Below are 55,311 nucleotides of genomic sequence, written 5' to 3' on the forward strand. Positions count from 1 at the left end.
TATAGACGAGGCCGCCGGCCAGCATCTGGCCGACCACGACGTCTTCGTGCTCGGCATACATGGTCTTGGTGCCGAAGCTCGTGACATGGCGCGCAAGTTCGGCCTCGCTGGGGAGCGGCGTGCCAGCGGCCAGAGCGTCGCAGATGAGCCGGAGGCCTGCGTCTACCATGGCGTCGGAGATACGAGCGGCCTCGCGGTGAAGGACGATCTCTTCGGGGAATTTTATGAGCCGTGCGTCCTCGACGATTTCGGACATGACCCAGGTGGCATTGGGGGCGAATTGCTCGAACTTTTTGACACGGCCCGCGGGCGTGGTCGGCGAGTAGGCGATGCGGCCGGTCGGGTTCAGCTTTGAGAGCAGGATCGAGAAGGCGTCCTCGATGCCGGGATATTCGGGGTAGACGACAAAATCGGCAGCGGTGTTCTGCTTTTCGGCGTGGTCGGCTTCGAGCGCCGGCACGAGCAGAATGCAGTCCTTGGCCGTCAGCCAGATCGCGGCGGGGCGCTCATTGGGAAAGTGGAAGAAGCCGCTGAGATAGGCGACGTGGTGATGATCGTCGACGAGGAGGCCGTCAAAACCCTGGGCGGCCATGCGGGCGCGCAGCCCATCCTGGATGCGCGCATAGGTATCGCGCGAAAGGCGTTGCTTCACGGCTCAGTTCTCCCGGGTTTTTGGATTGCGGGCGTCGTTGTAGGCGATCGACACGAGCGTCGAAGAGACGACCAGAAGAAGAATGGCCAGCGAGGGGAAGAGCGTGCACCACCAGGCGACGGTGAGTGCGCCCGATCGCTGGGCATTGAAGAGTATCTTTCCCCAGGACCAGCTTTCCGGATCGCCAAGGCCGAGGAAGGAGAGGCCGGCTTCGGACATCACGGCGCGCGAGGCTGTGAGGACGACCGAGACGACGATGATCGGCGCCACGGCGGGCAGAAGATGGCGGGTCATAATCCAGAAATGCGAGCCGCCAATGGTGCGGGCCGCATCGACATAGGGGAGGCGCGTGACCGACAGCGCCTGCGAGCGGACGATGCGGGTCACTTCGGGCCACGAGAAGAGCGCGATGACGACGACCAGCGTTGTGACTGAAGGGCCCACGAGCGCCGCAACGAGGATCATCAGCGGCAGGACTGGTAAGGCGAGGGAGACGTCGACCAGCATGGAGATCGGCGCGTCGAGCCTTTTGGCATAGGCGGCGAGAATGCCCAGGGCCACGCCGATGAGGATGGCGAGGAAGGACGAGGCAAAGCCTATGATCATGCTGATGCGGGTGCCCCAGATGACCTGGGCTAACACGTCACGTCCGAGATCGTCGGTGCCGAAGGGGTGGGCGGCGGAAGGCGGCATCAGGATTTCGATGCCGTAGCCGCTGGGGAATTCGGCAAGCAGCGGCGCAATGAGCGCGACGAGCACCATGAGCAGGATGACGGCGGCCGAGCCCATGCCAAGCGGATTGCGCCGGAAGGCGCGCCAGGTGCGCTGGGCGGGCTTCAGATCGGCTGGGGGCAGGGTGGGCGCGGTGGTCGAAGTGTTGGTCATAGTCATCAGGCACGCACCCGCGGGTCGAGGAAGCCGTAGGCGATGTCGGTCACAAGGTTCGCGATCACCACCGTGGCAGCGAGCAGCACGAAAGCGCCCTGCAGCACGGGGAAATCGAGCTGGCCGACGGCCTCGTAAATGGCGCGGCCAACGCCGGGATAGGCGTAGATGGTTTCGGTGAGCACGGCGCCGCCTACCAGGAACCCGATCTGGAGACCGATCAGGGTGGTGGTGGGGAGGAGCGCGTTGCGCAGGGCGTGCTTCCAGATCACCTTGTTTTCGCGCGTGCCCTTGGCGCGGGCGAGGTCGCAATATTCTTCACCCAGAGCTTCGATCAGCGTGGCGCGCAGGGTCAGCACATAGGAGGCGAGCTGCGCGAGAACGAGCGTGAAGCAGGGCAGGATCAGGTGGTGGAGGACCGAGAGGTAATAGGAAAAGCCCGTGAGGCCTGATTTGACGGCCCCGCCGATGGGGAACCAGCCGAGCATGAGGCCGAGGGTATAGAGGAGCAAGATGCCGAGCGAGGGCACGAAGAGCGATTGCCCGACGACGCCGGTAATCTGGACGACCTGATCGACCCAGCCGCGGGCACGGGTGGCCGCCAAGACGCCAAGCGGCACGCCGAGGATCACCGTGAGCAGAAGGGCCGACCCTGTAAGAAGGAGCGTCCACGGGAGACGCTCCATCAAGACTTGGCTCACCGGCTGGCTGCGCAGGAACGAGACGCCCAGATTGCCCTGAACGAGCTCGCGCAGATACGCGAAGTACTGGACCAGCAGAGGCCGATCCAGACCGAATTGCTGCAACTGGGTCTGGCGGATTTCCTCGGTCATGCCCGGTGCGGCAACAGCCAGCACCGGGTCACCCGGCAGAAGCCGGACGAGGAAGAAGGTAACCGTCACGGCGAACCAGAAGGTCACCAATCCACGTATCAATCGTTGCAGAAAATAGCCGGTGAGATGCACGTTATCAGGTCTCTACTGGTCAGTTCTTGGGCTTGACCGAGGCCAGCGACAGCGGATTGACCAGCGAGAGCAGATCAGAGGGCTGAACCACGAAACCGTCCCACTTGTCGCTGTTATAGGCGAACTGGAAGGTCTGGTAGTAGAGCACGTTGTCGTAGACCTTCTCCGAGATCAGCTTGGCAGCGGCCTGGACCGGCACCTTCACAGCTTCGGGGGTCGTTGCAGCCTGGGCTTCGTCGATCAGCTTTTCCAGATCCGGATCGGAGATCGAGGCATAGTTGATGAAGCCGCCGGTGCGATAGGCGAGGCCGAGATAGGCGGCCGGCTCTTCCATCACCGCCCAATTGCCGGCGTAGATGTCAAAGTCCTTCTCGCGGCCACGGGCCAGGTAGGTGTTACGCTCGAGACCGGTCAGGTTGATCTTGATGCCGGCCTTGGTGGCGCCGTCCTTCATGATCTGGGCCCAGTTGGCGATATCGGCGGCGCTCTGTTCGTAGAGCAGGGAGAATTCGAGGCCGTCGAAGAAGCCGTCGCCATTGGCGTCGGTATAGCCGGCATCGGTCAGGATCTTCTTGGAGAGTTCCGGATCGAAGGCATATTCCTTGGCTTCCGGGTCAGCCCAGTAGCTCAGAACCGGCGAGATGGCCGAGGAATTGGTCGAGGTGGCAAGGCCCTGCATGGCGATGGCGCGGATGGCCTCGTAGTCCACGGCATGGGACAGCGCCTGACGGACTTCGAGCTTGGAGAGCTGTTCGTCGGTCATGTTGTAGAGGACGTGCGACCAGCCCAGCGACGGCGCCTGGGCGAGAGTGATGCCCGGCTGACCCTGAAGCGTGCGGGCGATGGGGGCCGGCAGCGAATTGGCGATGAGGTCGAGGTCGCCGGCGCGCAGCGCCAGGGCCTGGGCGTTCACATCGGGGAAGACGCGGAATTCGACTTCGTCGACGGTCGCCTTGCCGGCTTCAACGAGCGGGTAGTTGTCGACGGCGGTCAGCAGGTAGTTCTGGCCGGCATTGACTTCGGTGAGGGCGAAGGGACCGACGCTGACCCAATCCTTGTCATTGGCGAAGGCTGCAACCTGGCCGACTTCGGGGAAGGCGTGCTTCGGAACGATCGGCATCCAGAAGCCGATATTGGTCAGGAAGGTCGAGTCCGGACGGCTCAGCGTGAATTCGACGCGGGTCGGCGAGACGGCCGTGGCGCTGACGAAGGAAGGAATGAGACCTGCCGTCACGCCGATCTTTTCGGTGGTGACCGCGGTGACGGTGAAGACGATGTCGTCAGCCGTGAAGGGCGTGCCGTCGTTCCAGGTCATGTCGCCGCGGATATCCATCCAGGCGGTCAGGCCGTCCTCGGAATAGCCCCAATCGGTGGCGACATAGGGGTCCTTGGAGCCCTTGTCCGTCATCTGCATCAGGCGCGGATACATCAGGTTCGTGACCCAGGTATCCGAGCGGCTATTGCCGACGAGCGGGTTGAAATTGACGACGTCGGCGGTGGTGCCGATGACGATGCGGCTGGCTGCGTCCTGCGCATTGGCGGGGCTCAGGCTGGCCATCCCCATGGCCATAACGACCCCGCCCATCAGGACGGAACGACGGGTCAAAGCATTCCTAACATTGCGGATCATCATGGTCTCGCTGTTGAATTGGCACCCAAGTGTTGCGATGCGGCCGAAGCCGTGTCAAGGATTGTCGTACAATTCTTGAGCGAGGTAGTGTCACTGATGACGAAACAGGCAGACGAGCGCCCAGTGCTGTCGGTGTCAGGGCTCGATGTCAGCTTCCGCACCATGCGCGGCGACGTGAAAGCCGTTAGCGATGTTTCATTCGATCTCAAGCGCGGCGAAGTGCTGGCGCTGGTGGGGGAATCCGGCTCGGGAAAATCGGTTTCGACGCGCGCGGTGATGGGGATCGTTCGCGGCAATGCGACGATCAATGCGCGACGCATGGAGCTGGCAGGACACGACCTGCTCACTGCCGACGAGGAGCAGAAACGCAAGCTGCGCGGGCGTGTGATCAGCCTCGTTTTCCAGGATGCGCTATCGGCGCTCAACCCGGTTTTGTCGATCGGCGACCAGCTTGGCGAGCTCTACCGCACCCATCTCGGCGTGTCGAAAAAGGAGGCGCGGGAGCGCTCGATCGAGCTTTTGCGCTCGGTGCACCTGGCCTCGGCCGACAAGCGAATCGACGACTATCCGCACCAGTTTTCCGGCGGCATGCGGCAGCGCATTCTCATCGCTTCGGCCATTGCGCTGAAGCCCGAAGTGCTGATTGCCGACGAGCCGACGACGGCGCTCGACGTGACTGTTCAGGCCCAGATTCTGGACCTTTTGGACGAGCTGCGGGACGAGCTGGGCATGGCCATTCTGCTCATCACCCACGATCTCGGCGTCGTGGCGCGCATGGCTGAGCGGGTCGCCGTGATGTATGCCGGGCGCCTTGTTGAAACCGGCAGCGTCGACGATATTTTCCGTGCGCCGGCCCACCCCTATACGGCCGCACTGATGGCTTCGGCGCCGCGCATCGAGACGGTGGAAAAGCTCGAACCGATCAAGGGTTCGCCGCCCAACCTGATTGCGCCGCCGCCGGGCTGCGCCTTCAATCCGCGCTGCACGCATCTAGGCGAATTGTGCACGAAGGTTCGTCCGGAGCTTGTCGGCGATCTTCCGGGACGTAGCCGCGCCTGTCACTATCCGCTCGTGGAGACCGCCCATGTCGGCTGAACCGATCCTCGAGGCCCGTGGCCTTTCCAAGACTTTCAGGGCCGGCGGCGCTGTGTTTGGCAAGCAGTTTCATGCGGTGAAGGACGTGAGCCTTGCCGTCATGCCGGGCGAAACGCTGGCCGTTGTGGGAGAATCCGGCTGCGGCAAGTCCACGCTGGCGCGTATGCTCGTGGGGCTGGAGACACCAGACGAGGGCGAAATCCTCTTCCGCGGCGCGCCGATCAAGCGGGATCGGGCCCTGCGCCGACAGGTGCAGATGGTGTTTCAGGACCCCTATCTGTCGCTCAATCCGCGGCGCACCGTGCTCGATATCGTGGCTGAACCGCTCGATGTTCATGGGCTCGCCAAGGGCGCGGCGCGCACGGCACGGGTTGAAGAACTTTTGACGGCAGTGGGTCTTGATCCCGCCGCGTCGAGCCGTTTTCCACATGAATTTTCGGGTGGCCAGCGTCAGCGCATCGGTATTGCCCGCGCGCTGGCGGCGGAGCCCTCGGTTTTGGTCTGCGACGAGCCGGTTTCGGCGCTCGACGTGTCGGTTCAGGCGCAGGTTGTGAACCTGCTGATCGACCTCCAGAAGCGACTCGGTATTGCGATTATCTTCATCGCCCACGACCTCGCCGTGGTGCGGGCCATCTCGCATCGGGTGATGGTGATGTATCTCGGTCGCGCGGTCGAAGAGGGTGGTGCCGATCAGGTTCTGGTGACGCCAAACCATCCCTACACAGTGGCCCTGCGTGGCTCGGCGCTGGAGCCCGATCCGGCGCGGGCGCGTCTGGCGCGTGGCAAGGCAACGCGTGGCGAGCCGCCCAATCCCGTCAATCCGCCGCCGGGCTGTCGCTTCAATCCGCGCTGTCCGCGCGTGACCGACGAATGCCGCAAGGACGAACCGCAGATGAAGCGGCATAGCGATGCGGCCGGCGTCAGCGGCGTTGCCTGCTACCATCCGGTGCGCGAGGCGGCTGAGCTCAGCGCGTAAGCAAAAAAAAGGCGGCCGGAGCGATCCGGCCGCCTTTTTCATGCGTGAAATCAGCTAGACGCGGCCGAGCCGGTCGAGAAGCGCGGCGCCGGTGCGGATGCCTTTCAGGAACAGGTCGATTTCCATGTTCTCGTTGGGTGCGTGGTTGGCTTCGTCGGCATTGGCATAGGGCATGACGAAGGCGGGGACGCCGAGCACCTTGGTGAAGACATAGTCGGGCAGGCTGCCGCCGGCCGAGGGATAGACCAGCGGCTGCTCGTTGCGGGCTTCAACAATGGCTTCCTGGATGAGCTTGCCCCAGGGGTCGTCCAGCGGCGTGCGCGAGGGCAGCATGGAGCCATAGGTGATGACCTCAACCTCGGGCGCATGCTTGGCGACGTGGGCTTTGACGCAGGCATAGACATGGTCTGAAGTCATCGCTTCGACGAGGCGGATGTCGCATTTGGCGACGGCCTCGCAGGGCAGGACCGATTTGGTGCCCGGTCCGCCATAGCCGCCGTGAAGGCCGTTGATGGTGAGGGTCGGATGGAACATCAGCCGGTCCCAGAACGGGCGATCGGCTGGCTCGTCGAGGCGGGTCAGGCCCATATCGGCCATGTATGCCGGCAGGTCGAGCGGCAGGGCCTTGGTCGCGGCAATGTCGGCTTCGGTCGGCGGAATGATCTGGTTGTGCAGGCCGTCGATGGTGATGCGGCCATCGGAGGTCTTCATGGTCGAGAGCAGATGCACCAATGTCCAGATGGCGTTGGGCATGACGCCACCGTAATTGCCCGAATGGGCATCGCGGGCGGCGGTGCGGACGCGCAGCTCGAACGAGGTCATGCCGCGCACGCCATAGGTCAGCGTCGAATTGCCGGATTCGTGCAGGGGGCCATCGGCGGTGACCACGAAATCGGCCTTGAGGCGATCCTTATAGTCCCTGACGAAATCGGCGATCTGCGGCGAGCCAATCTCTTCCTCGCCTTCAAGGAGGAAGATCACGTTGCAGGGCAGGGTGCCATGCACCTTGAGATGCGCCTCGATGGCCATGATCTGCGCAAAGTGCTGGCCCTTGTTGTCGCCAACGCCGCGGGCATAGATGCGCCCATTGCGAATGGTCGGCTCGAAGGGCGGGCTTTCCCACAGTTCCAGCGGATCGGGCGGCTGCACGTCGTAGTGGCCGTAGAGCAGCACGGTGGGCTTTGCCGGGTCGACATTGTAGCGGGCGAGGACGAAGGGATGGCCCTTGGTCGGGATCGCCTCGACTTCCATGCCCAGCTCGCCGAGCATTTTCACGAGCAGCTCGGAGACTTCGCGGATGCCGATATTGTGGGCGCTGATCGAGGGATTGCGCACATAGTCGATCAGGCGAGCGATATATTCGTCGTGCCGGGCTTCGATATGGGAGAAGACCGGGCTCAGCGTGGGCGAGGTCATGCTGCTTCCTTGGTGAGGATGATGCCGCCCGAGGCATGCACCTTGCCCTGCCAGCCGGAGGCGACGAAGGTGGTGGTGTCGAGCTGGGTCAGGATGACGGGACCGGCGAAGGTCGCACCGGCGCCGAGTTTTGCGCGATCGAGAACGGGCACGTCGACTTGTTTGCCGCCGATGCTGACAGCAGTGTGCTCTTCCGGCGCAGGCGTCGTGCCCGGTGCCAGTTCGACGGCGGGCGGCACGGCGGCAAGACCGGTTGCGTGAACACGCAGGGTGACGAGCTCGATCGGAGCGCCGAGATTGAAGCCGTAGAGCGCCTTGTGGGCAGCCTGGAAATTGGCTTCCACCTGCGCACGGTCCGCGGCGTAGGCCACGGCGATTTCGCCGCCTTGTCCGGCATAGCGCAGGAGGGCAACGCGTTCGATGACGCGCACTTCGGAGGCGACATCTTCCTCGTTGAGCCAGGCGGTTGCCTGCGCTTCTAGTTCGGCGATGATCGGCTCGGTCGCAGCCGGGTCCATGGCGCCAGGGATGGCCATGGCACGCGAAAATTCCGACTTGAGATCGGCGGCAAGGAGGCCATCGGCGCAGAGCACGCCGGGGGCAGGGGTGATCAGCACGCTCTTGATCCCCAGAAGATCGGCAAGGGCGCAACCATGGAGCGGGCCGGCACCGCCGAAGGGCACGAGGGTGAAATCACGCGGATCATGGCCACGCTCGACCGAGACCACGCGCATGGCGCCGACCATGTGGTTGTCGGCAATGGCGAGGATGCCGCGGGCAGCGGTTTCGAGGTCGAGCCCGAGCGGCTCGGCGATGGTCATCACCGCGCGCTTGGCGGCCTCGACATCGAGCACCATGCTGCCGCCGAGGAGGCGTGCAGGCAATTGGCCGAGCGCGACATGGGCGTCGGTGACGGTGGGCTCGGTGCCACCCTTGCCGTAGCAGGCGGGGCCGGGCCAGGCGCCGGCGCTTTCGGGGCCGACAGTCAGGGCGCCGTCCTTGATGCGGGCGAGGGAGCCGCCGCCGGCACCGATGGTGATCATGTCGACCATGGGCAAGGCCAGCGGCCATTCGCCGACGGCGCCGTGCTGGGTGAGGCCGATCTGGCCGCCCTTGATGAGGCAGATATCGGCCGAGGTGCCGCCGATATCATTGGTGATGATGTCCTCAATGCCGCAGGCAGCAGCCGCGGCGCGGGCGCCGACGACGCCGGCTGCGGGGCCGGACAGGGCAGTGAGGGCGGGGGCGACGCGGATTTTCGGTGCGCCCGCAACGCCGCCATTGGACTGCATCAACATCAGCGGCGGGGTAGCGCCTTCGTCATCGAGGCGCTTTTCGAGGTTTTTCACATAGGTGGTCACGCCCGGCATGACCGTAGCGTTGAGCACGGTGGTCAGGCTGCGCTCATATTCGCGCACCACCGGCAGCACGTCGCTGGAAACGGTGACGGCGAGGCCGGGCAGTTCCTCGCGCAGGATTTCGGCAACGCGCCGCTCATGCGCCGGATTGGCATAGGCATGGATGAGGCAGACGGCGACGGCCTGCACATTCATGCCGCGGATCTTTTCGGCAGCGGCGCGAACGGTTGCTTCATCGAGTGCTTCGAGCACCGCGCCACCGGCGGCGACGCGTTCGTCGACTTCGACGATGCGGCTCGACGGCACCGGGGGGACCGGCTTGACCCAAGTATAGAGATTGGCCTTGCGTGGAATATCCTGACGACCGATGGCCAGCACGTGGCGGAAGCCGCGCGTGGTGACGAGCGCAGTGCGCGCGCCCTTGCCTTCAAGGATCATATTGGTGGCAACGGTCGTGCCGTGCAGCACCTGATCGAGATCGGCAGCCGAGGCGCCGGCCTGCTGCAAAGCAAGGCGGATGCCGTTGAGGAAGGCTTCCGACGGATCGGACGGGATGGACGGGGTCTTGGCGCGCCAGGAGCGGCCGGAACCGTCGACCAGGGCGACGTCGGTAAAGGTGCCACCGATATCAACGGCAACGGCGAGATTGGTTGGGCTTTTTTCCGTGGCCATATCAGGCGAGCTCATCGATATAGGTATTGCGGTGGAAGGGTTTGGTGGCCGGACGGTCGGCGCGCAGCTTTTCTGTGGCTTCGACATCGAGCTGGTCGTCTGAAATCACGACGCCGTAGAAGGTCTTCGCAGCTTCAGCAGTAACGAAACCGCCGCGGACGTCTTCGAGCACGCGTTCGGCCGGGCGATCATAGGGGTGGCCCATGCCGCCGCCGCCGCCGGTGCGGATGCGCAGGATGTCGCCCTTCTTGAGGGCCGTGCCGTCCGAGAGCGGCGGAATCTTGCGCTCTTCGGGCGTGCCGGGATTGACGACAATGGAGCCGCCGCCACCAGACATGCCGCCGGCATAGCCCCAGGGCGGGTTCTTGACGCCGTCAATACGGATGGCAAGGAGAGCCTCATCGGCGAGGATTTCGTACTCGCGGATAATGCCGGTACCGCCGCGGAAGCGGCCGGGGCCGCCGGAATCGGGCACGACACCATATTGGCGCAGACGGATCGGATAGCCGCCTTCGAGGAACTCGACGGGGTAGTTTTCCTGCGCCACGAAGTAGACGGCGTCGATGCCATCGGCAAAGTCGCGGGCGCCATAGCCGACGCCGATACCGTCAGCGAGGAGGAAGGGTTTCGGCGTGCCGGTTTCCTTGCCAAACGTGCCGCGCATGATGGTGACGACATAGGCCGAATGGGCCGCCGGGGCGCCGCCCTTGCCGCGATTGACGAGGCCGTTGAGCACGGCAAGCATGCGCATCATGGTGAGGCCGCGCATGCCGAGCGGTGCGGGGAAGCGCGGTTGGACGATGGAGCCTTCGCGCAGGCGCACTTCATCGATGGCGAGCGGGCCGCCGGCGTTGACCACCTGGGAGGGATCGCCGCCGAGGAAATAGAGCCCAAGCGCCATGCCGGGCACGCCCTTGTTCATGATCAGGTTGACCGGGCCGGGGGCCTGATCGTCGCTTTCCGTCGCGTCGAAAATGAAGCGGTCTTCGCCATTGGCACCCTTTTCGCGGGTGATGGCGAAGCGCAGGCTGAATGGGCCATTGCCGTGGCCGTCGCTGTCGATCTGGTCGGAGAACTTGTAGGTGCCGTAGTCAAAGGTTTCGGCAAGGCGACGGCGCACCAGCGTGCGGGTGCGGTCGAGGAGCTGCGCGAGGGCGTCCGAGACCGTGTCGGCGCCGTGGCGCGCGACGACTTCGGCAACGCGGGTGACGCCGAGCTTGACCGAGGCCATGAGCGCCGACATGTCACCTTCGCTCTGGGCCGGGAAGCGCGAATTGCGGTGGAAGATGGCGAGGGCCATTTCGTTGACCACGCCCGCATCGACCAGCTTGGTCGGCGGGATGATGATACCCTCCTGGTAGATGGAAGTGGCATCGGGGCTGATGGAGCCGGGATGCAGGCCGCCGATATCGGCGAAGTGTGCCCAGCTCATCACGAAGGCGCAGAGGCGGTCGCCGTGGAAGACCGGGGCGAGCAGCACCTGGTCGTTCGAGTGGGTCACGGCGCCCTTGGAGCCATAGCAGTCATTGTACCAGTAGAGATCGCCCGGCTTCATGGTCTCGCGCGGAAAATGCTCGAAGACCGGCGAGGTGAGGTCGCCGAAGATCGGGACCATCGAACCCACGGCCATGACGCCGCGCTCGTCGAAGAGGGCGGTATAAAAGTCCTTCTTTTCGCGGATGAAGGCGGAGATCGCGGTGCGCTCGATCAGCGCTTCCATTTCGCGCTGGGTCGCCATGATCGCCCCGCGGATGATTTCCAGCGTCACCGGATCGCAAATGGGGGCAGTATCCGGCGCCAAGGCCGGCATGGCGGATGAGAGCGGTGTCATCAAAAGCCTTCCAGAGAGAAAAGAAGAGAAAGTATCGGGAGCGTGCTCGGCACTATTCATCCCGGTCCATATGGCGGAGCACGGCGTCGGCTGAGCGACGCACATAGATCCGGGTGGCGCGCTCGGCGGCGGCGATATCGCGGGCGGTGATGCCGGCGATGATGGCACGCACGCCTTCCATGCCGGTTTCGAGCTGGCCCGGCTCGTCCATGGCGTAGATGCGGAGCATGTTGACGCGGGAGCGGAGCTGATCGAGCATTTCGGCAGCGATCTGGTTGTCCGCGACATCGGTCATGAAGCGCAGGAATTTCGACATGGTTTCGGCCATGCCGACCTTGTCCCCATTCGAGCCGGCTTCGAGGAGACGGCGGCCAAAATCCTGGGCGGCGGCAATATCTTCGTCCGTCGCGCAGGCGAGGAAGCTGCGCACGGTGATGGCTTCGAGTTCGGTGCGGATCTCGTAGATTTCGTGGACGTGCTTGCGGGTCAGCCGCGCGACGCGGAGGCCGCTATGCGGGATGACGTTGACCAGCTTTTCGGCTTCGAGCCGGCGCGCGACTTCGCGCACCACGGTGCGGCTGATGCCGAAGGCTTCGCAGAGTTCGCGCTCGGTCAGGCGTGTGTCCGGCGCAATACGGCCTTCCATGATCGCGGTGCGGACGGAGTCAAAAACCCGATCGCGGGCGAGCTGGCGCGTTTGCGTGCTCTCCTCCGCCAGCTCATCGGCCATGTGCGATGCATCAACCTGAAAGATTCTACGCAAGTCGCTCATTAGTATCGGTCGCCCCAAGGGAAAATGGGTGGGTCATCCTGCATTTGGCCGTCTTGGTCAAATCGGTGCGACGGCGTGTTGGAATGACTGTAACGAGGGTGTTTCGCAAAGCCTAGCGGAAAATTGTCGTACAATCCGGATTGTCGTACAATTTATCTTGGGGCATCGTGGGCCGTCACTTTGCATAGAGAGGGTTCAGCATGCTCGACACGGCCATCAAAAACGCCATCGCCCAGGTCAATGCCGACGCGGCTTGGCCGCTGGTGGAAGCCTTTTCCACCATGCCGCGCTGGAAGCCGGAAGACGTCGAAGCCTCAGCCCACGATATTGCCCGGCGCCTTGGAGAGCTTGGCGTGCCGGTCGAAATGCTCGAAGCCTCGCTCTATCTATCCATTCCATATGAGGCATCGGTCGAGGCCAATGGCAAGACCTATGCCTCGAAGCCTCCCGCCTATTCGCTGAGCTGCCCGGAAGGCATGAGCGGCGTGCTGCACCATGTGCCGGGCGCGCTGGCTGCCAGCGTTGGCAGCTTTTACGAAAAGAACCGGGACGAGGCAGCGGCCGCCGAGGAGCGCATTCGCGGCAAGATCGTGCTCACCGACGGCTTTGCCTCGCCCAACAAGGTGCTCGAATTTCAGGAAAAGGGCGCCATTGGCGTCATCGCCGTCAATCCTGGCATCGACCGGCACTGGGGCATCTGCTCCTCGGTCTGGGGTTCGCCCGATCTCGATGGCCTGCCGCGCAAGCCGGTGATCCCCGTTGCCGTCGTCAACAATCCCGATGGGCAGGAGCTGATCGAACTGGCCAAGGCCGGTGGCAGCGTCACCATAAAGACCCGCTTGGAAGAGGGCTGGTTCAAGTCGCTTGTGCCGGTGGTCAATGTGCCCGGCACAGTGGAGCCAGAAAAGTTCGTGCTGCTCGCCGGCCACTATGACAGCTGGGACGTGGGCGTGGGCGACAATGCAACGGGCGATGCCGCCATGCTCGAGATCGCCCGCGTGCTCTGGCACAACCGTGGCGATCTCCGCCGCTCGGTGCGCATCGCTTGGTGGCCGGGCCACTCGACTGGCCGCTACGCCGGTTCGGCCTGGTATGCCGATGCCTTCGCGCTCGATCTCGACGAGAACTGCGTCGCCCAGGTCAATTGCGACAGCCCCGGCTGCCGTTGGGCCGATGTCTATGAGAACGTCGCGGTAATGAGCGAGGCCAATGGCCTCTGCACCGATGTCATTCGCGAGGTTGCCGATCTGCCATTCCATGGCGAACGGCCGCTGCGCGCCGGCGATTATTCCTTCAACAATATCGGGCTTTCGAGCTTCTTCATGCTGTCCTCCACCATGACGGTCGAGAAGCGCAAGGAGATGGAATATTACACGGTCGGCGGCTGCGGCGGGAACATTGCCTGGCACACCGAAAACGACCTGATGGACATTGCCGATCGCGACATTCTCATTCGCGACATCAAAGTCTATCTCGCCGGCATCATGGCGGTGGCCAATGCGCCGATCCTGCCCTTCGACTGGCGCGCGACGGCTGCCGAGTTCAAGGCGACGCTGGAGAAGTATCAGAAGGCGGCGGGCGACGATGCCGCGCTGCTCGATCCCGTTGCTTCCGAACTGGCCGGTCTCAGCGCTTCGCTCGACGCCTTCTATGCCGGTACTGCGAATGGCACGGTGGCCGAGGCTCAGGCCAACGCGGTGATCCAGCAGCTCGCCCGCATTCTCGTGCCGCTCAACTATACGCGCGGTCCGCGTTTCACCCATGATCCGGCTTTGCCGGTGCCGGGTCTGCCGGCCATTTCGGTGGCGGGCGAGCTCAAGACGCATGGACCGGAAACGCTCGGCTTTGCCCGCACCCAGCTCATGCGCGGCGCCAACCGCACGGCAGCGGCCCTGCGGCAGGCGGCGCGGCTTCTGACCGCCTAAAGCAAAACGTATGGTCGGGCAGGGTGCCCGGCCATACCGCTGGCGCGTTGGAGCTGAAACAGCCAGCGCCTTGGGCTTCGATCCCGCACATTTCGTTTCGGCGCAACGCACGCCCATTAGCTCGCAGGTCCGGCCCGCGGGCGAACCGTCGCGGAAGTTCATCCCATTCTTGCAATTAATTCTTACTTGCAAAAACATTCGATGTGGCGCTACTTCTAAATTGCGAATGGTTCGCAACTGGGGTGCTCATGTCAAACGCCGAACTTGCTCCCGATCTGGTCAGCCGCCGCAGCTTGTTGCTGGGTGGGCTCGCAGCTGCCGGCGGCGCTGCTGCGCTGGCCACGACCACCGTTGCCCAGGACATGCCGGGGCATGACATGAGCGGCATGCCGGTAGAGCCGGCTGCAACCTCGACCAGCCCCTATGCCGCGCCCCCGGCGCATGGCGGTGCCCACGGCGACATGATGACGGTCGGTACGGTGGATCACGGCGCCAACGGGTTCGATCCCTCCACCATGCTGACCGAATGGGAAACCGGCACGCTGTCCACCATGGAGGACGGTCGGACATTGCGCACTTTCACGGTCGAAGCGATCGATAAGGAAATCGAGATTGCTCCGGGCGTGATGTTTCCGGCCTGGACCTATAACGGCCGCGTGCCAGGCCCGGCGCTCCGCGCCAAGGAGGGTGAGCGGCTGCGGATCGTGTTCAGCAATTTTGGGTCCCATCCGCACTCGATGCATTTTCACGGCATTCACTCGGCCCGCATGGATGGCGTGCCTGGCGCTGGGCTGATCAATCCGGGCGAAGAATTCGTCTACGAATTCGACGCAAAGCCTTTCGGCTGCCATCTCTATCACTGCCACGCACTGCCGCTGAAACGGCACATGCACAAGGGCATGTATGGCGCCTTCATCATCGACCCGGATCCCGCGCTGCATCCCGAATTTGCCGAAGTCGCCGCCTCCCGCCTGCTCGGCACGCCCGAAAATGCGCTCTGGCAGGAAATGGTCATGGTGATGAATGCCTTCGACACCAATTTCGACAACGAGAACGAGTTCTACGCGGTCAATACCATCGCCCATGCCTATGCAAAGACGCCGATCCGCATCGTCAAATCGAGGCCAGTGCGCATCTATCTGGTCAATGTCACCGAGTTCGACCCGATCAACTCGTTTCACCTGCACGCCAATTTCTTCGACTATTTCGACACCGGCACCAATCTGGCGCCCACGCTGCGGACCGTTGACCTGATCATGCAATGCCAGGCCCAGCGCGGCATTCTCGAGTTCTCGTTCAGGGACCACGAGGCCGGCAGCTACATGTTCCACCCGCACCAGAGCGAGTTCACCGAACTGGGCTGGATGGGAATGTTCGACGTGGTGGAGGGCTGAGCCATGAACGAAATGGCCGACACGACGACCACTTCGGCAAAGGCAGCAGCCATCGGCAACCGTCGATCCCTTCTCTGGCTGCTGCTGCCGCTGGGGCTGTTCTTGCTGGCTCTCGCCTGGATCGCTTCCACTGATCCGCTGCGCAACTTCAACAATGGCGCCCCGCCGGTCGAGGCGCTGACCTATGAGCGCACGGTGCTCGACGACACCGGCATTCACGTCCAGCTCCGCGCCGGCGGCTCCGAGCCGATGACGATTGCCCAGGTGCAGGTTGACGATGCCTACTGGAATTTCTCCCAGACCCCGGCCGGCCCGATCGCCCGCGGCAGTACCGCGTGGATCGACCTGGCCTATCCCCTGGGTTCTGGGCGAGGCCCATGTCGTCAATATCATCACCAATACCGGCGCCGCCTTTGCCCACGAAATCGCCGTGGCGGTACCGACGCCGGTCCCGACCCAATCCATGCTCTGGCAGCAGGCGCTGATCGGCATCATTGTCGGCGTTTTGCCCGTTGCCATTGGCCTCCTGTGCTACCCCGCGCTGCGCGGTGTCGGTCAGGCTGGCATGAATTTCCTCCTGGCGCTGACCATTGGCCTTCTGGCTTTCCTGCTTGTCGACATGACGTTTGAAGCGCTGGAACTGGCCGGAGAGTCCGCCGCGATGTTCCAGGGCTCGTCCATGGTCCTGCTGGTGGCGCTGGCCAGCTTCCTGATCCTCATGGGCGTCGGGCACTGGCGTGGCACGCCAACCGGCCTGTCGCTGTCGTTCTTTATCGCGCTCGGCATTGGCCTCCACAATTTCGGCGAGGGCCTTGCCATCGGAGCGGCCTTTGCCGCGGGCTCTGCCGGTCTCGGCACTTTCCTGGTGCTGGGTTTTGCCCTGCACAACGTCACCGAAGGCATCGGCATAGCCGCGCCAATCCTTCGGGTTCGTCCGCCGCTCTGGAGCTTTGCGGCATTGGCGCTGCTTGCAGGTCTGCCTGCCGTCTTCGGGCTGTGGCTAGGTAGTCTCGCCTATGCGCCGCAATGGTCCGCCCTGGCGCTCGGTGTCGGCGCCGGGGCCATCGCTCAGGTCATCGTCGAGGTCGGGGCCTATCTGCTGCGTTCAAACCCTGGTTCCCGCTCGCCGCTGTTCTCGCCTGCAGTCCTTGGGGGCCTGCTGACCGGCATCGGCTTCATGTACGTCACCGCTGCGATCATCAAGATCTGAACCCAAAGCCCGCGACCCAAAAAAGCAGGCGGGGCGATCGACACATCGATCCGCCCCGCCTGCACAATTTCAAATCGCGCCTGGATGGTTCGCTTAGTCGAGCTTCTTCGTCTGGGGCAGGGCCAAGGGGTCGGACGGCGTCGGCGACATGAGCTGCGCCAGAATTTCGTCGGCTGACTGGCTGGAGCCGCCAATGCCGGCTTCGCGCAATTGGCGATCGAGGTCATTGCCGTTTTCGAGCGCGGCGAGTTCGGCGCCGGCGGCGATGCGGCCGGCCGTGGCCTCCTGCTTCTTCTTGATGCGCTCAAGGCTGTCGACAGCGCTGCCGAGGCGGGTGTTGATGCCCGACTGGCTATGGGCCAGAGCCGACTGCGCCTTGAGGAGCGATTCATTGGCTTTGACGTTGTCGACCTCGCGCTTCATCTGGGTGATGCGCGCTTCGGTGTCCTGAATGGTGCGCAGCATCTGCTGCTGGCGCGGCAACAACTGGTCGAGCTCGGCCTGGTCGCGCTGCAATTCGCCCCGGATGGTGGCGATGCGCTGGGCAAGGCCCTGCGCGAGGTCGGTGCGGCCCGCGGCGATGGCAGCGCGGGCGCTATCGGTATCCTTGGCTTCCTTGGCGCGGTTTTCCTCGATACGGCGGGCCATGCTCTTGTTGGAAGCCATGATGCCGGCAAGGTCGGAGCGCGCCTGTCGCAGGGATTGTTCGGCGTCGCGAATTTCCTGGTCGAGAACGCGCATCGACTGGCTATCGGCGACGGATTCGGCGGCTTCGTTGACCCCGCCGCGGATGGCGGTGAAGATTTTACCCCAGGCGCTCACGCTGCGAACTCCCCATTCTTCCATTCATTGATCATGTCTGCCGCATCGACCGCATTGGCGGCGAGCACGGCGACTTCTTCGACGACGGTCTCGGCACTGGAGCGGGCCGAAAGCGAGCCGAAGAGTTCGTACCATTCTTCGCCGTCGATCTGGGTGATACCAAAGCTCGAAAGCGGCACCAGCTTGTGCGTCTTGAGCACCATGCGCTCAAAGGATTCGCGATGGGGCACGTCCTTGCAGGGCGCGAGAATGACGCTGGCGAGAATATCGCGGTCGCCACTCATGGTGACGAAGACGTCAAGATCGCCCTTTTCCTTGAGCGTCACGAACAGGACATTGCCCTCGGGCGGAACATGCACGTCCACATCGCCAAGGGCTTCGGGATCAGACGCGAAAAGCTGCGTCAGGGTCGTGAGGTTCCAGGTATCCAATAGGTCCTCCATGGGATCTGTCGATATCGGCCGGCTTGTGCGGGCGCCTTGCGCATATGGTACTATCACATTGTGACCGCAACCATATTTGCCTGTGGCGACTTGTCGCCAATATTTGGTGCGGTTCGCCTTCCTAGCATCTCGGCGCATCGCTACCATATAGGAGCGATGAATCCGGCTTGCATGGGGTTCATGGCCGCATAGGGAGCAGGGCATGATCGGTTGGTTCGGCCGCAAAGACGAGAAAAAACCGCTGCCGGTCGAGCGTGGTCCTCTTGCCGTCGGTATCGGTGGCGCCCTCGACCTCGATTTTCTGTCGCTCGAAGCCAATGCACTTGGCGGCGAGCCGGCCATGCCGTTGCCGCTGAGCGGGCCGTTCATCGTTGCCGCCTATGGCGAAGTGCAGCTGGACGCCTCAAGTGTGCTCTCACGCTACTATGACGACGAACACCGCATGATCCAGACCATGTCTGGCGGTGGCAAGCCCGGCGATGCGGTGGAAGACATCAGTTTCTATCATCCCTGGGACAGTGTCGTGCCCTCCGGGCCGCAGGCCTGGTCGCGCTGGACGGGGCCGAATGGGCTGATCGGGCAGGAACACTATGATGCCGATGGCATCCACTTTCATCGCTTCTGGGGCGAGGGGCCGGAGCGCACGGCGCTCGTTGAATTCGTCGAAAAGGTCGACGATGGCGAGGCGCTCCGCTCCATCCACCAGACCTGCATGCTCTATTATCGTCCCCTCGGCCAATCGCGCGAAATGCTGCTGATCAATGTCGAGCGCGACCTCGGGCAGGGGCAGAGCCAGACGGGCAGCTCGGTCGAATTTCTCATCGGCTACGGGCTTACCCCGGCCGATGTGCGCCGCGTCTGACATCCATTGAACGTTTCATCCAAGGAGTTTCGACATGCTTGACTATGTGGCGGGCCTGCCGGCCTTCCTCGGCTATTTTGCGATTGGCCTGGCCGCTTATGGCGCCTTCGCTTTCGTCTATACGGCCATCACGCCGCATCGCGAGGTGGAGCTGATCCGGGCCGGCAACATGGCCGCGGTGACGGCCTTTCTCGGTGCCATTCTTGGCTTCAGCCTGCCGCTGGCTTCGGCCGCTGCCAATTCGGTCAGCATTGTCGACTACATCATCTGGGCCGTGATCGGCATCCTGGCGCAGATCCTCGCCTACTACATCGCCAATTTCACGCTCAAGAACCTGCACGAGAAGATCACCAATGGTGACGTGACGGCCGGCATCTGGGGCGGTGGCATCGCGCTCGCGGTCGGCATTCTCAATGCCGCCTGCATGACCTATTGAGGGAGGACGCAATGCGCAGACGTCTCAGCGGTCGCAAGCCGCCGCTTCTCTCGCTTGGCACCATCGCCATCTCGTCGCTGGCCCTGGCCGGTTGCGCCGGCGAGCCGCCGGGCGAAGTGCTTTTCACCTCGGTCGATCAGTGCATCACTGCCGGCATGGATGCCCAGGTGTGCCAGGCCGGTTATCAGGATGCGATGCAGGCCCACCTGCAATCCTCGCCCAAGTTTGATGGCCTCGCTGCCTGTGAAGCCGAGTATGGCGTGGGCCAATGCGCTGAGCAGCAGCCAGTGGCGACGGGGGTGGCGGCAGCTTCTTTACCCCGTTCCTCGCGGGCTATCTGCTGTCCTCGACGCTCAACAATATCGGCGATTACAATCGCTATCGCGACCAGCGGATTAACAACGGCTTTGCCTATGGGTCGACGCCGATCTATCGCAATCGCTCCGGCCAGACGGTTACCCCTGGCGCCCGGCCAGGCGGCGATGTGGTGGCCCCCTCGCGTCAGACCATGCAGCCGGTCAACGTCAATACCCGCACCGTCGTTCGCCAGGGCTTTGGTGGCGGTGGCGGCTTCAGTTTCGGCGGGTAGGCAATGAAACGCATCACCTATCCGGAACGCCATGGCTGGCGCGACAAGGCGCGCGAGGTCGGCTTCGGTTTTCACGAAATGTATGGCGAGCCCTATTGGCTCGACGATGTCGCCTACACCTTTACGCTCCAGGAGATCGAAGAACAGATCGAAGCGCCGAGTCAGGAACTGCACGAAATGTGCATGGACCTGGTCGGCGATATCGTGACAAGCGAAGAGGCCCTCGACCATCTCGCAATTCCTGAAGAGCTGCGCGATCTCGTGCGCGACTCCTGGGAGCGCGGGGACCGTCACCTCTATGGCCGGTTCGACCTCGCCTATGATGGCCAGGGTCCGGTCAAGCTGCTCGAATACAACGCGGATACGCCGACATCGGTCTTCGAGACTGCCTATTTCCAGTACAATTGGCTGATCGACCAAATCGCGGCCGGCGTGCTCCCGCAGGATGCAGACCAGTTCAACTCGCTGCAGGAAAGCCTCGTCGAGGCGTTTGGCCAGTTCTCCAAGGAACCGATCTTCCATTTCGCCGCCATGACCGACAACGAGGAAGATCGTGGCACGACGGTGTACCTCATGGATTGCGCCGTGCAGGCCGGGCATCGCGTGGAACTGCTCGATATCGGCGAAATCGGCGTCGACGCGCTAGGGCGCTTTACCGATTTGCAGGATCGGGTCATCGATCGCTGCTTCAAGCTCTACCCTTGGGAATTCATGCTGCGCGAAAATTTCGCGCCCTATCTGCCGCGGTCGGGCCGGGCTTTTGTTGAGCCCGCCTGGAAGGCCGTGCTGTCCAACAAGGGCCTGCTGCCGCTTCTTTGGAAGCGTTATCCCAATCATCCGAACCTGTTGCCGGCGTTTTTCACCGACGATCCCGGCGCGTCGTCCCTGTCGAGCTATGTGCAAAAGCCCCTGTTGTCGCGCGAAGGCGAGAACGTCTCGATCTTCACCAATGGCAAGGAGCTGGCGTCGGCACCGGGTGATTACGGCGCCGAAGGTTTCGTGATCCAGGAATATGCGCCGCTCTTTGAAAGCGAGGGTGGCTTTGCCGTGCTTGGCAGCTGGATCGTCGGCGACCGTGCCTGTGGCCTCGGCATTCGCGAGGACCGGTCGCGCATCACCGCCAACCTCTCGCGCTTCGTGCCGCACGTTATTCTGGACTGAGGGGACCGAAAGCAAGCTTTCGGGGTTGCGGCGGGCCTGTTTCGTGGCCATGTGGGGACCTCTGGTAATCGAGGTCGCAAGAATGAGCGCTGTTCCATCTGCCCGCCGCCGCGCCTTGATGCTGGTTAATCCCAATGCCAGGCGCGGCTCGGAAGCCATCGAGCCCGTCATCGAGCGCCTAGCCCAGGGCGGGGTCGACGCTGTCGTCGAGCGTTTCGATACGCCCGACGAAGTCTCGGCCGATATTGCCCGGCGCCGGCACGAGGCCGATCTCGTCATCGTCTGCGGCGGCGATGGCACCATAAATTCGGCGGCGCGGGGTATCCTCGAAACCGGGCTTCCCATGGGCATCATGCCGATGGGGACGGCCAATGACCTCGCACGCACGCTTAGCATTCCCAATGGGCTCCTACAGGCTGCCGACGTCATCATCGCGGGGAACACGCGGCGCGTGGACCTTGGCGAGGTGAATGGCCACCCCTTCTTCAACGTCGCCAGCATGGGACTCAGTGTCGATCTTGCCCGTGGGCTCACACCGGAGGCCAAGCGCCGCTGGGGCAAGCTCGGCTATGCCTTGGCGGCCCTGAAGGTTGCGACCCGCGCCAAAAGGTTTCGGGCCGAGATCATCAGCGATACCGGCCGCGAGCGCGTGAAAACGCTGCAGATCGCGGTGGGCAATGGCGTTCACTATGGCGGCGGCACGATGATCCATGCCGATGCGACCATCGAGGACGGACACCTCGACCTCTATAGCCTTGAACTCAAGAATGTCTGGAAGTTCGGCCTGATGCTGGGCGCCTTCCGCCGCGGCGAGCATGGCGCCTGGGACGAAGTTCGCACCGCCAAGAGCACGGAATTCGACATTCGCACCGAGACGCCGATGCCGATCAATACCGATGGCGACCTCGTCACCCAGACGCCGGCCCATTTTCTCATCCGGCCAAACGCCATTTCCGTATTTGCACCCAGCTGAGGGAGCAGCTAGCACCGTGAAGGCTTGTGTAAGACCAGCGGAGTCGGGACGTTGACGACATCTCCAGAGCGCGTTCAGCCTGCAGGGCGTTCGCCTGACAACACTCTGTTTTACATTGGCTGCGCGGTGGCTGCCGCGCTGCTGACGATTTTCGGAATCCTCGCGGATCAGGTTGTCGATGGCGACACGGCCGCTTTCGATCATGCCGTGGTGATGCTGTTTCGCGATCCGGCGACACCGGGCATTCCCGTTGGTCCGTCATGGTTCAACGAAGGCGTGCGGGATATCACTGCGCTCGGAAGTTTCCCGGTCCTCGGCGTCCTGGTGATCGGCGTCGTGTTGCATCTCTTGCTCACCGGGTCGCGCCGCACGGGCCTGCTTATTGCCATCAGCGTCCTTGGCGGCACGATCATCAGCACGGTGCTCAAGGCGCTCTTCGATCGGCCGCGGCCGGATTTCACCGGCGCCGTCGAGGTCTTCACCTCGAGCTTTCCAAGCGGGCACGCCACGACCTCCGCCGTCGTCTACCTGACGATTGGCGTTCTTTTGGCCCAGCGCGCGTCCACATGGCCGGCGCGAGCCCTTTACCTGCTGGGCGCCATCATCCTCGTCGGCGCCGTTGGCCTGAGTCGAATTTACCTTGGGGTCCATTTTCCAACAGACGTCCTGGCGGGCTGGGCTCTGGGGGCGGCCTGGGCGTTGATTTGCCTCGCGGTAGCGCACGCTCTGGACCGTCGCGGAACACTGCGCGATGAGACCCCGCCGGGACCGCCGACCGAAGCGCGGTAGGCCCGCTTGCTCCAGATCAAAGACGTTGCGACAAAGATGTCGTTGAGTGCAGCCTGATCGCCGGATATAGCGGCGTGATCAGGGGGCAAGATGCCGTTTAGATCGCGGAGCATCATTAGGGAAACGGCCAATGCCATAGCGGTATTGGCTCTCTATGTCCTCGTCCTCCTGGCACCACTGCATCAGGCCGCGGGCCTGCAGCGCGATTTGGATTCCCTGGGTTATGCGTCGCTGGACCTCTGGTCGGTCTGCGCGCCGCTGACTGTCGATCAAACCGACGACCAGCCCCAACTGGCCAAGTGTCCCCTTGCGGGCGTCGGAAAATATGAAGTCGCATTGGCCGAGCCTGCATCGCTCGATCTCGGCTTGCTTCGGTTTTGGGCAGAAGCGTCTTATCCCGCCGTCGCCGAACTGCGTCACTCTCATCACGCGCCCCATATCGGGCAGGCACGGGCGCCGCCAGTGATGGTCTGAGCTTCAGGCGTAAGCCAACCCTCTGACCATTTTATCACTGGAGATCATCATGATCCGTATTCTCGCCGCTTCGGCCGCACTCGCCGTTGCCCTCACTGCCGTTCCCGCTTTCGCCCACGTCACCCTCGAAGTGCGGGAAGCTGCCATCGGCTCGACCTACAAGGCCGTGCTGCGCATTCCCCACGGCTGCGGGACCGAGGCAACCAATGTTGTGCGCGTCCAAATTCCCGAAGGCTTTTACAATGTGAAGCCGATGCCCAAGGCGGGCTGGACCCTTGAAACCGTCACCGGTCCCTATGCGCAAGCCTATGACAATCATGGCACGCAGCTCACCGAGGGCGTGACCGAGATCGTCTGGTCGGGCGGCGACCTGCCGAACGAATGGTATGACGAGTTCGTCTTCCGCGGCACCTTTGCCGGCACGCTGGAGCCGGGCAAGTTCTACTTCCCCGCCATCCAGGGATGTGCCAACGGCGAAGAGGCCTGGATCGACGTCACGGGCGACGAAAACGCCGACATGCCCGCGCCGAGCGTCGAACTGGTTCCCGCTGGCGCTGCTGGTCACTAAGCCCAATGGGGTGCGGTGCGCCGCACCCCTCTTTCGCAGGGATCGCGTCACAGCCCTGTCGCTTGCAGCCGGTAGGTCGGTCTCTGCTGCATTATCAAAGAGCCGACCATGACCCGTTTCCTCCGTCCCTTCCTATTGCTGCTGCTCGTCTCCACGCCTCTCGCGGCGCAAGACCATGCCCATAGTGACCATGAGGCGAGCCTTGGCGCTGTCACCGTGATCCATGCCTGGACACGCGCTACCGCGCAGGGTGGGGACGCTGTGGTCTTCTTCGAGATCGAGAATGCGGGCGAGCCAGTTGTGCTGAGCGGGGCCGAGGCCTCGAATTCAGCAAGCGTAGAGGTGGTCGGCGCCACCATGGGCGCGGATGGCGTCATGGCCTATCAGCCGGTGGGTGAATTCCAGCTTCCGAGCGGAGAATTCGACTTCGACCCGAATGGACTGGGTCTGCGGCTCAATGATCTCACGGCTGAACTCAAGCAGGGTGACCATTTTCCGCTGCATCTGCTGATCGGTGGTGGCGAGCTTCAGATCAGTGTCGAAGTCGAAGCATCAGACGCCGTCGCCCATAGCCACGCTGGGCATAGCCACTAGCGCAGAGCGTCGACCACGGGCCGGCGATAGATAATCAGCGCCGGTACCAGCGCCAGAACGAGGCCGAGGCCGACCAGCGTGCCGACGAGCGACAGCTCGCGCGCGCCGATCTCGGCGCGCATGGCGACACCGGTGGATTGCGCCAAAAGGTCGGAGACCACAGCCGCGGCGCCCCAGCCGAGGACAAGCCCTGTCAGCGCGCCGGTGACGACGATGCCGGCGACGTAAATCCAGACCGTGGCAAAGATGAAGAGCGGCGAGGCGCCGAGGGCGCGGAGCACCGCGAAGCGCTGGCGCTGCAGATCGAGAATGGCGACGACACCAGCAAGGATGGCCGCGACTACCAGCGCCTGGGCCGCGAGCGTTAGGGCACTCATGATGGCGGTGGCGTCGCCGAGCAGGGCATAGAGCCCCACCAGAACTTCGGCAGGAAAGAAGGCGGTCGATTGCGGTGTGCGGTAGGCGGAGCGAAGGCCATAGGCGGCCGCCAAGTCCTTTGGCTTTACCACCACCGCCGGCAGGCCGGGCAGGGCGTCGGGATCGAAGGGCGCGCCGATATGGGTGTCTTCGGGCAGATGGCCGGTGCCGAGACCGTGCGCCGCCCAATTGTATTCGATGGGTACGACAATGGCGCGGTCCCAAGGTGTGCCGGTGGGCCGCATGCGGCCGACAATGGTGATGTGCGGATGATCACCATCACCGCCGGGCACGGCCTCGCCGGCTTCGATGGCATCGGCCGCGGCATCGGCATCAGTACCGGTGGCGCCGCCGTGGCCGTGCGAGACTTCGAGTTCATCCCCGACGGCGTGGGGCGACAGGGCGCCGACAACCGCTTCGTTGACCGTTTCGAATAGCCGGCCTTCGGCAAGACCACCTGAAAGGTGGTCGACGAAGGGTGCCACGGTGCCGACAACGGGGTCATTGCCGATGGCATCGCCAAAGCCGATGGGGGCGACGAAGTCAGCCTCCGGCTCATCGAAAAGCAGGCGGGTGATGGCGGGATCGAGTAGTTCGACGGCGGTTGGGTCGAGATAGACGGTCGAGAACAGCACGTCATTGTGGCTGCCGGGGGCGGCGACGATAAGGTCGAACTTGTCCGCGGCGCGGGCGCTGCCGATGCGGAGGGCACGCTCCTGGGCTGAAATGGCGATGCCGAGGGCCACGGCCAGCGCCACGATCAGCAGGAACAGAATGGCGGTAAACCTGTTGCGGCGCAGGGAAGCCCAGGCAATCGGGAACGGGTTCATGGCGTCCGCTCCCTGCGGCCATGGTCGAGTTGCACCGTCTGGTCGGCGAGGGTTTTGAGCGCCGGATCGTGGGTCGCGACAACAACGGTGCGGCCGTCTTCGCGGGCGAGGCGTTGCAGCACCGCGGCGACGGTTTCGCCTGTGGCCGCGTCAAGGCTGGCTGTGGGCTCGTCGGCAAAGATGACGCTGGGATCGCCGATCAGGGCGCGGGCAATGGCGACGCGTTGCTGCTGGCCGCGAGAGAGTTTTGCGACGCTTTCACGTTCGGTCGGCACATCGAGTTGGCGCAGCAGGTTGACCGCGTGCTGTCTTTTCGCGGCGGCCGAAAAGCTGTCGAGCCAGATGGGCACCAGCACATTGTCGACCGGGCTCATTTCCTCGATCAGGTGAAAATTCTGGAAGATGAAGCCGGCCTGTTTGCGGCGCCAGCGGTCACGCTGGCTTTCGCCGAGTTTTGCAATGTCGGTGTCGGCCCAGGCGATGGTGCCGGCGTCCGGGCGCAGGAGGCCAGACAGCAGGTAGAGCAGGGTGGATTTCCCCGAGCCGGATGCGCCCGAGAGCACGGTCAATGTGCCGGGCGCGACGGCGAGGCCGGGCAGGTCGATGACATCGGCGCCGGCGAAGGCGAGGCGCAGGCCGGAAACGGCAAGAGGCAGTCCCGGCATGGAAAACTCAGAGAATGGTGTAGCGGGTATCGAGCAGGCGCACCTTGCTGACAAAGCCGGTCGGCCCGTCGGTCTCGATGCCGGTGTCGAAGGTGCCCTCGACGCGGATGAGATTGGAGAAGCGCGTGAACTTCATGTCGCCCTCGAAATAGGAGAGGACAATGTCATTGGGCCAGTCCGTCGCGTCATCGCAGAAGGGGCACGTGGCCATGGGCGTCTTGGTCAGGACGAAGAAATTGATCTCGGGCTTGAGCGGTGGCGCCATATAGCCGGTCATGACGATGCGCTGGCCTTCGAGGGCGATGGCCTGGTCCGAAAGGTCCTTGCCGCGCGAATACATGTCGCGGAAGCGCAGGGACGGCAGGTCGGCGAAAGCGGGCTTGGTAGCGAGGAGCGTGCCTGCGGCGGCGAGGCCGGCGACGAAGTGGCGTCGTTGCATGTCTTTTGTCCTGTTCCCTAGCCGGCGCAGCCCCCGTTGGAGCCTCGCGTCATTCCCGCGAAAGCGGGAATCTCACTTGGTCGACGATCGGATTCCCGCTTTCGCGGGAATGACGCTGTGCGGAGGAGAGTAAGCCGAAGGCATCCCCACCGTGTGACAATCACGGCCTCGTGAATCGAAAAGTGGCCGCCGGCTCCCTGGCGGCCACTTCTGTTGTAAAAAGTTACTTCGTGGCGTTGAGGCCGATGGCCTTGGCCATGACGTGGTAGATCAGGTTCTGTTCGATCACGCCATCGAGGAGGTAGGCCTGCGGGCCTTGTGCGAAGACGGCGACGTCGTCGCCGGCGTGGCTTTCCGAACCCATCGGGATCAGGGCCTGCTGCAGGAAGTCGACGTCGGTGGTGTCGACTTCGGTGAGGTCGGCGCGCTGCAGGGCGGCGCGGACTTCTTCGCCGGTCATCTTCGAGACGTCGGCACCTTCTTCAAGGGTCTTGGCGCCCGGGCCGTTCATGTAGCCGAGGGTGGTGTAGGGCAGGCCGTCATCACCCGTACCGGCAATGCCGAGGATCGGGTTGTTGCGGGTCGGATAACCGGCGATGGTGAAGACGTGGCTGTGGTCGGCGGTGAGCACGATCAGCGTTTCTTCCGGGTTCACCGCGTCATAGGCAGCCTTCATGGCTTCCGAGACGGCGATGGCGTCGGTGAGGGCGCGGGCAGCATTGCCGGCGTGGTGCGCGTGGTCGACGCGACCGCCTTCAACCATCAGCACGTAGCCGTTTTCGTTCTTGGAGAGGATGTCGATGGCCTTGGTGGTCATCTCGGCGATGGAAGGTTCGCCGCCGGCATCGCCTTCGCGGTCGGCTTCGTACTGCATGTGCGAGCCGTTGAAGAGACCGAGAACATGGCCGGTGTCGGCGGTGAGCGCGTCAAAGCCTTCCTTGTTCCAGACATACTGGCCATCGTTGTACTTGGCCTGCCAGTCGGCGATCAGGTCACGCTCCTTGCGCGAACCGGTCTTGGTCTCGTCTTCCGGATCCTTCTGGCTTTCGAGCATGAAGTTGGCACGGCCGCCGCCGAACACGACTTCAAAGCCGTCGCCGAACGACCAGTCGACCAGCTGCGAAGCGATATCGGCGCACTTGCCGACGGCGTCTTCAGGCAGGCTCTTGTCGTTTTCCCAATCGCGACCGACGGTGTGCGCATAGGCAGCAGCCGGGGTGGCGTGGGTGATGCGGGCGGTCGAGATGATGCCGGTGGCAAGGCCAGCGGTTTCGGCCTGTTCGAAGATCGACATGGTGGTGGCGCCAGCCTGGGTCGAGCAGTCTTCGAGCACGGCGGTCTGGTCGACGCCGATGGTGCCGTTCAGCGACTTGACGCCCGAGGTGATGGCGGTGGCGGTCGGGGCGGAGTCAGCGACCTGGCTGTCGTGCGTGTAGGTCTTCACGAGAGCCGTGTGCGGGAGCAGGGTTTCGAAGGCGAGCGAGTGGCTTTCGCCATCGACGCCGGCCAGCTGGCCTTCGTGGATACGGGCAGCGGTGATGGTCGGGATGGAGAGACCGTCAACGATGAACATGATGACGTTCTTGGCCTTGCCGGTGTTTGGCTGAACGGCTTCCTTGGCGGCGAGCTGTTCCTGGGCGGCGAGGAAGTAGCTGTCATCGGCCTGCGGCACGGCCGTCTGGGCCAGAACCGGCAGAGTCAGGGCGAGCGTGGAAACGCCAGCAAAAAGAGCCCGGGAGAGCTTGACCATGATGTTCACCTTCTTGGGTTGGAGCGTCCGGGCAGGAGCGGAACTGACCGGTTCATCAACCCATTAGACCGGCGATGTGACACATAAATGTAGTTACGTCATAACGTTACGGATGGTTGGTGATGTGTCGTCGTAACGGTGGGGTTGGGGGATGGCCCTGGCGCATCCAACTGTCAGCGCTGGGGAATGTCATCGGCCGTTCACGCCGCTGTGATCCCAGCGACATCACGCTTCTTTAGGGCAGGGCATCCATTTTTCCTGGAGAGAACCATGCTCAAAGCGCTCGCCCTTGGCGTCAGCCTCAGCCTCCTCGCATCCCTGTCTATGGCTCAAGATACGGCCCAAGGTCCGACCAAGTTTGAAGCCGTGTTGAAGGCCCATGCCCAGCTGCCGGCCCAGACCTTCCTGCCCGCTCCCGCAGATGCTCCGGTTGGCCTCCAGAAGTCCGGCCGCTTCACCTCGGGCACGCGCGCCGAGACCCCCTATGGCTGGTCCAATCCGGCTTCGGGCATTGCCATGCCGTTCCCCGGCCAGCCCCTCCAGGGCATGAGCGGCGTGCGCTCGCTCGGCGATGACCGCTTCCTGTTCCTCACCGACAACGGCTTTGGCAACAAGGCCAACTCGTCCGACGCCATGCTGATGTTCAACATGCTGAAAATGGATTGGGAAGCGGGCAAGGTCGGCATCGAAAAGACCGTGTTCCTGAAAGACCCGAACCGCGTCGTTCCGTTCCCCATCGTTACCGAGCACAGCGAAAGCCGCTATCTCACCGGCGCCGATTTCGATCCGGAATCCATCCAGCCAGTTGGCGAAAACTACTGGATCGGCGACGAATTCGGCCCCTGGCTGATCGAAGTCGATGCCGAGGGCGTCGTGCTGCAGGTGGTCAAGACCAACCCCGGTGGCGTCGACTACAAGTCGCCCGACAACCAGTTCACCTCGCAGCCCGCTGCCGGCACTGTCGTGACCGGTATCAATACCGGCCGCTCCGGTGGCTATGAAGGCATGGCGCAGTCGATCGACGGCACCACGCTCTATCCGCTGCTCGAAAAGCCCTTCTTCGACGAAACCGCCGGCGCGCTCGAACTCGTCGATGGCAAGCCGGTCATCCGCATGCTCGAATTCAACGTCGGCGATGCCACCTGGAGCGACACGGTTCGCTACTATCCACTCGACGACGCCGGCCACGCCATCGGCGACTTCAACATCTTTGAAGGCACCCGCGGCCTGATCATCGAGCGCGACAACAATGAAGGCGACGATGGTCGCGAAAAGGCCGCTGCCTTCAAGCGCATCTATCTTGTCGATCTCGCCCGCGCCGACGAAAACGGCGTGCTCGAAAAGATCGCCTATATCGACCTGATGGCCATGCAGGACCCGGACGGCATCGCGCCGCGCGGCAGCAAGGACGGCGTCTTCACCTTCCCCTTCGTGACCATCGAAGACGTTGATCTCGTCGACGCCACCACCATCGTCGTCGCCAACGACAACAACTATCCCGGCTCCACCGGCCGCGAAGCTGGCCGCGCCGACGACAACGAGTACATCCTCCTCGACGTCGCCGACTTCCTCAAGGCCGAGTAATCTTTTGGCTTTCGACGCGGAGGAGGGGTCTTGGTACCCCTTCTCCGGATCGAAGCGCGGGGCGGCGAATTCGGTGCCGGAGTGAACGTCCGGGTAGGGTATCGACTATGCCGCTGCCGTAGCCCGATCGATAAAGGCCCTTTTTGCCGCGGTGTACGCGGCGCGGTCCTGCGCGAACTGCACCGCAAGCCGCTCCTTGAGGTCGTCGTACTCGTGCGCCAGGTCGGGATCAGCTCTGAGTCGATCTCGGAACCTAAGGTTGTGATGCCAAGTGGGACCGTCGAACTGAACGACATGCACCAGATGTGTTCTTGCAACGCCTTTGCCAAACACATGGTCGTTGGGGACGCCCGCCTGACGGGCAAAATCATATCCGATGGACGACATCGCCGGCTCGAGCAGCGGCCCCGCGTCCAGATCCTTTATGCCAACCATCAGGTCTAGTATCGGCTTTGACCTGATTCCTGGAATTGACGAACTGCCAATGTGTTGAATGTCGATCAAGCTGGCACCGAGAACTGAGCGAACGACTTCAGCTTCTAAGTCGAAGGCGGTTTTCCATGCCGGATTGTGTGGCACCAGCAAGACTACGCCATGCTTCAGGCCGAGGCCGAAATCGTTGGTGATACATTGGTTGCGATCGTCGCTCATGAGTTCAGTCCACCACGGTTCTACCGATTTTTCAAACGGCTGTTGGGACGCGTCAAAAACCAACAGGTGCGTTTGCCGGTATCGAGCGCGGCAAAAACAACAGATCAGATTCAAGCCCCGAGCGACCTTGCTTGATCTGCGTATCCCGACGGCTATAGTTGGGCGGCGGCCGTCCCGGCCGAACCTGCCGCCGGGTTGAAGGGGACGTACTCTCTCACTGCATTGCGACGACCTCATTCATGGTCGACGCGTAATCGGCGGACGTCGACCGTAGAAGAGAGGTTCGTCATGCCCTTCGGCAATACGCCCTTTACGCGTGCGCATATCTCCATGTTGAAGAACGCGGTCCGCGATCGCTATCCAGAGATCAAGTCGTCACATGTCGATGAAGCGATCGCCTTCAGCTTCGGCTTCGATACCTACGCAGCCATGCTGCCGGTGCTCGATCAAGCGGAAGGGACCAGCTGCATGTCGGCACAGTTGATACCAGACTGGTTCGCGGTGAGACTTCTCCAGTTGGGGTATGACCCTCTGAGATACTCTGATCTTCGGCATATTCTCTGGATTTCGGTTCCCGAAAGCAGGCCTGCAGCCAATCGGCGGCTAGAAGCTGCCAAGGACCTCTTCAGGCCAAGACCGGCGAATGACACCTGATAATGGGAGACACCCTGCAGGACGCCTCCGGGCCCCCTGCGCGTCAGGCCTTGAGGACGACCACCTTCGTATTCACCGGCGTCTTCTCGTAGAGATCGAGCATGTCCTGGGTGAGAAGACCGACACAGCCACTCGAAACGCCCTTGCCGATCGTTTCGGGCATGATCGTGCTGTAGATCGTGTAGAGCGTATAGGCACCATTCTGGTAGAGATAGAGCGTGCGGGCGCCGAGAGGATTGTCGAGGCCCGGCGGCATGCCATTGGCATAGGGCGCCGCTTCCGGCTGGCGCGCGATCATTTCCTTGGGCGGCGTCCAGACCGGCCATTCAGCCTTGCGCCCGATATAGGCTTCGCCGCTCCACAGGAACCCGGCGCGCCCGACATTGGCACCGTAGCGCGTGGCATTGCCGTTGCCCTCGATGCGGTAGACATAGTAGCGGGCGGGATCGACGATGATCGTGCCGACCGCTTCAGCAGAATCGTAGCGCACCGTTCTGCGCAGATATTTCGGGTCAACCTTGCTCAGTTTTACCGCGGGGATGGGGAAGCGCTCATTGGGAACCGGCCCATAGACCCGTTCCGCTTCCGCCATGCTCATTCCGGCGGGTGAGCAACCCGCAAGGCCAAGCGCGGCAACGGCAGCAGCGCCGCCAACCAGGAACGACCGACGACCCAAGCGCGGAGCGTTGGAGTCGATTGCTTCGGCATTGATGAAACCATCTTTTGTCGCCACCACACCCTCCTGCAGGCGGAACCGCAATGTCTTGCGGGGGAGATTGGTCTCACAATGCCCGGTTGGCAAGCTCCGCGTTCAGGGTCGCGGCCGCCACCCTGCCTCCTTCGTTTGCGGTCCAGCAAATTCCACCGATGCGGTGGGCCTTGATTTCCTGGCCCAGGAAAGCAGACTGTCGCCATGGAAAGAAATCCAGACGATGATGAAGTCTCCCTGGTCGGCGGCAGGTCTACCGTCGCCACGCGCGCTGGCGTTGTCTATCGGCAAGCCGCGCCGTGGTCGGCAACAACGATCGCCCTTTTGCGGCACCTGGAAAAGCAGGGCTTCGAGCATTCTCCCCGCGTCGTCGGCACAGGCTTCGACAATCAGGGACGCGAAACGCTGGCCTATATCGAGGGGGAGAGTGTTCACCCTTACCCCTGGGCAGATGACGCGCTGCCCATCCTCGGCGGCATTCTGCGAAAACTGCACGCGTCAGCCGCCTCGTTCGCGCCGCCTGAGGGCTCAGTCTGGCGACCCTGGTTCGGCAGGCACCTTGGCCGGCCAAGCGCCATCGGCCATTGCGATACCGGGGCATGGAACATCATTGCCCGTGCAGGGCGGCCTGTTGCCTTGATCGATTGGGAAGAGGCCGGGCCCGTCGATCCGATGATCGAATTGGCGCAGGCATGCTGGCTCAACGGCCTGCTCTTTGACGACGACCTGGGCGAGACCCTGGGCCTAGGCTCGGTCGAAGCGCGCGGGCGCCAGGTGAAGATGTTGCTCGATGGGTACGAGCTGCCCCGTGACGCGCGGGCGGGATTCGTCGACCGGATGCGAGACTTCGCGATCCTCAGTGCCGCCAACGAGGCCATTGACGCGAAGGTCACTCCCGAGACGGAAGACGCCACGCCACTGTGGGGGATCACCTGGAGAACGCGAAGCGCCGCCTGGCTTGTGAAGCACCGGGACACTCTCGACCGAATAGTGACTTCGGCCGGCTAGCTGTTAGCGCGGCGAGGGCAGCGCCACGACACGGCGTCCGGGAGGCTCATCGGTTTTCACGAATGGGCGGCACCAAAGTTGCCGCGGCGCTAAGCGATCTGCGCGGGCAGATTCTAGCGGAGGTGACTGAGCCGACGGTGCGGACCGGAGCCACGGACCTCGTGGCGCAGCTGGGTCGCATGACATCGATGCTGAGCGAGCAAGCCGAAGTGCCGCGGTCGGCGCCGTGGGCGTGCCGGCGGCGGTCCATCCGGAAACGGCGGACTTGAGCCTGGCTGGAAATCTACCGGGGCTTGAGGGCGCGAACTTGCGGGCCGCCCTTGCAGAGGCGATGGGTGTCGACGTGTTGATCGACAATGACGTCAACCTGGCGCTTCTTGCGGAAGTAGGGCTGGGCAGCGCCCGCCAGTTCCTAGTCAACCCAACGGGCTGGCAGGGCGATGTACTAGGCACCCTGCCAACCCGCTAATTGTTTGGTGACATCAATCCTCTTCGACGAACACCTCTTTGCGTTTGCTCCTGATGGAGGGCAGTACGGCGATGATCACTGCGAGGAGGGCGAGACCAAGAAGGGTCGCCGAGATGGGGCGTTCGAGGAAAACCATCGGATCGCCACGCGAGATGATCATGGCACGGCGCAGATGCTCTTCGAGCAGCGGTCCGAGCACGAAGCCCAGCAATAGAGGCGCTGGTTCGCAACCGAGCCGGATCAGCACGTAGCCAACAATGCCGAAGAAGCCGATGGCGAAGACGTCGAAGATGTTCTGGTTGATCGAATAGCATCCGATGCACGCGAACAGAACGATGGCGGGGAACAGTGCGCGATAGGGGATGGAGAGCATCTTCACCCAGAGCCCGATCAACGGCAGATTCAACATCACGAGGAGCAGGTTGCCGATCCACATCGAGGCGATGATGCCCCAGAAGAGCGCCGGCTGGTCGTTGATGACATTGGGCCCCGGGGTGATGCCCTGGAGGATGAAAGCGCCGACCATCAGTGCCATGACCGGATGGGCGGGAATGCCGAGGGTCATCAGCGGAATGAAGGACGTTTGTGCCGCCGCGTTATTGGCAGATTCCGGACCGGCGACGCCTTCAATGGCACCGTGGCCGAACTCTTCCGGATGCTTGGAAAGGCGCTTTTCGGCGGAATAGGAGGCGAATGACGCCAGGATATGGCCGCCGCCGGGGAGAATACCGAGCACGGAGCCAAGCGCGGTGCCGCGGATAACCGGCGCGACAATGCGCTTCAGCTCCTCTTTGCCGAGCCAGAGATTGCTCACTGACTTGACCATGACATCGCGACCCTTCTCGTTTTCGAGGTTCCGCAGGATTTCGGCGACACCGAAAATGCCGACGGCGACCGAGACGAAGTTGAGGCCGGAATAGAGTTCGCGGATGCCAAGGGTGAAGCGCGGGGTGCCGGTATAGATGTCCTGCCCGACCATACCCAGCAGCAGGCCGAGAACGATCATGGCGAGAGCCTTGAGGATCGAGCCATGCGCCAGCGCGATAGAGACGAGCAGCCCAAGAACGATCAGCGCAAAGTATTCCGGGGCGCCAAAATTCAGCGCCGCTCGGGCAAGGGGCGGGGCGAAGAAGGCAAGCAGCAGCGTGCCGACCGTCCCGGCGAAGAACGAGCCGAGGGCGGCGGTGGCCAGAGCGTGGCCGGCGCGGCCTTGCTTGGCCATCTGGTAGCCATCGATGGCAGTAACGGCCGATGAACTTTCGCCCGGCAGGTTGATCAGAATGGCGGTGGTAGAGCCGCCATATTGGGCGCCGTAATAAATGCCCGCCAGCATGATCAAAGCCGCGGCCGGCGACAGTGAGAAGGTGATGGGCAGCAGCATGGCGATGGTGGCGGTGGGGCCGATGCCGGGCAACACGCCAACCAGAGTGCCGAGCAGCACGCCAATAAAGCAGTAGAGAATGTTGATGGGATCGAGGGCGACGGAAAAGCCGAGGCCGAGAAAGCCGATGATATCCATGTGACGCTCCTATTGACCGAGCCAGGGCCCAAACCACGGCACGGACATGCCAAGGCCAATGACGAAGATGGCGGTGCAGAGAACCGTGAGCCCGATGGCAAGGAGGGCGGCAAAGAGTGGGGAATTGAGCCGGCTGGCCATGGCGGAAGCGAAGGCCGAGACGAAGACCACAGGCACGAAGCCGAGGCCGCGAATGGTGGCGCCGAAGAAGATCACCACGCCGATTATAAGAGCGATGCCGCGCCAGGAGGGTGGCAGGGGGTCTCCTTGTCGGGTTTCTGCCAGCCGCTGGCGGCAACACCGATGCCGAGAGCGGCGAGCACGGCGCCAAGCGCGAGCGGCATGAAGCCTGGTCCCATGCGGAAGGGCGTGCCGACCTCATAGTTCAGCGCTTCGAGCGAAAAGTAGGCTCCGGCGAGGACGAAGATGCCGCCTGCCAGGAGATCCCGGAGTGAAAACTTGGCCAGCATGGCCGCCTCCCCAGATGAAACAGATGGATGTGCGTCGGGGACGACCTGCGGAAAACCGCAGGTCGTGTGACGTGGGGCGATGGAAGACCTTAGTCGGCGTAGACGCCGGCCGCCTCGATGACGCCGCGCCAGAGTTCGATCTGGCTGGTCAGCATTTCGGTAAGCGCTGCGGGCGTCGCTTCTTCAGCGGTGACCGGGACGGTGCCAAGTTCGGCAAAGCGGGCGACCACTGTCTCATTGGTCAGGGCAGCCTGCAGCGCGGTTTCGAGTCGCGCAATGATGGCCGGATCGGTGCCTGCCGGAGCGTAAAGGCCATGCCACACGCCGATCTCGAGATCGAGCCCGGCTTCCTTGGTGGTCGGAACGTCAGGCAGGTTGCCGAGCCGCTCGGGCGAGGTCACGGCGTAGGCCTTTACTTCACCGGCCTGGATCTGGCTCGTCGTGTTGGTGGTCTGGTCGCAGATCATGTCGATCTGGCCGCCGATGATATCGGTCATTGCGGGGCCAGCGCCCTGATAGGGGACCGTTGTCATGATGGTTTCGGTCGATTCCATCAGCAACATGCCGCAGAGCTGGCTGGCCGAGCCGATGCCGGCATGGGCATAGGTGACGTTCTCGCCATTGGTCTTGATATAGGCCAGCAACTCTTCGAGAGTATTGGGCTCGAAATCCTTGCGGGCGACAAGCGTCATCGGCACGGAAGTGATGAGGCCGATGGTGGCGAAGTCTGTCAGCGGGTCATAAGGCAGACTGCGGTAGAGCGTCGGGGCGGTCGACATGCCGATGTGGTGCAGCAGCAGCGTGTAGCCATCGTTCTGGGCGGTCGCGACTTGCCCCGCACCCAATGTGCCGCCGGCGCCGCCGACATTCTGCACGACGACCTGCTGACCGAGATCGCCGCTCATCACTTCGGCCACGAGGCGTGCCACCGTGTCGGTTGGCCCGCCGGCCGAGAAGGGTACGACAACCGTGATCGGCTTCGTCGGATAGTCCTGAGCGAAGGCGGTGGTTGAAAGTGCTGTTATGGCAAGCGCCAGAATGGCGACGGTCTTTTTCATTGGATGTCCTCCCGAGATGGATCTTGAACCCGGCTCCTCCGCCGGTCGATCACCTGCTTTGCAAAGCGTGTGCCAGATCGAAAGTGCAGGCCAGACCTGCGATTTTTGCAAGTCACTCTGGCGAAACTGGCGGAATATTGCCAAGATGTCGCCCAGGAGGTGGCAATTTTTTGCCAAAAGCAGCAAAGCCAAGCCGTTTCGGTCTCAGCGAATTATTGGGACGCCGTCAGCTTCTGCTGATTGGGGCGGCCTTGCTCGCGATTGTGGCCAGCGGCTGGGTGGCCTTTGAAATTTCGCTCTCTGGAGCGCTGCGCAGCGGTGGCGAACAGGCCGAGCGTCGGCTGGTGCTATTCGACCGAACGCTTGAAGCCATTATCGAGCGATTTCATTACCTTCCGTCCAGCATGGCGCTGGCCGCAGAAGTGCGCGCCATACTTGCCGACCCAGACAATGCCCAGCGACGCGAGCGCGCCAACGGCTTTCTCTCTCGTCTCAACGATACGGCCGGGGCAGGCGAGCTTTTCGTGACGGCCGCCGATGGCCATGTGGTCGCTGCGTCCAATTGGTGGGCCTACGATAGTTTCGTCGGCGAAAATCTCGGCTACCGGCCCTATTTCGAAGAGGCCATGGCCGATGGCGATGCGAAGTTCTACGCTGTGGGCACTGTAACGGGCGTTGCCGGTTATTTTCTCGCCCGCCGGATCGATGGCGAAGATGGCCCGCTCGGCGTTGCCGTCACCAAGATCAACCTCGGTGAGATCGAAGCCAACTGGTGGCGGTCGGGAGAGCTGATCGGCATCGTCGACACCAACAACATCACCATTCTCTCGACCCGCCCGGACTGGCGCTATAGGCCGATCTCGCAAGTTTCCCCCGCCGACTACGCCCGCATAAAGCCGCAATTGCGCTATGGACCCCAAGGGCCCGGGGAGGCGCCTGTCGCGTCGGCCATCTGGGCCTCGCGGGACGTCAATTTTGCGTATGTCGCGGGCGACGATGCCGATACCTCGGGCATCTTCATGGTCAATGAACTGCGGCTCCCTGCGCATCAATGGCGCATCATCTCCTTCACGCCCACTGGGCCGCTTTTCCGCGGCGCCTGGCTTGCCGCAGCGGCAGTCGGGCTCGGTGTCGCCGCGCTGCTATTGATCCTCGCCCTTTTGGCCCAAAGGCGACGGCTTCTCGCTCAGCGCCTCGCGGAGCACGAGCGACTGGAGCAGCGCGTGGCCGAGCGGACAGAGGATTTGCACATCGCCAATGAGGCGCTGCGCGAGGAGATCGCTGAACGCATCCGCGCCGAAGATGCCGAGCGGCAGGTGCAGGCGCATCTCGTGCAGGCCGCAAAGCTCGCGAGCCTGGGCCAGGCATTAGCGGGCGTCGCCCATGAGGTGAGCCAGCCGGTCGCGGCGCTGACGACGCATCTCGCCAGTGCAAAGCTTCTGGCTTCGCGCCGGCGCGATGAGGAAATCGGAACGGTTCTGGGGCAGATAGACAGGATTGTCGACCGGCTCGCCGGTTTGACCAGCCACCTCAAGACCTTTGCCCGCAAGCAGCCGACAGCGCCGATCGAGGCGGATCTGGGCGTGGTGATTGCTGACGCGCTTGATCTCGTCGATCACAAATTGCGCCAGGTCGGGGTCGATGTGGAATATAGCCGGCCAGCGGCCCCCATCCGGGTTGTGGGCAATCCCGTGCATATCGAGCAGGTGATGATTAACCTCCTCGCCAATGCCGCCGACGCCATGGTCGGCCAGACGATGCGCGTCCTGTCGATCAGCGTGCAACAGGCCGGAGCCACGGTCTGCGTCGTCGTTGCCGATACGGGCGTCGGCATCCCGTCCGATGCGATCGGCAGCATTTTCGATCCGTTCTTCTCCACCAAGGGTCCGGGAGAGGGCTTGGGGCTAGGGCTCTCCATTTCCTATGGGCTCGTGCGAGATCTCGGTGGCAGCATTTCCGCCGAAAGTGTGCCGGGCAGGGGCGCCCGCTTCACAATGATATTGCCGCTGGCCCGACTGGCGGTACCAACCGAAAGGCAGCGCGTTGACTGAGCCAACCGTACTCATCGTCGATGATGAGGAAATGATCCGCACAGCTCTCGAACAGTGGCTGCGCCTTTCCGGCTTTGCGACGCATGTGGCCGATAGCGCCACCGCTGCGCTCGAAAAGCTCGACGCGGTGGCCCCACATGTCATCCTCAGCGACGTGCGCATGCCCGGTCTTTCCGGACTCGACCTGCTGCGAAAGGTGCGGGAACGCATGTTGCCGGCCGAGGTGATCCTGATCACCGGGCATGGCGACGTGCCCATGGCAGTGGAGGCGATGCGGCAGGGCGCGTTCGACTTCCTGCAAAAACCCTATGTGCCGGACGAACTGGTCGCAAGCCTGAGGCGAGCGAGCGAGCAGGTGGCGCTGAAGCGCGAGATCGCCGACCTGCGACGTCGCCTCGATGGCGGTGAAACCGAGCTGGCGGCGCGGCTGGTCGGCAATTCTTCAGCCATGGAGCGGCTGCGCAATGCGGTGCGCGAACTGGCGCAGATACCGACCGATGTCATCATTTTGGGAGAAACCGGCACGGGCAAGGAAGTCGTTGCGCGCTGTCTCCATGACTTTTCCTCCCGCGCCAAGGCACCCTTCGTGGCCGTCAACTGTGCGGCGATCCCGTCCGAGCTGATCGAGAGCGAACTCTTCGGGCATGAAGCAGGGGCCTTCACGGGCGCAGGCACACAGCGCGTTGGCAAATTCGAATATGCAAACGGTGGCACACTGCTGCTAGACGAGATCGAATCCATGCCGCTCCTAGCGCAGGCCAAGGTGTTGCGGGTGATCCAGGAGCGGGTGGTGGAGCGGGTGGGTTCGAACAAGCAGATTCCGCTCGACGTCCGCATTATTGCCGCATCCAAAGTGGACCTGGGCGCCGAAAGCAATGAGGGGCGGTTCCGCGCCGACCTCTATTACAGGCTCAACCTCGCCACCATTACCCTCGCTCCCCTGCGGGAACGCGGCGAGGACTGCATCCTCCTCTTCCATCATTTCCTGGGCGAAGCCGCTCGACGCTTTGGGCGGCCAGCGCCACAGCTGCATCCAGCCGATACCCAGGCACTGGTGCATCACCATTGGCCCGGCAATGTTCGCGAACTCAAAGCGGCGGCTGATCGGTTCGCTATTGGCCTTGACGCAACGGGACGGTCGCTCGGCGTCATTCTTGGGTCGGCGGCGCCTGACATACCCATGTCCGAAGGCGGTCTCAATGGGCGCGTCGCAGCCTTCGAACGGCATCTGATCGAAGATGCGCTGACCCGCAACAACGACTCAATCGCCGCCGCTGCCGAGGCTTTGCAAGTTCCTCGCAGGACGCTGAGTGAAAAAGATGTCGAGACTGGGCGTGCGCAGGTAGGAAGCGCTTCGCCGCCCCGACAGCAAGCGTGAATCTAAAGGCGCTTGTGCTGTCAGCCCAATACTTTCGTGATCGCTCCAGGATGATCATGCAACGCCAGCTTGTCCATTATGGCGGCACTGGCGTCGTTTATGCCGACCAAGTCGACCTTCGCTCCAGCGCGGCGGAACTTGAGAACGGCAATGTCGACGGCGTTGACGCCAGTTAGGTCCCAGATATGCGCCGCGGTGAGGTCGATGCTAACGCGGGCAAGGTTCTCGTTGAAGTCCATGCTGTTGAGGAAGTCGTCAGCGGAGGCAAAGAAGAGTTGGCCCTCGACGCGATAACGTCGTTCCTGTCCATCCGCGCTCAGAGTCGAGGTGACCCGGAAACTCTGTGCGACCCTCCAGGCGAAGAAAATTCCTGAGATTAGTACGCCGACACCGACACCCAGCGCCAGGTTGTGCGTGCCGACAACAGTCATGACGGTGGCCAGCATTACTAGGCTTGAGCGGCGGGGATGGTGGCGCAGATCGAGGACGGAGCGCCAGTTGAAGGTACCGATCGACACCATGATCATGATGGCAACGAGCGCCGGCATGGGAATGAGCCCCACCAGATCGCCTAGGGCCAGGAGCAGGAACAGTAGAAAGGCGCCCGCGACGAAGGTGGAGAGCCGGGTGCGTCCGCCCGATTTTACATTGATTGTCGACTGGCCGATCATGGCACAACCGCCCATGCCCCCGAAAAGCCCGGACGCGATGTTGGCAAGGCCCTGGCCAATGCTCTCGCGGTTCTTGTCGCTCTTGGTGTCGGTCATCTGGTCGACGATGGAGGCGGTCAGGAGGCTTTCGAGCAGGCCAACGGCGGCGACTGCCAGCGAAGTCGGAAGGATGATCTGCAGTGTTTCGAAATTGAGCGGAACGTCGGGAAACAGGAGGACCGGAAGCGTAGATGGCAGGGCCCCGAGATCGGCCACCGTGCGTGTATCGATCCCAAAGATAAGGGCGAGCGCGGTCAGGACCAGGATGCAGACCAGTGGTGAAGGAACAGCGCGTGTCAGTCTGGGGAAAGTGTAGATGATGGCAAGGCCTGCCGCGATCATCACATAGGTCTGCCAGGTGACCCCGATGAGCTCGGGCAATTGCGCCATAAAGATCAGGATGGCGAGCGCATTGACGAAACCGGTCATCACCGAGCGCGAAATGAAGCGCATGACATAACCGATCCGCAGCCAGCCGAGGCCGATCTGGATCATCCCAGAAAGGATGGTGGCCGCGAGCAGGTATTGCAGGCCATGCTCACGCACCAGCGAGCCGAAGAGCACAGCTGTTGCCGCGGTAGCGGCCGAAATCATGGCCGGTCGGCCGCCAGCGAACGAAATGACAATGGCGATCACAACGGAAGCGTAGAGGCCGACCCGGGGGTCGACGCCGGCAATGATCGAAAAGCCGATCGCCTCGGGGATGAGAGCCAGGGCGACGACAATGCCGGACAGCGTGTCGCCGCCAATATTGGACAGCCAGTCACGGCGCAGGGTTTGGGAAAAGGACATTAATTGCTCAAGGGCGCTACCGGCCGGGTCGCATAGGCGATCCTGACGGCGATGGAATAGCTTGCTTGATTGTCCGGCGGATCGGCGGCCGGAAGAGCCACCCGGGATTGCACCGGGTCCAGGATGAATGTCTCGCCTATGCCAGAGCGGAGAGGCATGTGCAAGCTGTGGCGCGGGTCGCGACCCGTGCCATTCGGCGTCAGAGGATGGATTTGAGGTATTTCGTTGAGCTGGGGAAGTCGTCGAGGTGGTGCGGCTTGCAGGCGGCTTCCAGCACCAGCGTTCCGGCATAGTTGTCGTCCTTGAGGGCCTGGATCTGGCCCTTCACGTCGGTGACGCCTTCGCCATAGCGCTTCCAGATCATCTGACCGTTTTCGATCGCGCCATCCTTGAGATGGACGTTGCGGATATAGGGCTTGAGCTTCTCGTAGCCGGCCCGGAAGTGGGTCTGCTCGGCTTCGTAGAGATTGCCGGTGTCCCACACATAGCCAAACTCGGGGCGATTGACCGCCTGCAGTACAGCGAGGCAGGCGTCGCTGGTATCGGCCCAGCTGCCCGGCAGGTTCTCGAGCTGGACGGTAAAACCATTGCCAGCGGCCTTGTCGACGGCCTTACCGAGGAGGTCGACAACCTTGTCGAATTCGCCGGCGTCCTTTGCCGAGCTACGGTTGGGCGCGAAAACAATCATGGTGTTGACGCCGACCGACGCGGCGAGGTCCATGCTCATTGGGAGCAGGTGGTTGAGGTGAAGGGCCTGGAATTCGCTGTCGAGGCCGGCCTTGAAGAGGCCTGGCGAGGCGGCGGTGAAGGTCACGCCATAGTCGGCGGCGAGCTTCTTAAGGCGCACCCGAGGAGTCTGCGTCGTAGGCGGGGAAGCGGCGGCTTTCGACGATGCGCAGTTCAAAATGCTTGATCCCGGCTTCGGCGGCGCGAGCAAAAATCTTTGGCAGGGATTCCTGGGAAGCGTCTGGAAAGACTTCGTTGGTGACGGCGGTGACGATCATGTCAGGTCCTTGGGGAGTTTTGGGCAAAGGGGAGCCTGCGGCGCGAGCCGGGGCTCGCGACCGTCTTCAGGCGCATTTGGATTGGAGCTAGCGGCTCAGAGCAGCGAACGCAGATAGGTCAGCGAATTGGGAAAATCCTCGTCCATCTGCGGCTCGCATTTGGCTTCGACCGTCAGCGTGCCTTTGTAACCGTCGGCCTTGAGGGTTTCGATCTGACCCTTGATGTCGGTGAGGCCCTTGCCGAACTGCTGCCAGATCATGCGGCCATTTTCGACGCGACCGTCCTTGAGGTGGACATTGCGGATATATGGCTTGAGCTTTTCGTAGCCGGGGCGGAAGTCGCCGGGCTCGGCCTCGTAGAGATTGCCCACGTCCCAGATATAGCCAAAGGCCGGGTGGTCGACTGCCTTGAGGAGGGCAAGGCAGTTGTCGGCAGTATCGGCCCAGGTGTGGGGCAGGTTTTCGAGCTGCAGGGTAAAGCCGCGGGCGGCGGCGTCCTCGGCAGTCCTACGCAGGAGATCGACGACGCGGCCAAAGGCGTCGGCACCGTCGCGCTTGTCGCGCAGCACGCCGAAGGTGACGAGCGTCTTCACATTGATCCGCTCGGCCATGTCCATGCTCATGGCGGCCAGGTGATTGCGATGGGGGGAGCATCAGGTCGCTATGGAGCGTGGTCTTGAAGAGGCCCGGCGACACAGACGTGTAGGTGATGCCGAATTCCTTCGAATAGTGCAGCAGGCGGTCCCAGGCCTCGGATTCAACGATGGGGAAACGCTTGGCCTCGACCATGCGGATTTCAAAGGTGCTGACGCCCTGATCGGCGGCGGTGCGGAAGATGCGCGGGAAGGCGTCGTGCGAGCGATCGGGCAGCACTTCATCGGTGACGGTGGACAAAATCATTGATGTCACAATCCTCGTGGGTTTGCGGCGGGGCAGAGTGAAGGGGAGGGGCGCTATCCCTTGATAGCGCCCGAGGTGATGCCGCGGACCAGAGAGTTCTGCAGCAGGAGATAGACAATCAGGCTCGGGACGAGCGCGAGGAAGGCGCCGGCGAGGAGCACACCGGTGCCGACCTGGACGTCGGCGCGGAGGCTCGCGAGGGCCACGGTGATCATGTAGTCCGAGGTGCGGTTCGCGGCGATAATGGGCAGCAGATACTGGTCCCAGATGCCAATGAAGCCGAAGATGGCGACGACGCCGAGCGCCGGTTTGCACATAGGCAGGATGATCTCGATGAGGATGCGCATTTCGCTGGCCCCGTCGATGGTGGCGGCCTCGACGATCTCGTCGGGAATATCGCGCATGAAGGCCGCCATGACCAAGATGGAGAAGGCCGAAGCAGCGACCGGCAGGATGACGGCAAAGATCGTGCCGCGCAGATTGATGCCGGTCAGCGGCAGGTCGCCTAGAACAACGGCCAGTGGTACGGCCACCACCTCTTCGGGCAGCATCATGGTGGCAAGGAAAATGCCGAGCACGATGGCCTGGCCGCGGAATTTACGGCGGGCGAGAGCATAGCCGGCGGTGACGGCAACGATGATCTGCAGCAGGAGACCGATACCGGCGATCATCAGGGAATTCCAGAAAAAGCCCCAGATCCCGCGCTGGGAGGCAACCGCGAAGTTTTCGAGGCTGGGATTGCGCGGGATCAGGGTCAGGCGGGTCGGATCGGGATTGAGGTCAAAGGCACCGGCGATGATCGTGAAAATCGGTCCGGCGAAGACGAAGAGGATGATGGCGCAGATGGCGGCGCGCAGCAGCGCGGTCGTCTTCTTGCCCGGCTGCCAGCCTAGGGCAGTGTCGAAACTGCTGGAATCGACCTGGGCGCGTTTCTGGCGTGGTTTTGCGGAAGCGGTGCTCATGGTCATTTCTCCGCGCGCTTGCGGGTGATCAGCAGGGCGAGCGCGGTCAGGGCAACGCTGGCGATCAGGAGGAGGATGGAAGCCGCAGAGGCGATGCCCATCTGGTTGCGCTCGAAGCCGAGCGAATAGATGCGGGTCATCCAGACGTCGGTTGCGCCGGCCGGGCCGCCGCCGGTGAGCACCCAGACGTCAGTGAAGACGCGGAGGCTGCGGACGGCTGCGAGCACCAGAACGATGGTCATGGCCGGCCGCAGGGCGGGCAGGGTGACGTACCAGAGGCGGTGGCGCAGTTTGGCGCCGTCGATGGCCGAGGCTTCGTAGAGCGAGCGATCGACGCCGGCGAGCCCGGCAAGGAAGATCACCATATTGTAAGGCGCGCCCTGCCAGATGCCGACGGCCATCACGGAATAGAGGGCTACTGCCGGGTCCTCGAGCCAGCGGACGGGGTCGAGGCCGACGGTGCCGAGGACGGAATTGAGGAAGCCGTTGGGGGCGGGGAAATAGATGATGCGCCAGACTTCGCCGATGACGGCGGTCGCGGTGACGACCGGCAGGAAGGCAGCGGTGCGCACGAACCAGAGCGTCTTGCTGGCGCCTTCGAGAAGCAGGGCCAGCACCAGGCCACCGATGACGGCCCCGATGGACTGGCCGAACCCCAGGATCAGGGTATGGACTATGGCGTCGTGGAAACGGGAATCGTTGAGGACCGCGGTGTAGTTCGACCAGCCGACCCATTCATTACCGAGGAAGGGGCGGACCTTCTGGAAGCTCATCTGGATGCCCGCAAACATCGGGATGAACTTGAAGTAGAGAAACAGCAACAGCGCCGGCAGCAGGAAGAGCCAGACCGTCCACCAGCGGGACTGCGGTCTGGCCCGCCGGCGAAGGGTGCCGGCAGGCGGGCGAGACGCCGCGTTATCAATCAAAGGCGTCATTGCCTCGCCTGCCTGCTCGGTCATTGCAGTGCGTTCTGCATGCTGAGTTCGTCGGAGATGCGTCCGGCGAGACCATCGAGGTTACCCTGGATGTCGCTGGTGCACTGCGAGAACATGGACTGGAACGTCTCGGCGATGTCGAGGCGCGCCGTGGTGAAGTCCACGTCCGACGGCATCAATTTGGAGTCTTCCAGTTGCTCGGCAACCACGGCCCAGCGCTCGTCGCCGTAGATTTCGGCGGCGTTGAGGGTGGTGTTGACGGGTAGGCGCACGACGGGCTGGCCGGGAGCGGTCATGCCGAGGGCCTGCGCCTCCGGGCTGATCAGGAATTCGGCCAGTGCCTTCTGATTGTCGGGCTGGGTAGAGGTGGCGCCAAAATAGATGCTGGTGCGTTCGGTGAGGGTCGTCTTGCCGCCCGGACCTGCCGGGGCAATGACGATCTCATATTTGTCCTTGCCCGGCGCCTTGTCGAAATTGGCGAAGGCATAGGGCCCCGTCTGGTAGATGCCGGCATGGTTCTCGGCGAAGAACGGGGTGGCGCTGGCATTGGTCAGCGCGCCTGGCTGCACAAGGCTCGGCGTGCCGCAGAAAAGGCTCTGAATCCACTCGACGGCAGCAACGCTTTCCGGGCTGTTCACGGTGACCGTGTATTTGCCCTCGCCGCCGGTGACGAAGGAGCCGCCGCGCTGCATCATGTAGGAGGAGAGCCACCAGGTGAAGAAACCGCGATCAGTGGTGCCCGGAACGGCCATGCCATACGTGTCCGCATCGGTGCCGTTGCCGTCGGGGTCCTGTGTGGCGAAGGCGGTGGCGAGCGCCACGAGTTCGTCATGCGTCGTCGGCACTTCGAAGCCGAGCTTTTCGCGCCAGTCGGAGCGGATGAAGGTGACCTGGGCGTGCTGGCTGAAGGGAACGCCATAGTAGGCGCCGTCGGCCATGCGCACCGAATCCCAGGACGCTTCGCTGAGCTGGTCATGACCGGCGAAATCCTCGGGAACGACCGGCAGGATCATGCCGGCATTGGCATAGGCCGCCATGCTGGCCTGATCGTAGATCAGCACGTCCGGAAGGTCCTTGGCGGCAGCGCGCGCCTGGAGCTGGGTTTCGAATTCGACGGTCGCCAGATATTCGACCGGAATGCCGGTCTTTTCGGTGAAGGCGGCAAAGACGGCCTTGTAGGTTTCAGCAGCCTGCGGGCCGCTGCGGGACCAGACTTCGAGCGCGTCCTGAGCGATGGCGGTGGAGCTGCACAGGGCCGCCGCCAGAAAGGCGACACCCCGGAATGCGCTACCGGCCTTGTTTGGGTTCTTGAACAAGTGTTTCTCCATTGTCGCGTACGCGCTGCCGATTTCGGCTCGCTGCGTATTCCCTCGCAAGCCCAAGATTGGCACCGGCATCACTGCCCCACAAAGACTATGTCAGTCTGTAGTAATAACGGCGCGTTATGGATCGGCGGGGTTTCCAGACCAAACGGATATGGGCGGCACAGTGGCCGCCCCTTGGTCCGAGACCCGCTGCAAACGGGGCCTTATGGCAGGAGCGCAATGCCCTGTTCGTTGAATAATACGGCCTTGTCGCTGTCGAAGGCGAACTGCACGCTGGAGCCGATATCGAGCGGACGATCGCCATCGAGAACGGCTAGGATCGTGCTGCCATCGACGAGGTCGCCATTAACGATGGTCTCACTGCCGAGGCGTTCGACGACGGCCACGGTGCCGGTAATCGGCCCATCCGCAGCCAGTCGTAGTTCTTGTGGCCTTATGCCCAGGGTCAGACGGTCACCGACCCTGGCGCCTGCTGTCGCAGCGGGGACTTCGAATTCGGAGACATCGGACGATTTGACCTTGAGGCTGTTTGCTCCGATCCCTGACACTTCGACCGGGATAAAATTCATCTTTGGGCTGCCGATGAAGCCAGCGACGAAGCGATTGGCGGGACGCTGGTAGAGTTCGATCGGCGTGCCGACCTGCTGGACGACACCGCCGTTGAGCACGACGATCTTGTCGGCGAGGGTCATGGCCTCAACCTGATCGTGAGTCACATAGACCATGGTGGCGCCAAGCTCCTGGTGGAGCTTGGCCAGTTCCATGCGGGTATCGACGCGGAGGGCCGCGTCGAGGTTGGACAGGGGCTCGTCGAAGAGGAAGACGCGCGGCTCGCGCACGATGGCGCGGCCGATGGCGACGCGCTGGCGCTGGCCGCCGGAAAGCTGGGACGGCTTTCTATCGAGCAGATGTTCCATCTGCAGGATACGGGCCGCATTCTTGATCTTGGCGTCGCGCACATCGCGGGCGACCCCGGTGACCTTCATGTTGAAGCCGATATTGTCGTAGACGCTCATATGCGGGTAGAGCGCATAAGACTGGAACACCATGGCAATGCCACGGTCGCCGGGATGGACATCGTTGCACAGTTCATCGCCGATCCAGAGTTCACCGCTCGAAATCGTCTCGAGGCCTGCAATCATGCGCAGGAGGGTGGACTTGCCGCAGCCGGAGGGACCGACAAAGACCACGAACTCGCCGTGCTCGATATCGAGGTCGATGCCGGTAATGACATCGGTCTGGTTGAAGGACTTGTAGACGTCCTTGAGTTGAAGCCGTGCCATTGCATATCCCTCCTGCTGAATTGACGTCGTACTAGAGACGGGTGGACGGGAACTCGGTCCTCGTGCCCGTGCGCAAGCCGCCGGGAACTTGCAGCGTCGGCATGATCTCGATCATCCCCACGTTGACATAGTGCGGCGCGGCAATGGCGAAGGCTACAGCGTCAGCAATGTCCTCGGTCTTGGGGCATTCATAGTCGGCATAGAAGCGCTCGTGGGCTTCTTCGGGCGAGATCTTTTGGACCTTGGCGAAAATATCAGTCTCGACGCGACCGGGGCAGATTTCGGTAACGCGCACATCCTTGCCATAGGCATCGACGCGCAGCTGGCGCGAGACGGTGTGCATGGCGGCCTTGGTGGCATGATAGACGGTGTGGCCGCCAAATTCATAGTGGCCGGCAATGGAAGTGATGTTGACGATATGACCGCGATTGCGCTCGACCATGCCCGGCAGGGTGAGGCGGGCAAGTTGCAGTGCAGCGCGCAGGTTGACGTCGATCTGCTCGTCGATGTCGAAGGCATCAGAACTGAGGATATTGCCCGCGCGCGAGACACCCGCATTGTTGATCAGCACGTCGATTTCAAGGCCGCTGACCAGTTCGGTCAGGGCAGCGGTATCGCTGACATCAACGACATGGGTGATGGCGCCGGTGGCATCGGCCAGTTTCTTGAGACCCTCGGCATTGCGGCCGACACCGTGGACCGTGAGGCCCTCCTTGGCGAGGCGCTCGGCGATCGTGTAACCCATGCCCCCAGATGCGCCGGTTACCAATGCGGTCTTGTAGTCTGAAAATGGCATTCTGGGGTCCTTTCGAAATATGACGGGACGGTAACCGTGGGCAGCCTCGGAGCGCCAAGACGGTCTGTGTCTGATGAGATAAGAGTTCGCTATGAATGAGCGAGCAGATGCGAGAGGGGCGTTATGACCCCACCGGCCTTGGTGATGGCCGAGCGGATGCCGCGGGCCATATCGAGAGCGCCGGGCGTATCGGAATGGACTAGGATGGACTGGACCTCGATACGCAGGATTTCGCCGGTGATGGTGACAAGCGTGCCATCATCGAGAAGACGCATTATGCGCGAGGTGGAAGTGTTTTCGTCCTTGATGACAGAGCCGGGCATGGAGCGCGGGGCCAACTGACCATTTGGCAGATAGGCGCGATCGGCGAGGAAGAGATTGATCGTCTGCCTGCCGGCGGCGCGGGCGGCGGCCTCGAGCTCGGAGCCCGAGAGGACGAGATAGGCGATATTGGGATCGAAGGCGCTGGTGGCGCGGACCAAGGCCTCGGCCACGGCGCGGTCGGCGCTGGCGAGATTGCCCAGGGCGCCATGCGGATTGATGTGGCTGATCTTTCGGCCATATGGTCGCGCGAGGCCTTCGAGCGCGCCGAGCTGATAGATGACGTGTTTTTCAAGCTCGGGCAGGTCCATCGCCATGTGACGGCGGCCAAAGCCCATACGGTCGGGATAGCCGACATGGGCGCCGATATCGACGCCGGCGGCTTTGGCGAGGCCAATGGTGCGATCCATGATCACCGGGTCGCCGGCATGATAGCCGCAGGCGAGGTTGGCGGATGTGATGATGTCCATGATCCCGGCATCATCGGCGATGGTATAGGGACCAAAGCCTTCGCCCAGATCGGAATTGAGATCGATCTTCATCAGGCGCTCTCCTCCAGGGTGAAGACGTGGCTGCCAAAGCCGATGAGGTCGCCGTCGCTGGCGAGCACTTCCGAAAGCGTGCCGGTTGCAGGCGCCACGATGGCGGTCAGGGTGCCACTGGCTTCGAGATAGCCGAGGGCCGTGCCCTTCAGGACATGGTCGCCAGGCTTGAATGCCGTGTTCGGACGTCGGGGGTGGCTGGCGCGGAAGGTGCCGAGGCTCTGGCTGCGGACGGGAACGGGCTTGCTTGAAGCCACAGCTGGCACAGCGCTGCCCAGGCGCATGATGATGCTGGTATCGCCTTGCTGCACTTCGAGCCCGCTGAGCCCTGCTGCCTGCATGCGCTTGAGGAGGTCGTCGAGAAGATCAACTGTGATCATGACTGCCACCCCGAAGCGGCGCGGCGCTGGCGTCCGGCGGCGGCGCGGATATCGGCGATATAGGCATCAAGCTCGGCCTGAGCGGCGAGAGCTGCCGGATAGTCGACCTCGACGAAACGGATAGCTGTGCCGGGCTTGGCCTGGGCAAGGCGCCAGTGATCGGGCTCTATGACCGTACCGAATTTTGGATAGCCGCCCATGGTGGCGGCATCGGCCAATTGAATGATCGGCTGGCCACCCATGGGGACCTGAATGGTGCCGGGCACAACGCCGTGCGAGCGCAGTTCGCTCGCGTCTTTCATGGTCAGGTTCGGGCCCGAAAGCCGATAACCATTGCGATTGCTCTGCGGGGTTACCTGCCAGTCGGTAGTCCAGAAACTGCGCTGGGATTCTGCGGTGAACCGATCATATTCGGCGGCCGGCAGGACGCGGGCGGTGACCGGGCCGGTCTCCTGCCTGAACGGCGTGGCGCCAAGCCCGCCGGGCGGTAGCCCGACGGAGGTGCCGAGGGCTTTCAGGCGATCGCCCTTTTTCAGCATGCGCCCTTCGTGGCCACCAAAGGTTTCGCGTAATTGCGTGCTGCGTGAGCCCAACACTTCGGGGACATCGAAACCGCCAACAACGCAGATATAGGCGCGGCAGCCTTCTCGGATGGCTGAAAGCGTCAGGGTCTGACCGGCTTTTACCGACAGCGCCCAATCGGGCGGTAGCGGCACGTCGTCGAACAGCGCTTCGCAATCAGCGCCCGTGATGGCGATGTCGAGGTCTTCGTCGAAGCGTAGCTTGAAGGGCAGGAGGGGGATTTCGATTGCAGCGGCATTGGTGTCATTGCCAAGCAACGCATTGCCGATGGCGAGGGCCAGGCCATCCATGGCGCCGGAGCGGCCGACGCCATCGTGATAGTGATCGAAGCGGCCAAGATCCTGAATGGTGGCCAGCGGCGTACTGCTGAGGATTTCCATCACATCAACACCTTTTCGGGATGAAAACGAATGGTATCGCCCGGCGCCAGTAGCGAAGGCGGGTCGCGCTGCGGGTCGAAAAAGGCCGCCTTCGCCGAGCCGATCGTGTGCCAGCCGCTGGGGCCGGCCGAGGCGGAAACGCCCGTCTGGTGACCGGCAATCGAGAGCGAGCCGCCGGGGATCGAGAGCAGCGGCACCGAGCGGCGCGGCAGGAAGAGGCGCTGGTCGAGCCCGCCAAGATAGCAATAGCCGGCATGACTGCCCACGGCATAAACCGGGTAGGTGGGCGCTGAGTGGATGGCGACGACATCGTCTACGCAAAGGCCGGTCATCTCGGAAACTTCCTGGAGATGCGGGCCGCCTTCACCGCCATAGATGATGGGAATGTCGATGTTGCGTCCATCGACGTCCTTGCTGACGCCCCTGTTCCAAAGCTCGACGAGCTTGCCGCCGAAATCCTGCGGATCGGCCAGTGGCCTATGGAACAGCACTGACAGATTGGTCATGCCGGGCACGGCTTCGCGCACATTGGGCCAGGTGGCGGCGATGTCGGCCATGGCCCAAATGCGGCGCTGATGGTCGAGATCGAAGGCGCCGGGGGCCTCGAAAATGATGGCCGTCATGCCCAGAAGGCTGAAGCGCGGCAGGTCGGTGATGGCCGGAACGGAGTGCATGTTCATGCGACGCGCCTTTCCTTCAACCAGTGTTCGAGGTGATGGATATTGACGCCGCCATTGGCAAAACCCGGTTCGGCAAGCAGTTCAATCTGAAGCGGGATATTGGTGGAAATGCCGCCGATATGGAGGTTTCCCAACGCCTGCCGCATGCGGGTCAGTGCTTCTTCGCGCGTGGCGCCGTGGACGATCAGCTTGGCGATCAGCGAGTCATAGCTCGAAGGAACCGTGTAGCCGGCGCGCAGATGCGTATCGACGCGCACGCCATCCCCCGAGGGCAGGTCAAGCTTGGTGACGAGGCCCGGCGAGGGCAAAAAGGTAAAAGGGTCTTCAGCGTTGATGCGGCATTCGATCGAATGGCCTGTTGTCACAATGTCCGATTGAGTTAGCTTGAACCGCTCCCCCTGCGCGGCGCGGATCTGCGTGGCGACGATATCAACGCCGGTGACCAGTTCGGTAACCGGATGCTCGACCTGCACGCGGGTGTTCATCTCGATGAAATAGAACTCGCCGTCCTCGTAGAGAAACTCGAACGTACCGGCGCCGACATAGCCGATCTGGCGGCAGGCATTGGCGCAGCGCTCGCCGATGGCGGCGATGACGGCGCGATCGATGCCGGGGGCCGGTGCTTCCTCGATGACCTTCTGGTGGCGGCGTTGCATGGAGCAATCGCGATCGCCAAGCCAGAGCGCATTGCCATGGCTGTCGCAGAGCACCTGGATTTCGATATGGCGCGGGTTTTCGAGGAATTTCTCGATGTAGATTTCGGCATTGTTGAAGAAGCGCAGGGCTTCTTCGCGGGTCAGGTCGACGGCATCCTGCAATTCTCGGTCCGAGTGGACGACCCGCATGCCGCGACCGCCGCCGCCGCCAGCCGCTTTGATGATGACGGGATAGCCGATTTCGGCGGCAATGCGCGAAACGGTGTCAAAATCCTGGGGCAGGGCGCTGTCGGGGCCAGGCACGCAAGGCACGCCCGCGGCGATCATGGCGCGCTTGGCGGCGACCTTGTCGCCCATGGTACGGATGGCCGTGGCCGATGGGCCAATGAAAGTCAGGCCGGCCGCCGCGATGGCTTCGGAGAAGGCGGCGTTTTCGGAGAGAAAGCCATAGCCGGGGTGAATGGCCCCGGCACCGGTTGCGAGCGCGGCCATGATGATGGCGTCAGCATTGAGATAGGAGCGGCGCGAAGCGGCCGGCCCGATGCAGATGGCTTCATCGGCAGTATCGAGATAGGGCGCGTCTGCGTCCGCTTCGGAATAGACCGCCACGGTCTTGATGCCGAGTTCGCGGCAGGCGCGCTGGATGCGAACGGCGATTTCCCCGCGATTGGCGATGAGAAGCTTGTCGAACATGATTTTAGTCCAGCCGGATAATGGGTTGGCCGGCAGAAACTTCAGCGCCAGCGGCGACGAGGATGGCTGAGACGGTGCCAGCTTTGTCTGCTTCGATGGGGCTGAAAACCTTCATGGCCTCGATGACGCAAAGGGTCTGGCCGACCTCGACGCGTGATCCGATCGCTACGAAGGGTTCCGCGCCGGGGGCTGGGGAGAGATGGACGATACCGTAGCTGGGGGCAGTAACCTCAGTGCCGGGCACGGGCTGGGTCGCCGCAGGGATGGAAGTAACTTCGGCCTGTCTGCCGCGCACGAGGCGCGTCCTGAAATCGCCTTCAACAATCTCGAGTTCCTGCAGCGGCGAGCGCTGCATCCAGTCGATGATTTTCTGCAGTCTTTCCACGTCCATAGGGGGACTCATCCGGTCGGCGGTTCTTCAGGAAAACAGTCGCGCTTCCGCCTTTCGCAGCTGAGAAAATGGCTAACATAGCGGGGGAATGATGGGGTCAGATCGTTGCGCGATGACTGGGACATCATCGCGGTTCCTTATTGCGTAAGACCGAACCCGTTTTGGATGCGGGCCATGGCGCTCGCCTAGATTGGCCTCAGGAGCAGTCCGTCACGTGGGCGGGGTGCGCATTGAGGACTTTCGATGACCAGCTTCACTCCCGCCGCGCGGGTTGCGCGCATAAAACCATCGCCCAGCGTCGCTGCTGCGGCCCGCGCCAAGGAGTTGCGCGCTGCCGGCGTCGATCTCGTCGACATGACGGTGGGCGAACCCGACTTCGACACGCCAGATGCGATCAAGGAAGTCGGCATCGCCGCCATCCGCAATGGCGATACCAAATACACCCCGGTCAACGGCACGCCGGCTCTGCGCCAGGCCATCCGCGCCCGCATGCTCGATCGCGCCGGCATCAGCTATGGCGATGACCAGATTTCGGTCGGCGGTGGCGCCAAGCAGGTGATCTTCGTTGCGCTCATGGCTTCGGTCGACGGCGATGCCGAAGTGATCATTCCGGCGCCCTATTGGGTGTCCTATCCCGATATGGTGCTGGCCAATGAGGGCAAGCCTGTCATCGTTGAATGTCCGGAAAGCGCCGGGTTCAAGCTGACGCCGGAAGCGCTCGAAGCGGCCATCACCGAAAAAACGCGCTGGCTGATCCTCAATGCGCCGTCCAATCCGACGGGCGCCGCCTATTCCGAGGCCGAGCTCAAGGCGCTCGCCGCCGTCCTTGATCGACATCCTCATGTCTGGGTGATGACGGACGAAATCTATGACGAGATCTGGTTCGAAGCTGGTCGCGTGCAGAGTATCGTCAAAGTTGCCCCGCAACTGGCCGACCGCACGTTTGTCGTCAACGGCGTGTCCAAGAGCTACGCCATGACCGGCTGGCGGATTGGTTATGGCGTTGGTCCGGCCCCGCTGATCGGCGCGATCAACAAGCTGCAGTCGCAGATGTCGTCCTGCCCAGCCTCCATGAGCCAGGCCGCCGCCGCCGCCGCCATGACCGGCGACCAGTCTTCGATTGCCGAGACGGTTGCGGTCTACAAGCAGCGCCGCGACATTGCCGTGGCTGCGATCAACAAGATCGAAGGCCTCTCGTGCTCGGTGCCTTCTGGTGCTTTCTATCTCTATCCCAACTGCGCCGGAGTGATCGGCAAAACCACGCCCAAAGGCACGAAAATCGAGAGCGATCTCGATTTCGTTCTCTACCTGCTCGATAGCGGCGTCGCTGCCATCCATGGCGCGGCCTATGGCCTTTCCCCGCATTTCCGCATTTCGACCGCCACCTCGACCGACCTGATCGAGGAAGCCTGCCGCCGCATCGCTGCGGCCGTGGCAGCGCTCAAGTAGTTCAAGAGGAGACCCAATTGGTACACGTCAAAACGAAAATCGACCGTCCCGATCCCGCGCTGGTCGCGGAACTGGCAAAATACGGCACAGCAACCATCCACGAAGCTCAGGGGCGTCTTGGCGCGCTCAGCTCGCGCCTGAAGCCGGTGGATCGCTCCATGTCGCTCTGCGGCCCGGCTTTCACCGTCAAATGCGCGCCGCGCGACAATATCATGCTGCAGGTGGCGATTTCCTACGCCAAGGCCGGCGACGTCGTCGTGGTTTCGGCCGGCGAGTATGAAGAGGCAGGCTCCTTCGGCGACGTGCTCGCCAATGCCTGCCTTGCCAAGGGTATTGCGGGTCTTGTGACCGATACCGGCGTGCGCGACACGGCCGAACTGATCAAG

54 protein-coding genes, 3 pseudogenes and 1 other annotated feature (2 of these 58 cut by a window edge) are annotated in these 55,311 nt (G+C 62.9%); of the genes and pseudogenes, 23 read left to right on the plus strand and 34 right to left on the minus strand.

Going from position 1 to position 55,311, the window contains the following annotated elements:
• The 4 genes in view from NVV77_RS04610 to NVV77_RS04625 are tightly spaced (at most 19 nt apart) and all read right to left on the minus strand, a layout consistent with a single transcriptional unit that may run on beyond the window.
• Positions 1 to 652 carry the 5' portion of a Xaa-Pro peptidase family protein gene (locus NVV77_RS04610; protein WP_295411204.1) on the minus strand. It extends 512 nt beyond the left edge of the window, so only the first 652 of its 1,164 coding nucleotides appear in the window; the start codon lies at positions 650 to 652; its stop codon lies beyond the left edge, outside the window.
• A 3-nt stretch (positions 653 to 655) separates the two neighbouring features.
• Positions 656 to 1,543 carry an ABC transporter permease gene (locus NVV77_RS04615; protein ID WP_295411206.1) on the minus strand — a complete coding sequence of 296 codons (888 nt, stop codon included), beginning with the start codon at positions 1,541 to 1,543 and terminating at the stop codon, positions 656 to 658.
• Positions 1,543 to 2,502, minus strand: a complete 960-nt coding sequence (locus tag NVV77_RS04620; protein ID WP_295411209.1) for an ABC transporter permease — start codon at positions 2,500 to 2,502, stop codon at positions 1,543 to 1,545. The genes NVV77_RS04615 and NVV77_RS04620 overlap by 1 nt, the downstream gene beginning before the upstream one ends.
• A 19-nt stretch (positions 2,503 to 2,521) precedes the next feature.
• Positions 2,522 to 4,108 carry an ABC transporter substrate-binding protein gene (locus NVV77_RS04625; RefSeq protein WP_295411211.1) on the minus strand — a complete coding sequence of 529 codons (1,587 nt, stop codon included), beginning with the start codon at positions 4,106 to 4,108 and terminating at the stop codon, positions 2,522 to 2,524.
• 120 nt (positions 4,109 to 4,228) lie between these two features.
• Here NVV77_RS04625 and NVV77_RS04630 point away from each other — a divergent pair, with 120 nt between their 5' ends.
• Together NVV77_RS04630 and NVV77_RS04635 are read left to right on the plus strand one after the other, a co-directional pair.
• A complete protein-coding gene (locus tag NVV77_RS04630) occupies positions 4,229 to 5,227 on the plus strand; it encodes an ABC transporter ATP-binding protein (protein WP_295411213.1) in 999 nt (332 codons plus the stop codon).
• On the plus strand, positions 5,217 to 6,203 hold the full coding sequence (locus tag NVV77_RS04635; protein WP_295411215.1) for an ABC transporter ATP-binding protein: 987 nt from the start codon (positions 5,217 to 5,219) through the stop codon (positions 6,201 to 6,203). The genes NVV77_RS04630 and NVV77_RS04635 overlap by 11 nt, the downstream gene beginning before the upstream one ends.
• Positions 6,204 to 6,257: 54 nt before the next feature.
• Here NVV77_RS04635 and NVV77_RS04640 read toward each other — a convergent pair whose 3' ends face one another.
• From NVV77_RS04640 to NVV77_RS04655, 4 genes are read right to left on the minus strand one after another with little or no spacing between them, the layout of a single operon-like run.
• Positions 6,258 to 7,619, minus strand: a complete 1,362-nt coding sequence (locus NVV77_RS04640; protein ID WP_295411217.1) for a M20/M25/M40 family metallo-hydrolase — start codon at positions 7,617 to 7,619, stop codon at positions 6,258 to 6,260.
• Positions 7,616 to 9,649, minus strand: coding sequence for a hydantoinase/oxoprolinase family protein (locus NVV77_RS04645; RefSeq protein WP_295411219.1), 2,034 nt, complete (start codon positions 9,647 to 9,649; stop codon positions 7,616 to 7,618). The genes NVV77_RS04640 and NVV77_RS04645 overlap by 4 nt, the downstream gene beginning before the upstream one ends.
• 1 nt (position 9,650) lies before the next feature.
• On the minus strand, positions 9,651 to 11,480 hold the full coding sequence (locus NVV77_RS04650; RefSeq protein WP_295411221.1) for a hydantoinase B/oxoprolinase family protein: 1,830 nt from the start codon (positions 11,478 to 11,480) through the stop codon (positions 9,651 to 9,653).
• A gap of 52 nt (positions 11,481 to 11,532) precedes the next feature.
• Positions 11,533 to 12,210 carry a GntR family transcriptional regulator gene (locus tag NVV77_RS04655; RefSeq protein ID WP_295411224.1) on the minus strand — a complete coding sequence of 226 codons (678 nt, stop codon included), beginning with the start codon at positions 12,208 to 12,210 and terminating at the stop codon, positions 11,533 to 11,535.
• Positions 12,211 to 12,452: 242 nt separating this feature from the next.
• Between NVV77_RS04655 and NVV77_RS04660 the strand changes: the two genes are divergently transcribed.
• From NVV77_RS04660 to NVV77_RS04670, 3 genes and pseudogenes are all read left to right on the plus strand, one after another.
• The gene (locus tag NVV77_RS04660) at positions 12,453 to 14,177 is read left to right on the plus strand and encodes a M28 family peptidase (protein ID WP_295411226.1); all 1,725 of its coding nucleotides are present in this window, start codon (positions 12,453 to 12,455) and stop codon (positions 14,175 to 14,177) included.
• Between the two features lie 248 nt (positions 14,178 to 14,425).
• Positions 14,426 to 15,571: a multicopper oxidase domain-containing protein gene (locus NVV77_RS04665; RefSeq protein ID WP_295411228.1), complete on the plus strand. Its 1,146-nt coding sequence runs from the start codon at positions 14,426 to 14,428 to the stop codon at positions 15,569 to 15,571.
• Positions 15,572 to 15,583: 12 nt separating this feature from the next.
• Positions 15,584 to 16,781, plus strand: a pseudogene (locus NVV77_RS04670) (ZIP family metal transporter).
• A gap of 93 nt (positions 16,782 to 16,874) precedes the next feature.
• Here NVV77_RS04670 and NVV77_RS04675 read toward each other — a convergent pair.
• Both NVV77_RS04675 and NVV77_RS04680 read right to left on the minus strand, forming a co-directional pair.
• On the minus strand, positions 16,875 to 17,603 hold the full coding sequence (locus NVV77_RS04675) for a PspA/IM30 family protein (protein WP_295411229.1): 729 nt from the start codon (positions 17,601 to 17,603) through the stop codon (positions 16,875 to 16,877).
• Positions 17,600 to 18,046, minus strand: coding sequence for a YjfI family protein (locus tag NVV77_RS04680; RefSeq protein ID WP_295411230.1), 447 nt, complete (start codon positions 18,044 to 18,046; stop codon positions 17,600 to 17,602). Before NVV77_RS04680 ends, NVV77_RS04675 begins: the two co-directional genes overlap by 4 nt.
• A 202-nt stretch (positions 18,047 to 18,248) precedes the next feature.
• Here NVV77_RS04680 and NVV77_RS04685 point away from each other — a divergent pair, with 202 nt between their 5' ends.
• The 9 genes and pseudogenes from NVV77_RS04685 (at position 18,249) to NVV77_RS04725 (ending at position 24,492) form a co-directional block, all read left to right on the plus strand.
• On the plus strand, positions 18,249 to 18,908 hold the full coding sequence (locus tag NVV77_RS04685; protein ID WP_295411231.1) for a DUF2491 family protein: 660 nt from the start codon (positions 18,249 to 18,251) through the stop codon (positions 18,906 to 18,908).
• Between the two features lie 34 nt (positions 18,909 to 18,942).
• The gene (locus NVV77_RS04690) at positions 18,943 to 19,344 is read left to right on the plus strand and encodes a DUF350 domain-containing protein (protein ID WP_295411232.1); all 402 of its coding nucleotides are present in this window, start codon (positions 18,943 to 18,945) and stop codon (positions 19,342 to 19,344) included.
• 11 nt (positions 19,345 to 19,355) lie between these two features.
• A pseudogene (locus NVV77_RS04695) lies at positions 19,356 to 19,933 on the plus strand (DUF1190 domain-containing protein).
• 3 nt (positions 19,934 to 19,936) lie between these two features.
• On the plus strand, positions 19,937 to 21,094 hold the full coding sequence (locus NVV77_RS04700) for a glutathionylspermidine synthase family protein (RefSeq protein WP_295411234.1): 1,158 nt from the start codon (positions 19,937 to 19,939) through the stop codon (positions 21,092 to 21,094).
• A gap of 82 nt (positions 21,095 to 21,176) precedes the next feature.
• Positions 21,177 to 22,067 carry a lipid kinase gene (locus NVV77_RS04705; protein ID WP_295411236.1) on the plus strand — a complete coding sequence of 297 codons (891 nt, stop codon included), beginning with the start codon at positions 21,177 to 21,179 and terminating at the stop codon, positions 22,065 to 22,067.
• A 51-nt stretch (positions 22,068 to 22,118) separates the two neighbouring features.
• Positions 22,119 to 22,856, plus strand: a complete 738-nt coding sequence (locus tag NVV77_RS04710; RefSeq protein ID WP_295411238.1) for a phosphatase PAP2 family protein — start codon at positions 22,119 to 22,121, stop codon at positions 22,854 to 22,856.
• Positions 22,857 to 22,946: 90 nt separating this feature from the next.
• On the plus strand, positions 22,947 to 23,330 hold the full coding sequence (locus tag NVV77_RS04715) for a hypothetical protein (protein WP_295411240.1): 384 nt from the start codon (positions 22,947 to 22,949) through the stop codon (positions 23,328 to 23,330).
• A 49-nt stretch (positions 23,331 to 23,379) separates the two neighbouring features.
• The gene (locus NVV77_RS04720; RefSeq protein WP_295411242.1) at positions 23,380 to 23,898 is read left to right on the plus strand and encodes a YcnI family protein; all 519 of its coding nucleotides are present in this window, start codon (positions 23,380 to 23,382) and stop codon (positions 23,896 to 23,898) included.
• Between the two features lie 108 nt (positions 23,899 to 24,006).
• Positions 24,007 to 24,492, plus strand: a complete 486-nt coding sequence (locus tag NVV77_RS04725; protein WP_295411244.1) for a copper chaperone PCu(A)C — start codon at positions 24,007 to 24,009, stop codon at positions 24,490 to 24,492.
• Here the strand turns inward: NVV77_RS04725 and NVV77_RS04730 are convergent.
• The 4 genes from NVV77_RS04730 to NVV77_RS04745 form a co-directional block, all read right to left on the minus strand.
• Positions 24,489 to 25,739, minus strand: coding sequence for an ABC transporter permease (locus NVV77_RS04730; RefSeq protein ID WP_295411247.1), 1,251 nt, complete (start codon positions 25,737 to 25,739; stop codon positions 24,489 to 24,491). The two genes, NVV77_RS04725 and NVV77_RS04730, sit on opposite strands and share 4 nt — an antisense overlap.
• The gene (locus NVV77_RS04735; RefSeq protein WP_295411249.1) at positions 25,736 to 26,404 is read right to left on the minus strand and encodes an ABC transporter ATP-binding protein; all 669 of its coding nucleotides are present in this window, start codon (positions 26,402 to 26,404) and stop codon (positions 25,736 to 25,738) included. Before NVV77_RS04735 ends, NVV77_RS04730 begins: the two co-directional genes overlap by 4 nt.
• 7 nt (positions 26,405 to 26,411) lie before the next feature.
• The gene (locus NVV77_RS04740; protein WP_295411251.1) at positions 26,412 to 26,843 is read right to left on the minus strand and encodes a hypothetical protein; all 432 of its coding nucleotides are present in this window, start codon (positions 26,841 to 26,843) and stop codon (positions 26,412 to 26,414) included.
• Between the two features lie 223 nt (positions 26,844 to 27,066).
• Positions 27,067 to 28,593: an alkaline phosphatase gene (locus NVV77_RS04745; protein ID WP_295411253.1), complete on the minus strand. Its 1,527-nt coding sequence runs from the start codon at positions 28,591 to 28,593 to the stop codon at positions 27,067 to 27,069.
• A gap of 270 nt (positions 28,594 to 28,863) precedes the next feature.
• Here NVV77_RS04745 and NVV77_RS04750 point away from each other — a divergent pair, with 270 nt between their 5' ends.
• Entirely contained in the window at positions 28,864 to 30,177 is a 1,314-nt protein-coding gene (locus NVV77_RS04750; protein ID WP_295411256.1) for an esterase-like activity of phytase family protein, read from the plus strand.
• 105 nt (positions 30,178 to 30,282) lie between these two features.
• Here NVV77_RS04750 and NVV77_RS04755 read toward each other — a convergent pair whose 3' ends face one another.
• Positions 30,283 to 30,828 (minus strand): GrpB family protein, encoded by a 546-nt coding sequence (locus NVV77_RS04755; RefSeq protein ID WP_295411258.1) that lies wholly within the window; start codon positions 30,826 to 30,828, stop codon positions 30,283 to 30,285.
• Between the two features lie 288 nt (positions 30,829 to 31,116).
• Here NVV77_RS04755 and NVV77_RS04760 point away from each other — a divergent pair, with 288 nt between their 5' ends.
• Complete coding sequence (locus tag NVV77_RS04760; protein ID WP_295411260.1) at positions 31,117 to 31,482, plus strand: hypothetical protein; 366 nt, start codon at positions 31,117 to 31,119, stop codon at positions 31,480 to 31,482.
• A 43-nt stretch (positions 31,483 to 31,525) separates the two neighbouring features.
• Here the strand turns inward: NVV77_RS04760 and NVV77_RS04765 are convergent, their stop codons facing one another.
• Positions 31,526 to 32,215 carry a L,D-transpeptidase gene (locus NVV77_RS04765; protein ID WP_295411262.1) on the minus strand — a complete coding sequence of 230 codons (690 nt, stop codon included), beginning with the start codon at positions 32,213 to 32,215 and terminating at the stop codon, positions 31,526 to 31,528.
• 180 nt (positions 32,216 to 32,395) lie between these two features.
• Between NVV77_RS04765 and NVV77_RS04770 the strand changes: the two genes are divergently transcribed.
• Positions 32,396 to 33,199, plus strand: coding sequence for a phosphotransferase (locus NVV77_RS04770; RefSeq protein ID WP_295411263.1), 804 nt, complete (start codon positions 32,396 to 32,398; stop codon positions 33,197 to 33,199).
• Between the two features lie 265 nt (positions 33,200 to 33,464).
• Complete coding sequence (locus NVV77_RS04775) at positions 33,465 to 33,668, plus strand: hypothetical protein (protein WP_295411265.1); 204 nt, start codon at positions 33,465 to 33,467, stop codon at positions 33,666 to 33,668.
• A gap of 13 nt (positions 33,669 to 33,681) precedes the next feature.
• Here NVV77_RS04775 and NVV77_RS04780 read toward each other — a convergent pair whose 3' ends face one another.
• From NVV77_RS04780 to NVV77_RS04795, 3 genes and pseudogenes are all read right to left on the minus strand, one after another.
• Complete coding sequence (locus NVV77_RS04780) at positions 33,682 to 35,187, minus strand: tripartite tricarboxylate transporter permease (RefSeq protein WP_295411267.1); 1,506 nt, start codon at positions 35,185 to 35,187, stop codon at positions 33,682 to 33,684.
• A gap of 9 nt (positions 35,188 to 35,196) precedes the next feature.
• Positions 35,197 to 35,657: pseudogene (locus tag NVV77_RS21880) on the minus strand (tripartite tricarboxylate transporter TctB family protein).
• 89 nt (positions 35,658 to 35,746) lie between these two features.
• Complete coding sequence (locus tag NVV77_RS04795; RefSeq protein WP_295411274.1) at positions 35,747 to 36,715, minus strand: tripartite tricarboxylate transporter substrate-binding protein; 969 nt, start codon at positions 36,713 to 36,715, stop codon at positions 35,747 to 35,749.
• 251 nt (positions 36,716 to 36,966) lie between these two features.
• Here NVV77_RS04795 and NVV77_RS04800 point away from each other — a divergent pair, with 251 nt between their 5' ends.
• Complete coding sequence (locus NVV77_RS04800; protein WP_295411276.1) at positions 36,967 to 38,766, plus strand: ATP-binding protein; 1,800 nt, start codon at positions 36,967 to 36,969, stop codon at positions 38,764 to 38,766.
• The gene (locus tag NVV77_RS04805; RefSeq protein ID WP_367178587.1) at positions 38,759 to 40,144 is read left to right on the plus strand and encodes a sigma-54-dependent transcriptional regulator; all 1,386 of its coding nucleotides are present in this window, start codon (positions 38,759 to 38,761) and stop codon (positions 40,142 to 40,144) included. The genes NVV77_RS04800 and NVV77_RS04805 overlap by 8 nt, the downstream gene beginning before the upstream one ends.
• Positions 40,145 to 40,164: 20 nt before the next feature.
• Here NVV77_RS04805 and NVV77_RS04810 read toward each other — a convergent pair whose 3' ends face one another.
• The 4 genes from NVV77_RS04810 to NVV77_RS04825 form a co-directional block, all read right to left on the minus strand.
• Complete coding sequence (locus NVV77_RS04810) at positions 40,165 to 41,646, minus strand: SulP family inorganic anion transporter (RefSeq protein ID WP_295411278.1); 1,482 nt, start codon at positions 41,644 to 41,646, stop codon at positions 40,165 to 40,167.
• 67 nt (positions 41,647 to 41,713) lie between these two features.
• Positions 41,714 to 41,769 (minus strand) — a sequence feature (sul1 is cis-regulatory element that is thought to sense ions involved in sulfur or methionine metabolism; They are found in Alphaproteobacteria).
• 76 nt (positions 41,770 to 41,845) lie between these two features.
• A complete protein-coding gene (locus tag NVV77_RS04815) occupies positions 41,846 to 42,493 on the minus strand; it encodes a sugar phosphate isomerase/epimerase (protein ID WP_295411280.1) in 648 nt (215 codons plus the stop codon).
• Positions 42,483 to 42,650: a hypothetical protein gene (locus NVV77_RS04820; RefSeq protein ID WP_295411282.1), complete on the minus strand. Its 168-nt coding sequence runs from the start codon at positions 42,648 to 42,650 to the stop codon at positions 42,483 to 42,485. Before NVV77_RS04820 ends, NVV77_RS04815 begins: the two co-directional genes overlap by 11 nt.
• Before the next feature lie 95 nt (positions 42,651 to 42,745).
• Positions 42,746 to 43,261 (minus strand): sugar phosphate isomerase/epimerase, encoded by a 516-nt coding sequence (locus tag NVV77_RS04825; protein WP_295411284.1) that lies wholly within the window; start codon positions 43,259 to 43,261, stop codon positions 42,746 to 42,748.
• 52 nt (positions 43,262 to 43,313) lie between these two features.
• Here NVV77_RS04825 and NVV77_RS04830 point away from each other — a divergent pair, with 52 nt between their 5' ends.
• Positions 43,314 to 43,553: a hypothetical protein gene (locus NVV77_RS04830; protein ID WP_295411285.1), complete on the plus strand. Its 240-nt coding sequence runs from the start codon at positions 43,314 to 43,316 to the stop codon at positions 43,551 to 43,553.
• Between the two features lie 50 nt (positions 43,554 to 43,603).
• Here NVV77_RS04830 and NVV77_RS04835 read toward each other — a convergent pair whose 3' ends face one another.
• The 11 genes from NVV77_RS04835 to NVV77_RS04885 all read right to left on the minus strand — a co-directional run bounded on the left by NVV77_RS04835 (position 43,604) and on the right by NVV77_RS04885 (position 53,476).
• Entirely contained in the window at positions 43,604 to 44,512 is a 909-nt protein-coding gene (locus tag NVV77_RS04835) for a carbohydrate ABC transporter permease (protein ID WP_295411288.1), read from the minus strand.
• Positions 44,513 to 44,514: 2 nt separating this feature from the next.
• Positions 44,515 to 45,447 (minus strand): carbohydrate ABC transporter permease, encoded by a 933-nt coding sequence (locus NVV77_RS04840; protein ID WP_295411290.1) that lies wholly within the window; start codon positions 45,445 to 45,447, stop codon positions 44,515 to 44,517.
• Between the two features lie 20 nt (positions 45,448 to 45,467).
• The gene (locus NVV77_RS04845) at positions 45,468 to 46,763 is read right to left on the minus strand and encodes an extracellular solute-binding protein (RefSeq protein WP_295411292.1); all 1,296 of its coding nucleotides are present in this window, start codon (positions 46,761 to 46,763) and stop codon (positions 45,468 to 45,470) included.
• A 212-nt stretch (positions 46,764 to 46,975) separates the two neighbouring features.
• Positions 46,976 to 48,055, minus strand: coding sequence for an ABC transporter ATP-binding protein (locus NVV77_RS04850; RefSeq protein ID WP_295411294.1), 1,080 nt, complete (start codon positions 48,053 to 48,055; stop codon positions 46,976 to 46,978).
• 31 nt (positions 48,056 to 48,086) lie between these two features.
• Positions 48,087 to 48,851 carry an SDR family oxidoreductase gene (locus NVV77_RS04855; RefSeq protein WP_295411296.1) on the minus strand — a complete coding sequence of 255 codons (765 nt, stop codon included), beginning with the start codon at positions 48,849 to 48,851 and terminating at the stop codon, positions 48,087 to 48,089.
• A gap of 89 nt (positions 48,852 to 48,940) precedes the next feature.
• Entirely contained in the window at positions 48,941 to 49,714 is a 774-nt protein-coding gene (locus tag NVV77_RS04860) for a LamB/YcsF family protein (RefSeq protein ID WP_295411298.1), read from the minus strand.
• The gene (locus tag NVV77_RS04865) at positions 49,714 to 50,094 is read right to left on the minus strand and encodes a biotin/lipoyl-containing protein (RefSeq protein ID WP_295411299.1); all 381 of its coding nucleotides are present in this window, start codon (positions 50,092 to 50,094) and stop codon (positions 49,714 to 49,716) included. Before NVV77_RS04865 ends, NVV77_RS04860 begins: the two co-directional genes overlap by 1 nt.
• Positions 50,091 to 51,056, minus strand: a complete 966-nt coding sequence (locus NVV77_RS04870) for a biotin-dependent carboxyltransferase family protein (RefSeq protein ID WP_367178588.1) — start codon at positions 51,054 to 51,056, stop codon at positions 50,091 to 50,093. The genes NVV77_RS04865 and NVV77_RS04870 overlap by 4 nt, the downstream gene beginning before the upstream one ends.
• Positions 51,056 to 51,736 carry a 5-oxoprolinase subunit PxpB gene (gene pxpB, locus NVV77_RS04875; protein WP_295411305.1) on the minus strand — a complete coding sequence of 227 codons (681 nt, stop codon included), beginning with the start codon at positions 51,734 to 51,736 and terminating at the stop codon, positions 51,056 to 51,058. The genes NVV77_RS04870 and pxpB overlap by 1 nt, the downstream gene beginning before the upstream one ends.
• Positions 51,733 to 53,085 (minus strand): acetyl-CoA carboxylase biotin carboxylase subunit, encoded by a 1,353-nt coding sequence (gene accC / locus NVV77_RS04880; protein WP_295411307.1) that lies wholly within the window; start codon positions 53,083 to 53,085, stop codon positions 51,733 to 51,735. Before accC ends, pxpB begins: the two co-directional genes overlap by 4 nt.
• A 4-nt stretch (positions 53,086 to 53,089) precedes the next feature.
• Complete coding sequence (locus NVV77_RS04885) at positions 53,090 to 53,476, minus strand: biotin/lipoyl-containing protein (RefSeq protein WP_295411309.1); 387 nt, start codon at positions 53,474 to 53,476, stop codon at positions 53,090 to 53,092.
• Between the two features lie 243 nt (positions 53,477 to 53,719).
• Between NVV77_RS04885 and NVV77_RS04890 the strand changes: the two genes are divergently transcribed.
• Positions 53,720 to 54,925 carry an aspartate transaminase gene (locus NVV77_RS04890; RefSeq protein ID WP_295411311.1) on the plus strand — a complete coding sequence of 402 codons (1,206 nt, stop codon included), beginning with the start codon at positions 53,720 to 53,722 and terminating at the stop codon, positions 54,923 to 54,925.
• Between the two features lie 17 nt (positions 54,926 to 54,942).
• On the plus strand, positions 54,943 to 55,311 hold the 5' portion of the coding sequence (locus NVV77_RS04895; RefSeq protein WP_295411314.1) for a 4-carboxy-4-hydroxy-2-oxoadipate aldolase/oxaloacetate decarboxylase. 306 nt of this gene lie beyond the right edge of the window; the window shows 369 of its 675 coding nt (coding positions 1–369); the start codon lies at positions 54,943 to 54,945; its stop codon lies beyond the right edge, outside the window.

Origin of the sequence: Devosia sp., from assembly GCF_024707125.1 — a bacterium.
GTDB lineage: Bacteria > Pseudomonadota > Alphaproteobacteria > Rhizobiales > Devosiaceae > Devosia.

What these genes read in the sequence shown, in the direction of transcription:
- NVV77_RS04795 (WP_295411274.1), bottom strand. Translation starts at nt 36,715, where the DNA reads ATGAAAAAGACCGTCGCCATTCTGGCGCTTGCCATAACAGCACTTTCA.
- NVV77_RS04635 (WP_295411215.1), top strand. Translation starts at nt 5,217, where the DNA reads ATGTCGGCTGAACCGATCCTCGAGGCCCGTGGCCTTTCCAAGACTTTC.
- NVV77_RS04640 (WP_295411217.1), bottom strand. Translation starts at nt 7,619, where the DNA reads ATGACCTCGCCCACGCTGAGCCCGGTCTTCTCCCATATCGAAGCCCGG.
- NVV77_RS04825 (WP_295411284.1), bottom strand. Translation starts at nt 43,261, where the DNA reads ATGGCCGAGCGGATCAATGTGAAGACGCTCGTCACCTTCGGCGTGCTG.
- pxpB (WP_295411305.1), bottom strand. Translation starts at nt 51,736, where the DNA reads ATGAACATGCACTCCGTTCCGGCCATCACCGACCTGCCGCGCTTCAGC.
- NVV77_RS04780 (WP_295411267.1), bottom strand. Translation starts at nt 35,187, where the DNA reads ATGGATATCATCGGCTTTCTCGGCCTCGGCTTTTCCGTCGCCCTCGAT.
- NVV77_RS04655 (WP_295411224.1), bottom strand. Translation starts at nt 12,210, where the DNA reads ATGGCCGATGAGCTGGCGGAGGAGAGCACGCAAACGCGCCAGCTCGCC.
- NVV77_RS04740 (WP_295411251.1), bottom strand. Translation starts at nt 26,843, where the DNA reads ATGCAACGACGCCACTTCGTCGCCGGCCTCGCCGCCGCAGGCACGCTC.
- NVV77_RS04630 (WP_295411213.1), top strand. Translation starts at nt 4,229, where the DNA reads ATGACGAAACAGGCAGACGAGCGCCCAGTGCTGTCGGTGTCAGGGCTC.
- accC (WP_295411307.1), bottom strand. Translation starts at nt 53,085, where the DNA reads ATGTTCGACAAGCTTCTCATCGCCAATCGCGGGGAAATCGCCGTTCGC.
- NVV77_RS04690 (WP_295411232.1), top strand. Translation starts at nt 18,943, where the DNA reads ATGCTTGACTATGTGGCGGGCCTGCCGGCCTTCCTCGGCTATTTTGCG.
- NVV77_RS04770 (WP_295411263.1), top strand. Translation starts at nt 32,396, where the DNA reads ATGGAAAGAAATCCAGACGATGATGAAGTCTCCCTGGTCGGCGGCAGG.
- NVV77_RS04645 (WP_295411219.1), bottom strand. Translation starts at nt 9,649, where the DNA reads ATGGCCACGGAAAAAAGCCCAACCAATCTCGCCGTTGCCGTTGATATC.
- NVV77_RS04835 (WP_295411288.1), bottom strand. Translation starts at nt 44,512, where the DNA reads ATGAGCACCGCTTCCGCAAAACCACGCCAGAAACGCGCCCAGGTCGAT.
- NVV77_RS04820 (WP_295411282.1), bottom strand. Translation starts at nt 42,650, where the DNA reads ATGATCGTCACCGCCGTCACCAACGAAGTCTTTCCAGACGCTTCCCAG.
- NVV77_RS04885 (WP_295411309.1), bottom strand. Translation starts at nt 53,476, where the DNA reads ATGGACGTGGAAAGACTGCAGAAAATCATCGACTGGATGCAGCGCTCG.
- NVV77_RS04830 (WP_295411285.1), top strand. Translation starts at nt 43,314, where the DNA reads ATGGAGCGTGGTCTTGAAGAGGCCCGGCGACACAGACGTGTAGGTGAT.
- NVV77_RS04855 (WP_295411296.1), bottom strand. Translation starts at nt 48,851, where the DNA reads ATGCCATTTTCAGACTACAAGACCGCATTGGTAACCGGCGCATCTGGG.
- NVV77_RS04700 (WP_295411234.1), top strand. Translation starts at nt 19,937, where the DNA reads ATGAAACGCATCACCTATCCGGAACGCCATGGCTGGCGCGACAAGGCG.
- NVV77_RS04745 (WP_295411253.1), bottom strand. Translation starts at nt 28,593, where the DNA reads ATGGTCAAGCTCTCCCGGGCTCTTTTTGCTGGCGTTTCCACGCTCGCC.
- NVV77_RS04850 (WP_295411294.1), bottom strand. Translation starts at nt 48,055, where the DNA reads ATGGCACGGCTTCAACTCAAGGACGTCTACAAGTCCTTCAACCAGACC.
- NVV77_RS04725 (WP_295411244.1), top strand. Translation starts at nt 24,007, where the DNA reads ATGACCCGTTTCCTCCGTCCCTTCCTATTGCTGCTGCTCGTCTCCACG.
- NVV77_RS04660 (WP_295411226.1), top strand. Translation starts at nt 12,453, where the DNA reads ATGCTCGACACGGCCATCAAAAACGCCATCGCCCAGGTCAATGCCGAC.
- NVV77_RS04870 (WP_367178588.1), bottom strand. Translation starts at nt 51,056, where the DNA reads ATGGAAATCCTCAGCAGTACGCCGCTGGCCACCATTCAGGATCTTGGC.
- NVV77_RS04680 (WP_295411230.1), bottom strand. Translation starts at nt 18,046, where the DNA reads ATGGAGGACCTATTGGATACCTGGAACCTCACGACCCTGACGCAGCTT.
- NVV77_RS04650 (WP_295411221.1), bottom strand. Translation starts at nt 11,480, where the DNA reads ATGACACCGCTCTCATCCGCCATGCCGGCCTTGGCGCCGGATACTGCC.
- NVV77_RS04705 (WP_295411236.1), top strand. Translation starts at nt 21,177, where the DNA reads ATGAGCGCTGTTCCATCTGCCCGCCGCCGCGCCTTGATGCTGGTTAAT.
- NVV77_RS04685 (WP_295411231.1), top strand. Translation starts at nt 18,249, where the DNA reads ATGATCGGTTGGTTCGGCCGCAAAGACGAGAAAAAACCGCTGCCGGTC.
- NVV77_RS04840 (WP_295411290.1), bottom strand. Translation starts at nt 45,447, where the DNA reads ATGACGCCTTTGATTGATAACGCGGCGTCTCGCCCGCCTGCCGGCACC.
- NVV77_RS04730 (WP_295411247.1), bottom strand. Translation starts at nt 25,739, where the DNA reads ATGAACCCGTTCCCGATTGCCTGGGCTTCCCTGCGCCGCAACAGGTTT.
- NVV77_RS04715 (WP_295411240.1), top strand. Translation starts at nt 22,947, where the DNA reads ATGCCGTTTAGATCGCGGAGCATCATTAGGGAAACGGCCAATGCCATA.
- NVV77_RS04755 (WP_295411258.1), bottom strand. Translation starts at nt 30,828, where the DNA reads ATGAGCGACGATCGCAACCAATGTATCACCAACGATTTCGGCCTCGGC.
- NVV77_RS04865 (WP_295411299.1), bottom strand. Translation starts at nt 50,094, where the DNA reads ATGATCACAGTTGATCTTCTCGACGACCTCCTCAAGCGCATGCAGGCA.
- NVV77_RS04720 (WP_295411242.1), top strand. Translation starts at nt 23,380, where the DNA reads ATGATCCGTATTCTCGCCGCTTCGGCCGCACTCGCCGTTGCCCTCACT.
- NVV77_RS04810 (WP_295411278.1), bottom strand. Translation starts at nt 41,646, where the DNA reads ATGTCCTTTTCCCAAACCCTGCGCCGTGACTGGCTGTCCAATATTGGC.
- NVV77_RS04615 (WP_295411206.1), bottom strand. Translation starts at nt 1,543, where the DNA reads ATGACTATGACCAACACTTCGACCACCGCGCCCACCCTGCCCCCAGCC.
- NVV77_RS04860 (WP_295411298.1), bottom strand. Translation starts at nt 49,714, where the DNA reads ATGAAGATCGATCTCAATTCCGATCTGGGCGAAGGCTTTGGTCCCTAT.
- NVV77_RS04760 (WP_295411260.1), top strand. Translation starts at nt 31,117, where the DNA reads ATGCCCTTCGGCAATACGCCCTTTACGCGTGCGCATATCTCCATGTTG.
- NVV77_RS04890 (WP_295411311.1), top strand. Translation starts at nt 53,720, where the DNA reads ATGACCAGCTTCACTCCCGCCGCGCGGGTTGCGCGCATAAAACCATCG.
- NVV77_RS04665 (WP_295411228.1), top strand. Translation starts at nt 14,426, where the DNA reads ATGTCAAACGCCGAACTTGCTCCCGATCTGGTCAGCCGCCGCAGCTTG.
- NVV77_RS04735 (WP_295411249.1), bottom strand. Translation starts at nt 26,404, where the DNA reads ATGCCGGGACTGCCTCTTGCCGTTTCCGGCCTGCGCCTCGCCTTCGCC.
- NVV77_RS04750 (WP_295411256.1), top strand. Translation starts at nt 28,864, where the DNA reads ATGCTCAAAGCGCTCGCCCTTGGCGTCAGCCTCAGCCTCCTCGCATCC.